The 57671-nt window shown below is 54.6% G+C and carries 43 protein-coding genes (1 of these 43 only partly in view); 17 read left to right on the forward strand and 26 right to left on the reverse strand.

The features are described from left to right. Both Mal52_RS22390 and Mal52_RS22395 read right to left on the reverse strand, forming a co-directional pair. Positions 1-627, reverse strand: partial view of a TadA family conjugal transfer-associated ATPase gene (locus Mal52_RS22390; protein WP_145378751.1) — the beginning only. It extends 723 nt beyond the left edge of the window; 627 of the gene's 1350 nt are visible here — the first part of the coding sequence; the start codon lies at positions 625-627; its stop codon lies off the left edge, out of view. A 52-nt stretch (positions 628-679) separates the two neighbouring features. Continuing rightward, complete coding sequence (locus tag Mal52_RS22395) at positions 680-1939, reverse strand: CpaE/TadZ family protein (RefSeq protein ID WP_145378752.1); 1260 nt, start codon at positions 1937-1939, stop codon at positions 680-682. A 1371-nt stretch (positions 1940-3310) separates the two neighbouring features. Here Mal52_RS22395 and Mal52_RS22400 point away from each other — a divergent pair. Genes Mal52_RS22400 through Mal52_RS22410 form a run of 3 tightly spaced genes read left to right on the forward strand, consistent with a single transcriptional unit; the run spans position 3311 to position 6500 of the window. Then, complete coding sequence (locus tag Mal52_RS22400) at positions 3311-4873, forward strand: sensor histidine kinase (RefSeq protein WP_197534400.1); 1563 nt, start codon at positions 3311-3313, stop codon at positions 4871-4873. A gap of 18 nt (positions 4874-4891) precedes the next feature. Next, entirely contained in the window at positions 4892-5386 is a 495-nt protein-coding gene (locus Mal52_RS22405) for a response regulator (RefSeq protein WP_145378754.1), read from the forward strand. Further along, positions 5352-6500, forward strand: a complete 1149-nt coding sequence (locus tag Mal52_RS22410) for a hybrid sensor histidine kinase/response regulator (RefSeq protein WP_145378755.1) — start codon at positions 5352-5354, stop codon at positions 6498-6500. The genes Mal52_RS22405 and Mal52_RS22410 overlap by 35 nt, the downstream gene beginning before the upstream one ends. 301 nt (positions 6501-6801) lie before the next feature. On the opposite strand, the gene Mal52_RS29950 is transcribed toward Mal52_RS22410, so the two are convergent. Next, positions 6802-7437 carry a response regulator transcription factor gene (locus Mal52_RS29950; protein ID WP_197534401.1) on the reverse strand — a complete coding sequence of 212 codons (636 nt, stop codon included), beginning with the start codon at positions 7435-7437 and terminating at the stop codon, positions 6802-6804. Positions 7438-8016: 579 nt separating this feature from the next. Here Mal52_RS29950 and Mal52_RS22420 point away from each other — a divergent pair. From Mal52_RS22420 to Mal52_RS22430, 3 genes are all read left to right on the forward strand, one after another. Beyond that, positions 8017-9066, forward strand: a complete 1050-nt coding sequence (locus Mal52_RS22420; RefSeq protein ID WP_197534402.1) for a response regulator — start codon at positions 8017-8019, stop codon at positions 9064-9066. Positions 9067-9140: 74 nt separating this feature from the next. Continuing rightward, complete coding sequence (locus Mal52_RS22425) at positions 9141-9767, forward strand: ECF-type sigma factor (RefSeq protein ID WP_197533414.1); 627 nt, start codon at positions 9141-9143, stop codon at positions 9765-9767. Then, positions 9754-11910, forward strand: coding sequence for a serine/threonine-protein kinase (locus Mal52_RS22430; protein ID WP_145378758.1), 2157 nt, complete (start codon positions 9754-9756; stop codon positions 11908-11910). The genes Mal52_RS22425 and Mal52_RS22430 overlap by 14 nt, the downstream gene beginning before the upstream one ends. 769 nt (positions 11911-12679) lie before the next feature. Here Mal52_RS22430 and Mal52_RS22435 read toward each other — a convergent pair. Both Mal52_RS22435 and Mal52_RS22440 read right to left on the reverse strand, forming a co-directional pair. Further along, positions 12680-13369, reverse strand: a complete 690-nt coding sequence (locus Mal52_RS22435; protein ID WP_145378759.1) for a PEP-CTERM sorting domain-containing protein — start codon at positions 13367-13369, stop codon at positions 12680-12682. 71 nt (positions 13370-13440) lie between these two features. After that, positions 13441-13638 (reverse strand): hypothetical protein, encoded by a 198-nt coding sequence (locus tag Mal52_RS22440; RefSeq protein ID WP_145378760.1) that lies wholly within the window; start codon positions 13636-13638, stop codon positions 13441-13443. Positions 13639-13917: 279 nt separating this feature from the next. On the opposite strand from Mal52_RS22440, the gene Mal52_RS22445 reads away from it, so the two are divergent. From Mal52_RS22445 to Mal52_RS22460, 4 genes are all read left to right on the forward strand, one after another. Further along, positions 13918-16590, forward strand: coding sequence for an MGH1-like glycoside hydrolase domain-containing protein (locus Mal52_RS22445; RefSeq protein ID WP_145378761.1), 2673 nt, complete (start codon positions 13918-13920; stop codon positions 16588-16590). Then, complete coding sequence (gene glgX / locus Mal52_RS22450) at positions 16577-18634, forward strand: glycogen debranching protein GlgX (protein ID WP_145378762.1); 2058 nt, start codon at positions 16577-16579, stop codon at positions 18632-18634. The genes Mal52_RS22445 and glgX overlap by 14 nt, the downstream gene beginning before the upstream one ends. Before the next feature lie 21 nt (positions 18635-18655). Next, the gene (locus Mal52_RS22455; protein WP_145378763.1) at positions 18656-20203 is read left to right on the forward strand and encodes a GMC oxidoreductase; all 1548 of its coding nucleotides are present in this window, start codon (positions 18656-18658) and stop codon (positions 20201-20203) included. Positions 20204-20284: 81 nt separating this feature from the next. Beyond that, positions 20285-21052 (forward strand): SDR family NAD(P)-dependent oxidoreductase, encoded by a 768-nt coding sequence (locus tag Mal52_RS22460; protein WP_145378764.1) that lies wholly within the window; start codon positions 20285-20287, stop codon positions 21050-21052. Positions 21053-21095: 43 nt separating this feature from the next. Here the strand turns inward: Mal52_RS22460 and Mal52_RS22465 are convergent, their stop codons facing one another. The 4 genes from Mal52_RS22465 to Mal52_RS22480 all read right to left on the reverse strand — a co-directional run bounded on the left by Mal52_RS22465 (position 21096) and on the right by Mal52_RS22480 (position 29754). Further along, entirely contained in the window at positions 21096-22826 is a 1731-nt protein-coding gene (locus Mal52_RS22465) for a DUF4340 domain-containing protein (protein ID WP_145378765.1), read from the reverse strand. A gap of 122 nt (positions 22827-22948) precedes the next feature. After that, positions 22949-25636, reverse strand: coding sequence for a Gldg family protein (locus tag Mal52_RS22470; RefSeq protein WP_145378766.1), 2688 nt, complete (start codon positions 25634-25636; stop codon positions 22949-22951). Between the two features lie 159 nt (positions 25637-25795). Further along, positions 25796-26530 (reverse strand): ABC transporter ATP-binding protein, encoded by a 735-nt coding sequence (locus Mal52_RS22475; RefSeq protein WP_145378767.1) that lies wholly within the window; start codon positions 26528-26530, stop codon positions 25796-25798. A gap of 485 nt (positions 26531-27015) precedes the next feature. Continuing rightward, the gene (locus tag Mal52_RS22480) at positions 27016-29754 is read right to left on the reverse strand and encodes a hypothetical protein (protein WP_145378768.1); all 2739 of its coding nucleotides are present in this window, start codon (positions 29752-29754) and stop codon (positions 27016-27018) included. A gap of 375 nt (positions 29755-30129) precedes the next feature. On the opposite strand from Mal52_RS22480, the gene topA reads away from it, so the two are divergent. Further along, the gene (topA, locus tag Mal52_RS22485; RefSeq protein WP_145378769.1) at positions 30130-32814 is read left to right on the forward strand and encodes a type I DNA topoisomerase; all 2685 of its coding nucleotides are present in this window, start codon (positions 30130-30132) and stop codon (positions 32812-32814) included. A gap of 51 nt (positions 32815-32865) precedes the next feature. On the opposite strand, the gene Mal52_RS22490 is transcribed toward topA, so the two are convergent. The 9 genes from Mal52_RS22490 to Mal52_RS22530 all read right to left on the reverse strand — a co-directional run bounded on the left by Mal52_RS22490 (position 32866) and on the right by Mal52_RS22530 (position 43004). Beyond that, a complete protein-coding gene (locus tag Mal52_RS22490; protein WP_145378770.1) occupies positions 32866-33546 on the reverse strand; it encodes a UbiX family flavin prenyltransferase in 681 nt (226 codons plus the stop codon). A 213-nt stretch (positions 33547-33759) separates the two neighbouring features. Beyond that, positions 33760-34464, reverse strand: a complete 705-nt coding sequence (gene ubiE / locus Mal52_RS22495) for a bifunctional demethylmenaquinone methyltransferase/2-methoxy-6-polyprenyl-1,4-benzoquinol methylase UbiE (protein ID WP_145378771.1) — start codon at positions 34462-34464, stop codon at positions 33760-33762. A 241-nt stretch (positions 34465-34705) separates the two neighbouring features. Continuing rightward, positions 34706-35566: a branched-chain-amino-acid transaminase gene (ilvE, locus tag Mal52_RS22500; RefSeq protein ID WP_145378772.1), complete on the reverse strand. Its 861-nt coding sequence runs from the start codon at positions 35564-35566 to the stop codon at positions 34706-34708. A gap of 253 nt (positions 35567-35819) precedes the next feature. Further along, positions 35820-36554 (reverse strand): ABC transporter ATP-binding protein, encoded by a 735-nt coding sequence (locus Mal52_RS22505; RefSeq protein WP_231962416.1) that lies wholly within the window; start codon positions 36552-36554, stop codon positions 35820-35822. Between the two features lie 142 nt (positions 36555-36696). Next, the gene (locus Mal52_RS22510; RefSeq protein ID WP_145378773.1) at positions 36697-38253 is read right to left on the reverse strand and encodes an ABC transporter permease; all 1557 of its coding nucleotides are present in this window, start codon (positions 38251-38253) and stop codon (positions 36697-36699) included. A 330-nt stretch (positions 38254-38583) separates the two neighbouring features. Beyond that, positions 38584-40038, reverse strand: coding sequence for a lysine--tRNA ligase (gene lysS / locus Mal52_RS22515; RefSeq protein WP_231962417.1), 1455 nt, complete (start codon positions 40036-40038; stop codon positions 38584-38586). A 312-nt stretch (positions 40039-40350) separates the two neighbouring features. Further along, the gene (locus tag Mal52_RS22520) at positions 40351-41088 is read right to left on the reverse strand and encodes a class I SAM-dependent methyltransferase (protein ID WP_145378775.1); all 738 of its coding nucleotides are present in this window, start codon (positions 41086-41088) and stop codon (positions 40351-40353) included. A 20-nt stretch (positions 41089-41108) separates the two neighbouring features. Then, positions 41109-42461: a histidine--tRNA ligase gene (hisS, locus tag Mal52_RS22525; RefSeq protein WP_420824958.1), complete on the reverse strand. Its 1353-nt coding sequence runs from the start codon at positions 42459-42461 to the stop codon at positions 41109-41111. Positions 42462-42560: 99 nt separating this feature from the next. Next, positions 42561-43004 (reverse strand): YkgJ family cysteine cluster protein, encoded by a 444-nt coding sequence (locus Mal52_RS22530; protein WP_145378776.1) that lies wholly within the window; start codon positions 43002-43004, stop codon positions 42561-42563. Between the two features lie 602 nt (positions 43005-43606). On the opposite strand from Mal52_RS22530, the gene Mal52_RS22535 reads away from it, so the two are divergent. Next, positions 43607-44536 (forward strand): hypothetical protein, encoded by a 930-nt coding sequence (locus tag Mal52_RS22535; RefSeq protein WP_145378777.1) that lies wholly within the window; start codon positions 43607-43609, stop codon positions 44534-44536. Positions 44537-44766: 230 nt separating this feature from the next. On the opposite strand, the gene Mal52_RS22540 is transcribed toward Mal52_RS22535, so the two are convergent. From Mal52_RS22540 to Mal52_RS29955, 3 genes are all read right to left on the reverse strand, one after another. Beyond that, complete coding sequence (locus tag Mal52_RS22540; protein ID WP_145378778.1) at positions 44767-45102, reverse strand: hypothetical protein; 336 nt, start codon at positions 45100-45102, stop codon at positions 44767-44769. Between the two features lie 4 nt (positions 45103-45106). Further along, positions 45107-45892: an RluA family pseudouridine synthase gene (locus tag Mal52_RS22545; protein ID WP_231962419.1), complete on the reverse strand. Its 786-nt coding sequence runs from the start codon at positions 45890-45892 to the stop codon at positions 45107-45109. A 136-nt stretch (positions 45893-46028) separates the two neighbouring features. Next, positions 46029-46169, reverse strand: a complete 141-nt coding sequence (locus Mal52_RS29955; protein WP_197534403.1) for a hypothetical protein — start codon at positions 46167-46169, stop codon at positions 46029-46031. Between Mal52_RS29955 and Mal52_RS22550 the strand changes: the two genes are divergently transcribed. The 4 genes from Mal52_RS22550 (at position 46150) to tatC (ending at position 52292) form a co-directional block, all read left to right on the forward strand. Then, complete coding sequence (locus Mal52_RS22550; protein ID WP_145378779.1) at positions 46150-47841, forward strand: hypothetical protein; 1692 nt, start codon at positions 46150-46152, stop codon at positions 47839-47841. The genes Mal52_RS29955 and Mal52_RS22550 overlap by 20 nt on opposite strands. Positions 47842-47934: 93 nt before the next feature. After that, positions 47935-49107 (forward strand): sialidase family protein, encoded by a 1173-nt coding sequence (locus Mal52_RS22555; protein WP_145378780.1) that lies wholly within the window; start codon positions 47935-47937, stop codon positions 49105-49107. Between the two features lie 320 nt (positions 49108-49427). Then, positions 49428-50918: a zinc ribbon domain-containing protein gene (locus Mal52_RS22560; protein ID WP_145378781.1), complete on the forward strand. Its 1491-nt coding sequence runs from the start codon at positions 49428-49430 to the stop codon at positions 50916-50918. Between the two features lie 336 nt (positions 50919-51254). Further along, on the forward strand, positions 51255-52292 hold the full coding sequence (gene tatC / locus Mal52_RS22565) for a twin-arginine translocase subunit TatC (protein ID WP_145378782.1): 1038 nt from the start codon (positions 51255-51257) through the stop codon (positions 52290-52292). Positions 52293-52573: 281 nt separating this feature from the next. On the opposite strand, the gene Mal52_RS22570 is transcribed toward tatC, so the two are convergent. Further along, a complete protein-coding gene (locus Mal52_RS22570; protein WP_145378783.1) occupies positions 52574-53179 on the reverse strand; it encodes a signal peptidase II in 606 nt (201 codons plus the stop codon). Continuing rightward, a complete protein-coding gene (locus Mal52_RS22575; RefSeq protein ID WP_145378784.1) occupies positions 53180-53575 on the reverse strand; it encodes a TraR/DksA family transcriptional regulator in 396 nt (131 codons plus the stop codon). A gap of 281 nt (positions 53576-53856) precedes the next feature. On the opposite strand from Mal52_RS22575, the gene bcp reads away from it, so the two are divergent. After that, positions 53857-54342, forward strand: coding sequence for a thioredoxin-dependent thiol peroxidase (gene bcp, locus Mal52_RS22580; protein WP_145378785.1), 486 nt, complete (start codon positions 53857-53859; stop codon positions 54340-54342). Positions 54343-54520: 178 nt separating this feature from the next. Here bcp and Mal52_RS22585 read toward each other — a convergent pair whose 3' ends face one another. From Mal52_RS22585 to Mal52_RS22595, 3 genes are all read right to left on the reverse strand, one after another. After that, complete coding sequence (locus Mal52_RS22585) at positions 54521-55594, reverse strand: Gfo/Idh/MocA family protein (protein WP_145378786.1); 1074 nt, start codon at positions 55592-55594, stop codon at positions 54521-54523. Further along, on the reverse strand, positions 55591-56406 hold the full coding sequence (gene lpxA / locus Mal52_RS22590) for an acyl-ACP--UDP-N-acetylglucosamine O-acyltransferase (protein ID WP_145378787.1): 816 nt from the start codon (positions 56404-56406) through the stop codon (positions 55591-55593). The genes Mal52_RS22585 and lpxA overlap by 4 nt, the downstream gene beginning before the upstream one ends. Before the next feature lie 65 nt (positions 56407-56471). Next, positions 56472-57395, reverse strand: coding sequence for a UDP-3-O-acyl-N-acetylglucosamine deacetylase (locus Mal52_RS22595; protein ID WP_231962420.1), 924 nt, complete (start codon positions 57393-57395; stop codon positions 56472-56474). Between the last annotated feature and the right edge of the window lie 276 nt (positions 57396-57671).

A 57671-nucleotide genomic window follows, 5' to 3' on the forward strand; every position in this document is an offset into this window, starting at 1 on the left:
GACGCATGCCGTCAGAAAATCCAACATCTGAGGAGATGCCGATTGACGGGCCACGAGGTCGCTCATAGAAATCGGCCGCGCCGAAAAACGCCGAATGGAAACGAGCGCACCATCCAATGCCAAGGGTTTGATCACAGCATTGAGCCGACTGCCGTCCGGCAATCGTGCATCGACCATGGGACTCGCTTCATCAATCCGCCGCCCCACGCGTCCGGCAATCCGCTGCACAATTTCCACCAGGTGATCCAAATCGCGGAATTCGACGGAGGTCTCCTCCAGATTTCCGCGACGCTCAACAAAAACACAATGCGGCCCATTGATCAGAATGTCGGACACCGTGGGGTCGTGCATCAGCGGTTCAAGCGGTCCCAGCCCCATCATGTCGTCCAGCAATTCGTCGATCAATCGATTGCGATCCGCCTGGCTGATTAAATCAGAATGCAGGCCGCACAATTGCTCAGCTCCACGGCGCAACTCATCCCGCAGAATGTGCGGATCCACCGAACGCAGCACGGAAAAATCCATGTCGCTGATCAGTTGTTCGTGAAGCTCGGCCTTCAATTCCTGAAATCGAGGGTCGCGATTCGCATCGCTGGCCGATGTGATTATTGGAGACGCTTCCAGCATGTTTCCAAGTCCTAATTAACAGAGGGGAAAGTTATTTGAATGCAGCCATTTCTCATTTGGCAAAACTCAGTGAGTTCATCGCGACGGACAATGCCGCCTTGACCGAACTCGGCCGTTTGGGCGGCTTCTGCGGTACGGGTGCTTCGTGTCGCCTGATTAAAGTCTCTGCAAATCCTGCGATCGCTTGGCTGATTTTTGTATTGGGGCATTCGCAGACCAATGGGTTCCCCACATTCACCGCTCGCAGCGTCGAGACCGGGTCATCGGGGATCCGATGAATGTCCGTGACCTGCAACACTTTGGTGATAGAACTTGTCGCCAGTTCGGTGGAATGCCCCGACCCCAGTACGACAACGTGAATGTTTTCTCGCGGTAGGCGATTTTGTGTCATCAAATCCATGTGTTGTTTGGCGCGACGCAGCGAGACAACATCGGGTCGCATCGTCATCACAATGTCGTCACTGTCAGCAAAGGCACGCAGTTGTTCGGCGTGTTGGAGGTCCTCGGAATTAACAATCACAAAATCATGCAACCGCTGGGCCAAGCCGATGATTTGGTGGCACACTTGCGGTCTGACGCTCCGCATGTCGATGAACGTATTCGGCCCCGCCAATAGCCGGATCCCCGAGTCGTGAGTCGTCAACGCTTGCTCAAATAGCGCTTGATCAATTGTGCCTTGCTGCTTCAACAGATCGATGATCGTGTGCCGCGGCGACAACTGTAACAGCATCGTCAGATCGCCATCCCGCATTTGAAGATCCAAAAGCGCGCACGAACGTGACTGCTTGGCAACAATCGCAGCCAGATTGACCGACAACAAACTCGCATCACGAGCGGAGTAACAGGGCAGGATGGAAATCACACGACCGCGAATTTCCCGGTGCTTTCGCTGCAACTTCAAGCGGGTGATTGAATTGGCTAACTCCTCATTCACATTATCATTCGCAGCGATAAAGTCACTCGCTCCCGAGCGAATCGCATTGAGCACCGTACCGTGATTGTCGATCTTGGAAACCACCACAATTGTGGCGTCATCGTGGGTCGTCGTCCGGAGCCGCTTTAACAATTCCAAGTATTCGGTTTCCAACTGATCAACCGCAAATAACAAGATCCCATCAAAAGCTGTTAGCGACTTGAGTTGCGGATCCAAGGATTCAATTCGGGTTGTATGAGAGGCAGGACATTCGAGGCCTAGATCTTGGAGCGAGTCGTGAACAACTTTCACCAAACGATCAGAGTCGGTAATGATCCATATATCCATTGCATTGACCTTCATAAACAACGTTTTCGCGGAGCCGGCCGCTAAGAACATGGCACCGCTCGCCTGCGGGCGTCGTGCTATGTCGTACCCTTTCGGCAGAGGGCAATCCCAAACGTTTACGATCCAGGCATCTTCAATTCATGGACACAACGTATCTCATGCCTGCCAACTTCAACTTTCTTGGTCGTCTTGAATGAACTTCATGTTTTTGCCCTCACCGCATTTCTCTTTCAGTCAAGTCCCCCCTCAGTCAAATCACTGGATCGTCTGATCAAGTGAGAGATCGTCGTCTTGTGATTTAGGGAATCGTATAGGAGCAACGGAATGCTGCTGAAATGCGAACGTGTCGACGAAATCCTGTGACGAACTTACAAAAAACGTAGTTCGAAAAATTTCAACCGGCGTCCATTTGGTCGAAAGACTGGGGTTTCCCTTAGGCTTTTCGCAGCGCGCTCAGAGAAGCTCAGAACGGTTTTTATTCGCCCGCTCGTTCGGCAAAAAACTGTTGTCGCAAAGATGGTTACAGATATTTTTTCGCGAACGCGCTACGAATGATGGAGCAAGCATCACGGGAAAGAGAGGGTCGCGAGACATCGTTAACACGACATCGCTCGATCATGCGAAAGCACGAGGAGCGCACGCTTGAGGTCATCGAGAACACGAGTGACGCACACCAATGCAACCAGCGAAAGGGGTCTAGTTTCGCTGGTGACGTGGAGCAGTTTTGAAGGTCATCATGAATACTCAGAAACTGCTAACAGACCTAGTGTTTGCCGAAATTACGTTGACTGATTAACCAACAGGAAGACTCGTAAAACACGGAACCAGCCACACATTGAGCCAGCACGTTTCTCGCATCGTGGCAGGGCTTCAACCCTTGCCAATTCAGCTTATAACCCGCATTCCCCTTGAATTGTTAGTCTCTTGTTGACCGAAGCATTCGCCCTTGCTTGAGATCATCTCCCCTGGATGACAAAATAATTCCGAAAGAACATCTAGATGAGCATCTCTGTCACACACGCGCATTACTCTGATCGTCCAGGCATATCTATCTCATCCTGCCGGGGTATTCACTGAGTATTTTTGATCAAGAGGGGGTCAGACGAGGGCACTATGCAAGTTGCATAGCGATATGTCTGCATCGCTTGGCTACGCCGGCGGTCACCCCCACGATCACTCGGTCCCCCCTGGTCGGTTGACTGTGACTGGTAAAACGTTTTGGGAGTTTAGACATCAGAAAATACTATTTCCAGCAGTTTTCGGTAGCACCTCAGTAACAACATCGGAACGAGGCAGCGTCAACTTGTTCCCAGCCATGGTTCGCTATTTGCGTTCCTTGGAGTGTTGAATTCGGGCCAGCGAGGATGTATTTCGTGAGTGAACGCATGGAGCTCGAATTTTAGTTGAAGGATGTTGGGAGACATGACGCAACCCGACGAATCTTTTGATTCGCATTTTGGGACACACCACCCATCTTTGACGGAAACCGATGCACCTGCGCGCATAGCCCTTGACGCCTCGTTAGCTGCCGTGATCACCATTAACGAGCAAGGCGTGATTGAGTCCGTCAATGCTGCAGCAAATCGACTGTTCGGCTCTGGGGAGGCCGATATGGTCGGTCAGCACCTGCGCAATTTGATGACCTCGCCGGACCGGGAAAACTGTGCCGAATATTTAGCCAAATATCTCGCAACCGGACGCAAGAATTTCATCGGCAGAGGGCGGGAGGTCATGGGGCAACGCCTGGACGGCACGATATTTTCGATGCTGTTGTCCGTTAATGAGGTTTGGTTGGGAGAGCAACGTAAGTTCACCGCTGTGGCCTGCGACATCACGAACCTAGGCAAGGCGATTGGAAAACTTGAAGAAACCGAATCGCGCTCGCGGGCGATTTTGCAATCAGCAGCCGACGCAGTGATCACAATCGATGAACGGGGCGAAATTGAATCGCTCAATGCCACCGCCGAAAACCTGTTCGGCTATTCACACAACGAACTGATTGGTCAGAACATATCGCTGCTCATGCCGTCGCCATACCGTGAGGACCATGACAACTACATCAATGCCTATCTTCGTACCGGTCAACGGAAAATTCTTGGTATCAGTCGCGATGTCGTTGGTTGTCGGAAAGATGGAACTACGTTTCCCATGGAATTGGCCGTCAGTGAGGCGAAACCAGGCGGTCAGCGACATTTTACGGCAATCATCCGAGACATCACCAGCCGCAAAGCAGCGGAACGGCAATTGAAGTACTTTGCTTCGCAACTTCAGGAACGCAATCTGGAATTGAGCCGCAGCAATGAAGAGCTGGAACGCTTTACCTATGCAGTCTCCCACGATTTGAAAAGTCCATTGGTCACGATCAAAGGTTTTGTCGGCCGGTTGCAGCGCCACGTGGAGGCCGGCGAATTCAATGAGATTGAGGATTACCTGTCGCGGATCAGTAACGCCGCTGATCGCATGGGATCTCTGCTGGACAATTTGTTGACGTATTCACGCGTGGGCCGTGTCGTCAATCCTCACGAAGACATCCCACTGGCCGATCTGGCGCGGGAAGTGATCGAACTCTGCGATATTTCAATCCAAGACCGCGGAATGCAGGTCACCCTCAATGAGCAATTGCCGGTGATCCGAGGCGACCGTTTTCGGCTGGTCGAGTTGCTGCAAAACCTGGTGGAAAATTCCGTGAAATTCACAAAGGATGTCCCCAACCCGCAACTCGAGATCGGCACGTTTACGAAATGGCAACAAACGGTTTGTTATGTGCGCGACAATGGAATTGGAATCGAACAGCCTCAGCAGCAACACATTTTCAATTTGTTTGAACAATTGAATCGTGAAGTGCCAGGGTCAGGCATTGGACTGGCCATGGCAAAACGTATCGTGGAGTCCCACGGTGGAAGGATCTGGGTGGAGTCCGACGGAATTGGCAGTGGGTGTACGATGTGCTTCACATTGCCAGCGGCTGAAAACTCTTCCTCTTAAATAGAGGTAAAAATTACGATGCAGCTTGAACGAACGCGGATTTTGTTGGTCGAAGACGACATGGATCACGCCAAACTAATCAAGGAGTGTTTTGAAGATCAACGTTTAACAAGTCACATCACGCATCTGCCGGACGGTCAAGCGGCACTGGATTATTTGTTGCATCAAGGTGAGTACTCTGAAAACGATCCAAACTCAAACCCGGACTTGATACTCCTCGACCTGCGTCTGCGACGCGTTGATGGATTGAAAGTCTTGCGAACGATTAAGACGACTGAGGGGATCAAACGCATTCCTGTGATCATCCTCACGACCTCCAGTGCGGATCGGGACCTCTGCGAAGCCTATGACCTGCACGCCAACAGCTATTTAGTCAAGCCGATTGGATTTGATGATTTCTGCAGATTAATCCAAGATCTAGAAACCTACTGGACCAACTGGAATCGACAGCCAACTTATGTGACACAGGGAGCAAGGAGTGGCGACGAACAAAACACGAGTGTTGCTCGTTGAGGACGACGATAATCACGCGTTTTTGATTCAGTCAGCCTTCACGGATCATAAACGGCAATGGCAGATAGAAATCGCCAAGACAATCGAGGAGGCGCGCCAAAATCTTAACGAGTCGCCACCGGAGTTGGTCATCGTCGATTTCGTCCTCCCGGACGGACGGGGAACCGAACTGCTGCCGGCATCGCGTACCTCGATGTGCGTACCGTATATCTTGATGACGAGCCAAGGAAACGAGGCGGTCGCTGTTGAAGCGATCAAAGGGGGCGCGCTGGACTACGTCGTCAAGTCCGAGTTCTCACTCGCGGAAATGCCGCGTACCGCCGAAAGGGTGCTTAGAGAATGGGAATTGATTGTCGAACGCCAACGGGCCAAGGACCGCGAAAATGAACTCTTCTCGCTGCTCGCACACGCCGATCGCAAAAACGCGATGGGAGAAATGGCCACCGCACTGGCCCACGAAGTGAACCAACCGCTGGCGGCAATCGCAAACTATGCCGGAACGTGCCTGACTGTGCTTCCCCAAAACGAGGAGCGGTACGACGAACTTCGGGATGCGCTATTACGGATTGACCAACAGGTCCGCCGCGCCGGAGACATCATTCGTCGGTTGAAATGCTACGTGTCCAAAAGTGTTCCGGAAACCTCGCTGGTCGGCTTAAACCATTTGATCCTTGAGGTTGCTAACCTCGTTCGCGTCGCCTTGAAATCGCACAATGTAGAACTTGAGTTGCAGCTGGATGACAGCCTCCCCCAGATACGTGTTGATACTGTCCAAATTCAACAAGTGATCGTGAATCTAGTACAAAACGCCCTAGAATCCATGGTAGACATGGAACCGCCAGAGCGCATCGTCCGCGTCATCACGACATCGAACTCCGACAACGTGAGCGTCGATATTTCCGATTGTGGCCGCGGCATTCCCCACGAATTGTCCGAGAAATTGTTCGAGCCGCATTTTACGACCAAATCGCAAGGCTTGGGGATGGGCCTAACCATCAGCCGCAGGATCATCGAGGATCACGACGGACAACTCACATGCAGCGCCAACCCCAAGCACGGCTCCACGTTTCGCTTCAGCCTGCCCAAAGGTGAGCAAACGGCTCTGGACGTCTAATCAAGGACATCCACAACGCGCCACAACTGGCGGCTAAGAGGGCGACCAGAGGACTGCGTCGGGCCACTGCGTTGGGTCACTGCGTCGGGCCATCTGTGACAACTCAGATGAAATGGACCAGACCAAGTGCGATCTATCCATAGAAAAAAGCTCCCCCGAAATCATTTCTGGGAAGCTTTTTTCGTATGCAGTGATCTTGTCGATCAATTACCTGACACTTGGACGTCCATGTCAAAACTTTCGGTAAACCGCACGCATCAATTTTATCTGCGCATCACGCTGCGCACATCAGGGCTTCCCCCTACGAACTTTCCCTGATGTCAGAATTGTCTAGCAAAAAATGGTCAGAACAAAGCCGCACTAATTGCACCACAGATTCAACCCCCATTTTTCTGGTCACGTTGCTGCGATGCACTTCCACCGTCTTAATCGAAATCCCCAGCTGTCCCGCAATTTGTTTGGTCAATAGCCCCTCGACAACCAGCGTTAATACTTCACGTTCTCGCGGAGTCAGCTTAGTAAGACGGAACTCCAAATCTTGACGACGCAGATGTTCGCTACGTTGCAACTGATCTCTCTCAAGCGCTTCATGCACGCGGGCAAGAAACAGCTTCCGGTCCAGCGGTTTTTCAATGAAATCCACCGCCCCCGACCGCATGGCCTGTGTGGCATCGAGGACTTCGCCATGTCCCGTCATGATGATAAATGGATGCCGACATCCTCTTTCAACCAGTTGATCATGCAACTCGATGCCGGTCATATCGGGCAACCGTAAATCGAGAACCAGACAACCAGGTTTGTCCGCGTCATACTCTGAGAGCAGATTTTTTGGCGAGGGATAGGCATCGACGCATAACTGTTCCTCTCGCAGCATCCACTCGAGTGACTCTCGAACGGATTGATCATCATCCACGAGGATTACGGTTTGATTATTCATGACCGATGCTTCCAGCTCACGTGCCAATTGTTTGCTGATACCACATTCCGCATTCAGTGAACAAGTGCTATTTCAAATCCTTTCGATGAATCATTCACTGGACAATACGAAATACCGATTCTGGCCCGCGGTTGCTACCTCAACTCCTATCGACATTTTCAATTCATCACATCGCCGGTTTATTCTCGCAAAGAGCCATGACCAGATCGAACGTCGCTCAAGAGAACCCTGTATTCACCGTAATTTTCGGTCTTCTGTCGCCGCCTAAATCCCATGCAATTAAAGCACATAGGCAATTTGAATTCACTCCTTCTGCTTCAAGCAACCACGTGACAAAACACTGTCGGCTAAGGGAATCCCTAGGTGCATAAGGGATTCCCTAACTTTGCGTCATGTTTTCAAACTGCGAAGGTTTTACGGCCTAGATTTGATGGCCCGGGCTTGCTTCCCAAAACCTGATTGGCAGTGGTTGATGAGTGAAACAGTCTCAAACACCCAACAAACTTTCTTTATACGTCTCACTCAAAGAGGAAATCCCCCATTTTGACGGGTCTGACATCGATGAACCGAGGAATCCGCATGCCACCGGTAAATCGTATTCTGGCGGTCGACGATAATCCGATTAATCTAGAGATCATCAAGGAGTTATTCGCAGCAGAATTCGAACTCCAATTAGTCGACAACGGGAAGGATGCTCTCAAGGTTGCGCAAGAGTGTCCACCGGATGTGGTGTTGTTGGACGTCATGATGCCTGACCTGAATGGCTATGAAGTCTGCAGCCATTTCAAGTCCGACCCCACTCTTCGCCACAGCCAAGTGATTATGGTCTCTGCCAACACCGAACTCCAAGACCGACTGCAAGGCTATCAAACCGGCGCCGACGACTACGTCACGCGGCCGTTTAATCCGGATGAACTCTATGCCAAGGTCTGCGTCAATTTACGTAACAAATCGATTTTTGACGATGCCCGAACACAAATCGAAGACTTCAGCGGGGCGACCGCTGAGGTACTGGAACTTCTTTCCAATCTTGACCAAACCGAATCGGGCAAACATCTCGATCGAATTCGCATCTACTCCCGTCTGTTGGCCAGCGAACTGCGCCAAGATTCCGCCTGCTCAGAAATCGACGAGGCCTTTCTCCGAAAACTAGAGCAAGCCAGCCCTTTGCACGACGTCGGAAAAATTGCCTTGCCCGATGAACTGTTAAACAAAAAGGAGAAATTGACCTCCGAAGAACGCTCGCAACTAGAACGCCATACACTGATCGGGCATGACATTCTCAAAGGTCTGGTTCTGAAATGCCCCCGAACGGATTTCTTTTCGATGGCAGCAGAGATCGCCCGCTGGCATCACGAATCATTTGACGGCAGCGGATATCCTGACGGATTGCGGAAAGGTGAAATCCCCCTGGCTGCGCGCATCGTCAAGCTTGTCGATGTATTTGATGCATTGACCACGCACGAACCAGGTGCCGCCCCTCCCGACCCGGTTGATGTTCGAGACTATTTAACCGGTCAGGTTGCATCGAAATTCGATCCCCGTCTGCTCGATGCGATGTTGAACTGTTTTGACGACTTACGCACCGTTTGCCAGATGTATCAAACCGAAAAATCCGCGAACCTGTGAAAGCGTCTCCAGGTAGCACTGCAATGATCCCGAGACGAAAGTCGATGTCACCACGAAACAAGAGGATGCGACATATGGAACGCAATGATTCTGTGATGACATCGGTCGAGGGTCTCAAGCAAGGCAATGAACTGGCTGCGCATGATCTCTGGAACCGGTACTTCAGTCAGCTTGTCGCATTGGCCAGAAACAAACTTCCCTTACATGTCAAACGCTCCTTTGACGAGGAAGATGTCGCACTGAGTGCTTTTCATAGTCTTTGTACCGGGTTGCAGGAGAGCCGGTTTCCGGACCTGGAAGACCGCGACAATCTGTGGGCGATTCTTGTGGTCATCACAACCCGCAAAGCGATGCGCCGCATGCGCACGAATACGGCATTGAAGCGAGGCGGCGGGGATCTTTTGGGGGAATCCGTTTTCATGAAACGTCCCTCAACCCGTGATTTTGGAATCGAAAATATTATCGGAGGAAAACCGACTCCCGAATTTGCGGACCAGTTGTGTGAAGCATCCACGCTGTTACTTGAAAGCCTACCCGACGAATCCTTCAAACAAATCGCTCAACTGAAACTGGCCGGGTATTCCGTTGATGAAATCGCAACTCAGACAAAACGCAGTCCACGTACCATCAATCGACGATTAAACTTGATCCGCAAAATCTGGAAAGAACACAGGTTTAAAAGTGCTGATGAATACGAATGACCCAGAATCACAGCTGTCCGTTCGCCAGCAACTGCTCATCGACGAAACGTGCGTCCGTTTTGAAGATCGGTGGCAGAGCAGCGATATGTTGCATATCGAGGAGCTGATTGCTGATGTCGAAGGGACCTTGCGTCTGCAACTTCTTGACGAATTGTTGCGGTTGGATTGGGGATTGCTGCGGCAGAACGGACAACGCCCCAGTCGCTCACAATACATCAAGCGATTTCCCGAATACTCGCAAGAAATCGACTCCCTGTGGAACAAGGATGTCAGGGAACTCAAGATTGGTTCTCGCAAGCAGGTGACCCCACCCCAAATGGCCAGGGTCACTCGTATTCAAAAAAAGCCGAAGGGGCTCGGCGTGCGCGCGGCTCGTTTCCGAGAAGAGCTTGAGGTCGACCTCTTCCCCTTGGTCCATTTAAAAACAACGGCAGCCAAGCAGCTGAAGCGACGAATCCGACTGGTCAAGCGACTCGAATTGCATCCCGGTGTGAGAAAGGTCGTGTCGGCGGATTTTCATGGAAACGGCACTTCGGCTAGGCTGGAGATGATCCCCGAGCAAACCCTGTCCAAGCTATTAGACGATCAGACTCAAGCGCAAACTCTCAAATCCATTTCCATCAGTTTTCAATTGGCATCGGTGCTCGTGGCTGGGCATTCAATCGGCCTGGTTCACGGAAATCTCAAACCGTCGAGCATCTACCTTCGAGCAGATGATTCCATCCTGATTGACTTTCTCGATGAGGCGTGCACTGCAGATGCTTCTGATCTTCAATTCCAAGGGACCGATGCATATTTCACTGCTCCCGAAGTCGCACAGGGTATGCGAAAAGCGGCGTCTGACGTTTATAGTCTTGCCGCAATTCTGACCTGGATGTTTCGAGCAGTCGCGAATGATCCGTCCGCAGCGATAACGTTCTCTTGCGACCGATTGGTAGAATGCTTGCCGCAGAATTCTCAATTCATCGCAGCCATCGATTCGTTGTGTGCAGCGATCGAACAGGGAAGGCATCCGGTTTCTTCCCAGCGTCCTACAGCCAGTGAAATGCTTGAACCATTGGGACAAATGGCGCAGCTGCTGGGCATCGATACGTCCGAAATCGAGCAGGCTTTGCTGAACTCCTGTGCCGGATCCACCGCTTCAGTGATTCAATCAATGTCGTGCTTTGCAAGCAGTCACACCAATCAGGTCGCCGCGATCGAGCTGGGCCCAGACTCTCGGCTCGGCCGCTATCGAATTTTAGAGAAGCTCGGTGAAGGCGGCATGGCAGAGGTTTATCGCGCCATCGACTCGGCTGATGAAAGCACCGTGGCGATCAAAATATTGAAACCGGACGTCGTTGGAGATGGTGAATCGCTGAGACGGCTCCGCAAAGAAGCAAGAATGCTGGGAGAAATTAGTAACCCGCATGTTGTGCGACTACTGGACATCCAAGAAGATGCGGGAGTCCGCTATATCGTGATGGAGTATGTCGCCGGCGACAATCTGCGCTCCCTCATCAAGCAGTCGGCACCCATGGATGAAATGACAGCACTGATGATCATTCGCGATGCAGCGCGAGGATTGGCTGAAGCCCATCGACTGGGGATTATTCATCGTGACATCAAACCTGAGAATATCCTGCTGGATAGCCAGAGCGCGTCGCAGTTTCTACAAGAGTCAGCAAAGAACAAGTTCAGTGACAGTTGCACCCTCCAGGCTTGTTCGGACTGGCAAGTCAAACTCACAGATTTCGGTCTGGCGCGGCACGTCGAACAAACGGAGTCGCTCAACATGACTCTCTCGGGCATGATCGTAGGAACGATTGCTTACATGTCGCCGGAGCAATTCGGAGAAGCCAACAAGATCGCTCCTGCCGCCGATGTTTATGCACTGGGAGCGACGCTCTTCGAAATGCTGACAGGCAGTCGCCCGTATCCGGCAGACAATCTCATGGAATTAGTCCAACTCCACAGTATTGGCCCGTTGCCAGACTTAACCCATTCCAACCCCTCTGCCACTCCTGAAATCGCTCAGTTCCTCCGACGGGCGCTGGCAAAAAATCCAGCGGAGCGTTATCTCGACGCCTCGCAATTTCTTGAGGACATGGAACGACTGTTGGATGGTCTACTAAAAACATCGCAACCAGTGGTTTCCTATTGAAACGCACTCAGTGGTTCGATTCAAATCGAAGCACTGTCGCTGAAAAAAAATAGACCGCCGACGTTGCTTAGAGTCAACGCCGGCGGCTATTACGACCATATACGAGGAATGGCCGTTTCGAGTTCGAGGGCGGTTTTTTTGAATTCGTGCAAGATCCTCATAGATCCCAAGCGGCCACAGGAGATCTATGAGCTGACCTTGTCCAAATTCGGAATCGAAGGCATCGATTATTACCGATCGAACAACTCGACTTCATCAACGCCAGAGAGACGATGTCTCTGAACGTTTGCCTCAAGCCATCGTTCTCTCTGCTAGCCGTATTGCGGCTGCATGCGAAGATGCCTTTTGGCTTTTTCTTTCGTGGTTAAGGTGCTTTGAATTTCTTCATAGGTAAATGCCCATCCGAGAAATCAAAACGCCAACTTTTTTAGAAAAATCTAAGATTTGACAAAAATATCCCAAGAGGGATCAGCAGGCGTAGGGAAGGCGCGCGGCACAACTCAATCACCGAGCAAGTGGAGACTCCAGCCGGCTGGCAGATCAGGCGTTGATCGAAATTTGGCGACGATCAGGGGCATTCCGGAGCTGCGAAATGACGGAGCAGCCATCTACCATGAAGCAAAACAATAGCGCAAAATCTGCTGAATTTGCGGATCCGATGATCATCGCAGAGCACGCATTCACCATTTGCCAGGCAGTCGCTTCCGGCGGAGCGCATAAAAAAATGCCGCCGGCGCATTCACGCCGACGGCACAAATTCAGCAGTTAATTAGGCACGTTTTGCAGCGACCCGTTTCACACGGCGCCAACGGTGGCATGCCAAACCGAGCACGCCAATGCCCAAAAGCACAGCACTGGATGGTTCCGGGACGGCTGGTGCAGGGTCGGGATCGGGACAATGCACATCGTGAAGGCAATCACCAAGTTCGTCGCAGTCCATGACGATTGATGTCGCAAGATTGAGATCAAGCAATGGGGTCCAGATGTCTAATCCGAGGAGGTTTTGAAAAACACCGCCGTCGGTTAAGAGCGTTCCGGTCGAGACAGTACCAATATTTAGGTTACCGGTTGCATCGGTGAATGCTCCAACATCAAAACCGATGAAGTAACTTTCACCCGGTGTCAGTTCGATATTGGGTGTGAAGGTGACTTCCGCAATTGACGACGGGATCGGCGTCAAATCACTGTGCCAAATCGGATTACCGTGCGGAAGACCCGACACCGTATCCATAACGATGGCACGAAAGTTTCCACCGTTGGCAACAGCCCCAACATTCAGCGTAAAAGATGAGAGGTTGCATTCGTCGGCGACGAATATTGAACCTGCTGCTTTCACTGGGTTGAGCAAGTTGTAACTGAGAAAGTCGGTGGGCAATCCAGTATGGATCAAGCCACCATAAGCGGACGTGGACATGGACGTGACTGCAGTAAGGACAGCGGCAACCAATAGGCTTCTCATGGGGTTCTCCTAATCGAATGAACCGTGGTGAAAATAGGTTGGCCGCCTAAATCCAATCTTGCGCGATGTCGCTACGCACCGCAAGAGAAATCTTTTCCATTTTGTGCATTTTCTCCATTTTGCATTTTGGCAAAAAATGCGCTCTCAACTTTTGCTAGAAAACTCCTTGAATACTCTCCTAAAAAGCTCGGCCCGCTCACATCTGCCGGTTCACTCTTGGTGTGCATTCTTAATGATGCACTAAGGCGACTAAAACATAAGGTCGACATAATTGGCGGTATTCCTATCATCGCATTGGCTCACCAAAACGATTGAGCCTCTCGTGAGGAAGTCATTGCCAATGCCGCATCGAAAGTCATCGCATGAAAGGCATTGTCCACCAAACCTTTCATCGATTCCTTGCTCTATAGTCGATAACATGCAGCAGTGCCTGGGGTCGGATCAATCGGCGGCAAGCAGAGCCGCTGAGTTGAGGTCCGGTCAAGTCAGCTAAGGCGGTCAGGAAAATAACGACTCGCATTCCTATCGACAGAAAGCATACTCGCAAGATGTCCAAGAATCCGGAACTCGCTCGACTTGCCGACCACGATGCTGGAACAGTCGATTGGAAACGTTGGGGAACATACCTCAGTGATCGGGCCTGGGGCACAGTCCGCGAAGATTATAGCGCCGACGGCGATGCTTGGAATTATTTCCCCCACGACCATGCCCGCAGTCGCGTCTACCGCTGGAACGAAGATGGTATCGGCGGGTTTTGCGATCAGAAACAACACCTCTGTCTCGCTGTGGGACTGTGGAACGAAAAAGATCCCATCTTGAAGGAGCGGATGTTTGGCCTGAGTAATCTGCAGGGGAACCATGGCGAAGACGTGAAGGAGTATTACTTCTTTCTGGATGGCACGCCGACGCACTCCTACATGAAGATGCTCTACAAATACCCGCAGGTGGAGTATCCCTACGAAGAACTGGTCGAGGTCAACGGAAACAGAGACCAGTCGCAACCGGAATACGAACTGTTTGACGCGTTGCACGATGAATTCTTGGCCAATCGCTATTTCGACGTGTTCATTGAATATGCCAAGGCGGGGCCTGAGGATATTCTCTGCCGCATCACCGCTGTGAACCGCGGACCCGATACAGCACCGATCCATATATTGCCACACCTGTGGTATCGCAACACCTGGTCCTGGGAAACGGATCAAACGCGCCCGGCGATTCAGCAAGTGGCGCCCGGCGTGGCGACGACCACACATCCGGAATTCGACACCCGCTCCTGGCAGATACGCGCCTCCGATGGTCAGTCGGTCGATCTGTTGTTCACTGAGAACGAAACCAATTTCAGCCGCATCGACAAATCCAAAAATCTCTCACGCTACGTCAAAGACGGATTTCACAACGCCCTCATCAACGGCGACAGCAGCGCCATCAATCGTGAGCGCGGCAGCAAAATGACCGGGCATGCCCATGCGATGATTCCGCCCGGCGAGGAATTTGTCGTCGAACTCCGCCTTGCACCGGAGTCATCGGCGGACCCGTTCGAGGATTTCGACGCCGTGTTCGCCGCTCGAATCGCCGAAGCGGATGAATTCTACGAGGCAATGCGACCGCCGACACTGTCTGACGATTCCCAGCTCGTGGCACGACAAGCCTTTGGCAGTTTGCTCTGGTCGAAACAGTACTACCACTTCGATGTGTACCGTTGGTTAAAAGGGGATCCCACGCAGCCGACGCCTCCCGAATCACGCTGGAAAGGCCGCAACTGGCGGTGGAAACAACTGCACAACGCCGATGTGATTTTGATGCCCGATACCTGGGAATACCCCTGGTATGCCTCGTGGGATTTGGCGTTTCATTGCATCGCCATTTCGCACATTGATCCCGCATTTGCGAAACAACAACTGTTGATGATGGGCTACGAATGGTACCAGCATGCCAACGGTCAGTATCCGGCCTACGAATGGAACTTCGACGACGTCAATCCGCCCGTGCTTTGCTGGGCGGCGTGGCGGGTCTATCAGATTGAATTGGAACAAAAAGGAACCGGCGACACCAAGTTTTTGAAGCAGATGTTCCAGAACGGCATGTTGAATTTCGGTTATTGGGTAAATCGCAAAGACGACAGCGGGCGGGATATTTTTGGCGGTGGTTTTTTGGGGATGGACAACATTGGTTGTTTCGACCGCGACAAACCGCTGCCCGATGGGGGAACCTTGGAACAGAGCGATGGCACGAGTTGGATGGCCCTCTACTGTGCGACCATGCTCAACATCGCCTCCGAACTGGCTGTCGAGGAACCGCTCTATCAAAACATGGCGGTCAAGTACTTCGAACACTTCCTCAACATCGCCCATGCCATGACCAACATGGATGGCGCTGGAATCAATTTGTGGGATACCGAGGACGAATTCTTTTACGACGTGATCTCGTTGCCCAGTGGAGAATCGATTCCGGTCAAAATTCACTCGATGGTCGGCTTGGTGCCATTGTTCGCTGTCTTTGTCGAGTCGGCGGAACGCGAGCAGGGAAAGGGATTGCAGAAGTTTAACGAAGCGGCAAAATGGTTTATTGGCAACCGGCCCGACCTGCTAAAAAACGTTGCACCGGTGAAGGAGGCTGGAAAAAACGGAGCGCACATCCTGGCGATTTTGTCCACAGATCGACTCACAGCGGTGTTGCGGCGGATGCTCGATCCGGAGGAGTTCTTATCGGATTACGGGATACGATCCGTCTCGCGTTACCATTTGGAGCATCCTTACGAATTCGATGCCGGCGGGCAGAAGTTTGAGGTCAAGTATACGCCGGCTGAGTCCGATAGTCGGTTATTCGGCGGCAATTCCAACTGGCGGGGCCCGATTTGGTTTCCGGTGAATTACACCATCGTCCGTTCGCTACACGAGTTTTCACGCTATTACGGTGACGACTACAAAGTCGAATGTCCGACCGGTTCCGGTGTCTGGATGAGTCTCGACGAAGTCGCCGGCGAACTGGCGCAACGGTTATGCAACATTTTTCTGCGCGACGCAGCGCAAGACGGACGCCGGGCGGTGTTTGGCGACAACGACTATTTTCAAACGGATCCCCACTGGCGGGACTACGTCCATTTTTCGGAATACTTCAACGGCGACACGGGTGCCGGTGTCGGTGCGAGTCATCAAACCGGTTGGACGGCCCTGGTCGTTTCGTTGCTCTATGAATATTGGAAACAACATGAGCGCGGTTGAGACGACGGTCGGTCGCTCATCACCGATCGGTGCGACCGTTGAGAACGGTGGGGTGAATTTTTGCCTCTACTCCAAACATGCCACGGGCGTTGACCTGCTGTTGTTCGACAAGGCAAACGACGCCCGCCCCGCGCAGACGATCACGCTCGATCCCGCATCGAACAAGACCTACCATTACTGGCATGTCTTTGTGCCGGGAATCGGAGCGGGACAACTGTACGGCTACAAGGTCTCCGGCCCCGACGAGCCGACCGCAGGGTTACGGTTTGATACGACCAAGCTGCTTGTCGATCCCTATGCGCTAGCGACGGCAAATACTGAAAACTACGACCGCGCCCGAGCCGCCGACGATGGTGACAACATGGCCGTCGCCATCAAGAGCGTGGTCGTCGATCCGGCGGACTATGATTGGGAGGGAGACGAGCCGCTCAACCGACCATTTATTGACGAAGCGATTTATGAACTGCACGTGGCGGGTTTTACGCAGAATCCTAACTCCGCTATCGCTGCAAAGAAGAGGGGAACCTTTGCGGGACTGATCGAGAAGGTTCCCTATCTCGTGGAGCTGGGCATCAAGACAGTCGAATTGATGCCGGTTCAGCAATTCGACCCGCAGGCCTCCCCAACCGGCACCAATTATTGGGGCTACCAGCCATTGGCTTGGTTTGCTCCACACCAAGCATACAGTTCACAGCCCGGTGTGCTGGCGGCGGTTACAGAATTTCGCGATCTTGTCAAAGCCCTGCATCGGGCCGACATCGAAGTCATACTCGATGTGGTGTTTAACCATACGGCCGAAGGAAATACGAGCGGACCAACGTTATCGCTGCGCGGCATCGATAATCCCACGTACTACATTCTCGATCCCGCCAACCCCGCGAACTACGTCGACGATACAGGCTGCGGAAATACCGTGAGCGGCAACAAATCGGTCGTGCGGCGAATGATTCTCGATTGCCTGCGACATTGGGTCGAGCACATGCATGTCGACGGGTTCCGCTTTGATTTGGCGGCGAGCCTTTCTCGCGGCGAGGATGGCGAGCCGTTAGCGCATCCACCCATTTTGCTTGATATTGAGGTCGATCCCGTCTTGGCGGGAACCACGATCATTGCCGAAGCCTGGGATGCAGCCGGGTTGTATCAACTCGCCCATTTTGGAACCGACCGGTGGGCGGTCTGGAACGGGGCATTTCGCGACCACGTTCGACGATTTCTCAAAGGCGACACGGGAACCGTCGACAAACTGGCCGACAACCTCGTCGCCAGCGCTAATTTGTTCCACGAGCCGGATCGTCTGCCCAACCGCAGTGTGAACTTCATTACGGCCCACGATGGATTTACGCTCAACGATTTGGTCAGCTATGAAGAGAAACACAACGAGGCCAACGGCGAGCAAAACCGCGATGGGTCGAACGATAATTTTAGTTGGAACTGCGGCGCTGAAGGAATCACCGATGATGCCACCATCGAAGCTTTGCGGCAGCGGCAGAGCAAGAATTTTCTAACAATTCTGCTGATGTCCGAAGGACGCCCCATGTTGGCCATGGGGGACGAAGTCCGACGTACGCAACAGGGCAACAACAATGCCTATTGCCAGAATAACGAGATTTCCTGGTTCGACTGGGATGATGTCGACCGGCACGCGGACATCCGCAGATTTGTCGGCAAGTTACTTCATTTCCATCAAAACTTGGTGATTTTCCGGGATCACATATATTGGGGACACAACGGAAACAGTATGATTCGCTGGCACGGCGTGCGATTGGGAGAGCCTGATTGGGGCGAAGATTCGCACGCCATCGCCTATGAATTAACGCACGATGAGACCGGAGACCATGTGCACGTGATCCTCAATGCATATTGGAAGCCACTCGATTTCCAGTTACCCCCCACGGCGGCAGGACGTGAATGGCGGCGAGTGGTTGATACCGCGTTCGAGTCGCCGCAAGATTTTTGCGACCCGCCGGCCGTGCTTCCCAACGGCCAGTCACAGTACGCCTGTCAAGCGCGGTCGTCGGTCGTGTTAGTGAGTGTTACGGTTTAACCTGCGAGAAGGAGCGGACGCATGGCCGAGAACTACGATGTGATCATCATTGGCAGCGGTGCTGGGGGCGGAACTCTGGCCCGCCAACTTGCGCCCTCCGGCAAAAAGATATTGATTTTAGAACGCGGCGGCTGGCTGAAACGCGAACCGGAAAACTGGTTGAGCGAAGAAGTCTTCGTCAAAAACCGCTATGTCTCCCCCGACATTTGGCACGATAAAAACGGCAAGCCCTTTCAACCCGGCGTGCACTATTTTGTCGGGGGCGCGACCAAAATGTATGGAGCTGCCCTCTATCGGTTGCGCGCCGAGGACTTCGGCGAGCTGCAACACCAAGACGGACTCTCCCCCGCATGGCCGATTTCGTATGACGAATTAGAGCCGTACTACACCCAAGCCGAGCAGATGTATCAGGTGCATGGGGCCCGCGGCGAGGATCCGACCGAGCCGCCGGCCAGCGCGCCGTACCCGCATCCCCCCGTATCACACGAACCACGCATCGCACAATTGGCTGACGATCTGACCCAGGCTGGATATCGGCCGTTTCATTCCCCTTGCGGCATCATGCTCGACGAAACACGCATGCCCTTTAGCCGCTGCGTCCGCTGCATGGATTGCGACGGCTTTCCCTGTTTGGTGCACGCCAAAAGCGATGCCGAGGTGCTCGGCGTGCGGCCGGCGCTGGAACATCCCAACGTCACCTTGCTCATCGATGCCATGGCCCTCAAGTTGGAAACCAATCCCGCCGGCACCGCCGCAACGGGCGTCGTCGTGGAGCACGCGGGCCAACAAGAAGTCTTTCAAGCCGGCACGGTCGTCGTTTCTTGTGGAGCGGCCAACTCGGCAAAACTGCTGTTGATGTCGGCCAACGACAAACATCCCCGCGGCTTAGCGAACGGCTCCGATCAAGTCGGCCGGAACTATATGTTCCATAACAGCCAAGCCGTATTGGCGCTCTCCAAAGAACCCAACCCCACGGTCTACCAAAAGACACTGGGCTTGAACGACTTCTATTTTGGCATGGAGGGTTACGAGTTTCCCATGGGGAATATTCAAATGGTGGGAAAATCTCAGGCCCCCATGTTCCGCGGCGAAAAGCCGATCGAGACCGCCCTGGCGCCGCAGTGGACGCTGGAAATGGTCGCCAAGCATTCCGTCGATTTTTGGTTGTCGACCGAAGACCTCCCACGGGCCGACAACCGCGTGACGGTCGATGCCGCAGGAAATATCACGCTCAATTACACAAAGACCAACCAACTCTCCGCGGAGACGTTGTATAAAAAACTCAAGTCGATGCTCAATAGCCTGGGCATGCACGAGCATTTGATTCCCCGCAATCTGTATATGAAAAACGAGATCGACATCGGCGGCGTGGCCCATCAAGCAGGCACATGCCGTTTCGGCAACGACCCTAAATCTTCGGTGCTTGACGCCAACTGCAAAGCGCACGAACTCGACAATCTGTACGTCGTCGACACCAGTTTCTTCCCGAGCATCGGCGCCGTAAACCCCGCGCTCACGGCAATGGCCAACGCGCTGCGGGTGGGGGAACATTTACTCCCGCGGCTCTGATCCACCTCGCTTTTGTCTTCTGACCAGCATGACCTTTCAAAAACCAACAGACTCCGACTCAAGGATAGGGGAACATTCAGTATGAGCTTAAAAGGAAAAGTCGCCATCGTCACCGGCGGCAACAGCGGCATCGGACTGGCGATCGTTTTGGAATTGGCTCGGCAAGGTGCCAATATAGTGATCGATTACATCTCGCACCCCGAAGCAACCGAGGCGCTGGAAAAACAAGTCGTCGCGCTGGGCGATCAAGCCATTGGTGTCGACGCCGACGTCAGCAAAGTCGCCGACCTGGAGAAGCTGGTCGCCGCTGCGGTCAAGCAGTTTGGTCGGGTCGATATTATGGTCAATAATGCCGGTGTCGAAACACGAACGTCGGTGCTGGACACAACGGAAGCCCAATACGAGAAGGTCCTGGAGATCAATCTGAAAAGCGCGTTCTTCGGCACGCAGATCGCCGCCAAGCAAATGATCAAGCAAGGCGACGGCGGACGCATTATCAACATCACGTCTGTGCATGAAGATTGGCCGATGCCCGGCAATACTGCCTATTGCCTCGCCAAAGGGGGCATGCGGATGCTGACCCGAACCGCCGGTGTGGAGTTGGCGCCGCACAACATTTGCGTTGTTGGCGTCGGACCGGGAGCAGTGGCCACGCCGATTAATCTCTCCACAATGACCGATCCGGCCCTGATGAAAAAGCTGGACGATGCGATTCCACTCGGCCGCATGGCACAGCCGGAAGAGATCGCCTCTGTCGTGGGCTTTCTTGCCGGCGACGGCGCTAGCTATGTGACAGCCACCACGGTGTTCGCCGACGGCGGCATCAAACAAAGCAGCCCTGGTTTGTAAGACCAGGGCTGATGTCTTGCCGATGCTGACTGAAGGGCGCGGGCTAATTCAAGGGAGGCAGTCCGCCGCCATTCAGCGGCGATTGGAGGTTGCCTGCTTCACCAGCGGGCGTCTTGGGCTTAGCCAGTTCGTCCCGGTGCAGGCGGATCTTCTTGAAGTCCTCTTCGGAGATCACATAGTACCAATCAGCGAAGCGGCGGTTGAGTTCTTCCACCTCTTTACGCCCCTCCTGAGCCTTCTTCTCATAAGCGGCCAGGTCGGTCTTGTACTTCGCCATCGCCTGTTCGTATTCCGCTTGCGCTTTGGCGGCATCGGCGGCGGCTTGTTCGGCAGATTTCTCCGTCGGCTTGTCCGCCTCTTTTTCTTTCTCAGCGTCCGCGTCCGCATCGTCGGCCGGTGTGTCGTCCTCAGACTTCGCGTCCTCAGGTTTCTCATCCGTTGCGTCTGCATCGGCCGGTTGATCGTCGTCCGCAGGAGCCTCTGGTTTTTTGTCGTCTTCTTTTTCTGCCGGCGGTTTATCGTCCGTTTTTTCTTCGGCAGCAGGTTCCGCTGGTTTCTCCGGTTCAACCGGCTTGGGACCTAAAGCCGCTTCGTCGAAACGGGCAAAGGCGAACAAGAACCGCCCCTGCAGTTTCTCTTCTTCGACTTCCGGCTTGTCATCGTTCGCCTTGTCAGCGTCATCGCCCTCGGCCTTTTTCTCGCCGTCCGCCTTGGCCTGTTTGGCATCCTTTTCAAGACCCGCTTCGATCTCCAGATCCGAACCGGTGAAGATCTCGCCAAACCGCAGCACGTACTCCACACCCTTGTTGGTGGTGACGACCAGTTCGCCTTCGTTCGATTTTAAGCCTTGTTCGGTCGGAAAGAATCCGCGGCTAATCAAGTCGTTGAACGCCTCCCGCGTGCGGGGTGCGGCATCTTTGCTCAACTTCAGGTCGTTGCTCAGCCCTTCAGGCTTGGGACGCACGCCGATGAGTTTCAACTCATCCATGGCAGAGATCATCGCAGTGACCTTCGCCACATCCAGTTCCTGCGTTTCGGCGTCCAGGCCGGCCAGCGTCCAGGGATCGCTCGCCTTCGCATGCGAAAGCTCGCTGGTTTCTCCCTCTTTCAACGTACCGCTATTTTCGTCGATCGAATAATCGTGAATCACCACCGACGTCAGTTCGTCGCGATTCATCTTCAACAAATCGGTTTCCACCCAATCGGAGAACTTCGTCGACAAGTCGACATCCATTTTGGCAATGTAAACGGCGTTGGAGCCCTCTTTGCGGACGTAGTAATACCCGTCGCGGCCTTCCACCTGTTTGCCGATGATGAAGTCGACCAGCTTGTTCCCGTCGGCGTCTTTGAGGATTAACCGGTCGCCGCGGCCTTTGAGTGTTGGTGCGTCATCATCCAGCGGATCGACGACACCCAGTGCTTCGTGGCTGTCAACCAATTGGCTTTGGAAACCGTCTCGCTTGATGCCAATTAGCGACGCCGCCGTATTGGCCAACCGCTCAGCGGCATCGGCGGGATAGTCGTTGTGCGAGGGAATCGACCAGACACCATCTTTGTTTTCCACAATGAATTGCTGCCGACGAGCCGTGTCTTCATTGAAGACCACCACCGACAGCGAAGCTGCCTTGGTGGAATCCTTAAAGTCGGGGTAAAACTCGCTGCCCAAGTTCATATCGGCCAAGGGGTCGTTGATTGTTGGCGCGGCAAATACCGCCACCAAGAGGGAAACGACGGCCACACCGACAAACGCTAATGTTCGTAGGGTTTCGTTCATGTTCCAGCCTCGCAATTCCTAGATCTCGCGACTTCTAAGCCGCGACGCAGATGTTGAAGTTGTATTCCGTCTGTTCCCGTGTCGTCTGGCAATAAACGCCGTCGACCGTTTACCAACCGATGTTATGCGTGTTTGCCGACGTCGCGCACCAGACGCTCCGGGACGATCGTGTTTCGTTCATTGGTGACGCGGATGCACAAAATGATAATTCCCAACACCAAAGCGGGAATCGGCGGCAAGAGAATCGCCCACATTTTAATGCGTCCCTCGATGGCCGAAATTTCACGTTCCGTTTCCCGTTTTTCCTGACGGACCTTCTTTTCCTTGGCATTTTCGATGTTGACCTTATCCACGTCCAAACGTTGTTGAAGTGAACGCTGTGTCATTTGAATGCGAATTTGCTTGTCTTGCGCGTCGAGCGACGGATCGTTGCGAATTTTTTCGACCGCCTCGTTCAGCTTGGCGTTGGCCTCTTCGAGTTGCTTCTCCGCATCCTTGTTGGCCTCTTCCGTTTCTTGTTGCAGTTTTTCCACAAACGTTTGCGTCCGCGCTTCCACAGTCGTCAAAGTCCGGTGCTCAGCACGGCGCTTTCGCAAGGGGATATACTCTTTGTCCCCGGCCAATTCATCAACCGCATTCAGCACAAACGTCACGTTGTCCAAATTCAAATCGTACATCTGCCGATCACGAATTTGGAAGAACATGTTGGAGATAATGTCCATGTCGGCGATGAAGACCACGTTCAGGCCTGCTCCCACGTCCGAGGTGATCCGTGCCGCCAGATAATAGTCCGTATTCGCGTCGATGATCCGTTTCGGATTCGGCAGCATCTGCGGGCCGAACAACGGGTGGTTGCTGATCAATTGGTCGAATGGCAACACACCGGTCGACGATCGAGCGGAGCGGATGAGGGGAATGAACTTGGCTTGGCTGCCCTCGCGCGGCCGGATGGAACCGGGCCACAGCAACAGCGTTTCCTGCAGGCCCTTGCTGACTTCGCTTTCGTCACTGAAGGGCGCCATTTCTCCTTCGCCATTCCGTTCGGTCACAAACACCAAATCGGGTTGCACAACGCTGGCGAATTGCGGGTGCGGATTGACCAAATCAAACACCGACTGCCCCTTGTCCCAGGCAATGCCCAATTCGTTGAGCAGCAGGTTGATGTCTCCTTTGGGAGGCCCCGGTTGGCGTTGGCCGAACATGCCGCCACCGCCAGGACTTGGTTTGGGAAGCTGCGCCGCCAATTGCGGGTTGAACGCCGGCATCGGGTCGTCGAAGATCAACGTTGGTTTACCCGACTTCACGTAGTCGACAAAGTTTTTCATCTGCGGCACCGTCAACGACGACGGCAGCGGGGCGATGAGGACATCAAAATCCCCCGTGATCGGGCCATCGGGCGAGACATCCACCACGTCATATTGCTTTTTCAATTCGGTCACGATCCGCCATTCGGGATCGCTGGAGAAGCTTTGCATATTCATGCCGCCGGCGATTTTGGCGTCGGTCGTCAAAATGCCCACCTTGCGGCGTTTGGTCTCAGTCACGGTGCCAATCGACCGCGTCAATTCGTATTCAATCGGCGTCCCCACGTCGAACCAGGGAATCACCACTTCATCATCCACACCACCGGTGACGACCGCTCCTAAAAAGACCGAATCAGTCACGACCTTGCCCGCACGTTCGGTTTGTACTTCACGGGCGCTGATGCCGAATGTCCGCGCTTCGTCTGCTTCGGGTGAAAACTGTTCGGTGTTGACAATCCGCACGTCGAGTTGATCGCCGGCCGCCTGATCATACTGTCGCAACAACCCCAACAACGTGGTGCGGACCGGGACATATTCACGAGGAACTTCCGGGCTGATGAACGCCTGGATCAAAATCCGACGTTTCTCCGGCAGTTCCGACAGGACCTTTTTCGTCGTCGGTGAGATGCTGTAAAGCTTTTCGGAGGTCACATCTTCACGGACGTTCCAATTGGCAAAGACCACATTGGCGCTGATCAAAATGACTGCCAAACAGATCGCCCGGGCGGCGAACTGCCAACCCATTTGCGTCCCTTTGGTGCCACCGGCCCAATGCCGTCGAGCGGCCATCACCAGGTTCAGATACAGCATAAAGATGCAGATCGAGACAAAATACAATAGGCCGCTCAGCGGGATCATGCCCAACCCAAAGTCGCGGAGTTGCTCCGACAAACCCATATTCTGAAACAGTCGGCTTGCCGAAAGGTGGCGGCCCAGAAAATCAGGCAGAATCGCACCGATGCGGTCGCTGAACACCGGAATCGCGCACAGCACGGCCCCGATCACGAATGCCACTGGCGTGCTGCTGGTCAAAATCGAGGCGAACATGCCGGCCGACAATAAAGCGGCTCCTGCACACCAGTACCCCAAATAGTTGGCAAACAATTGTCCCACGTCGGGGTGTCCCAACATGAACAACACGACCACGTGCGACAAGGAAAATGCCAGTGCCACGCTGTAGACCGCCAGCACGGACAGATATTTACCCAGTACGATTTCCCCATCGGAGGCGGGCAGCGTAAACAGCAACTCATCGGTTCCGGTTTTGCGTTCATCCGCCCACGCACTCATGGTGATCGCCGGCACGATGAACAGCAGCAACAACGGAAAATACTGGTTGAGTTGATCGAGGCTGGCGATGTTGTTGGCGAAGAATTGGTCGCTAAACGCCAACACCGATCCCAAGGCCACGAACACCACGATGAACAAATAGCCGATCACTCCTGAGAAGTAGCTCAGGAAATTCCGCTTGAAGACAGCGAAGATGACATGCTTCCTCAAACTCATGAAACATTACCTCTGCCTGGATAGAGTCGATTTTTCGACAGTTTGATGCGTCGCCATTCCCGCGGCCGTTTTCGTCCGAATTCTATGAGAACTGGTGCCGAGGGATGTCGTGGTTGGATGCTGGGGTGTGGGGTACCGACGGATGGTTACTGGTTTTCGTCAAGCCGCTGTGGTCGTCAATTCGCGGAACTTGGCCTCCATGTCACCGCCGGCTGCCATCTCTGCCACGGTGCCGTCGAAGACAATGCGACCATTGAAGATGAACACCACGCGTCCCGCGATTGCTTCGACTTCTTGCAAAATGTGCGTCGACAGCAAAATTGTTTTTGTCTCGCTTAAACGAGTGATCAAATCGCGGACCTGATGGATTTGATTGGGATCCAGCCCGGCGGTCGGTTCGTCAAGAATCAGCACCTCTGGATCATGCAGCAGCGCCTGTGCCATGCCGACGCGCTGCCGATATCCTTTGGAGAGTTTACTAATTGCTTTGCCGTAAACGCCTCCCAGGGCACATTGTTCCACAACGTAATCCAGCCGGTCCTTCAATTGCTGCCGTTTCAGCCCGCGGGCTTCTCCCATGTATTTCAAAAAGCTTTGCGGCGTCATTTCCGCATACAGCGGACCGTTTTCCGGCAGATACCCGATCATCTTGGCCGCCGCCATGCGATCTTCAAGCACGTCGTGGCCGCCGATTTTTGCTGTGCCGTGTGTCGGCGCCAAAAAGCCGGTCAAGCACTTCATGGTGGTGGACTTCCCTGCCCCGTTGGGGCCGAGAAACGCCGCCACCTGACCGCGCGGTATCTGAAAGCTCACATCCGAAATCGCGGCGAACGGCCCATAAAACTTGCTCAGGCCGATTGCCTCAATCACTGCCGAATTCTCGGGTTTGTTCATGATTTATCGTTGCAACGCTAAAGGTCATGGTAAAAGATGGTCTGATGATCAACAGCAGCGCGGCGGATCATTGGCGGATCACCCAGCAACGGCGTCCAACCCCTAGTACGCAAACGTGATCGTACGTAAACGTCATCGGACGCGAACGTCGTCAATCGTCTTCGGCGAATCGCATGAGCACAACACGCTACCTTCCGCACCCCAAAGCGGCTCGTTCGGTGGACCAAAAACTGTCCCAGAGACGCAAATACGAATTGCTCGTAGCACAATCTTTACCGATCCAATTCTCCCCTGTCCAGTCAACTGCCGGGAAAACCGCGACCGCTCGTGTCGGGAACCTAGGACCGCTCACCAGGTATAAGGCATTACGAATGGAATGCCGCGAGTGTTGGCAGCCGTTTTTGGTGAGATCTCAGATTTTGTTGCAATCCGTGCTCCAGTACCGCCGCACGTACATAGCGATGCGTGCGGCGGACCGCTCGCATTCAGCCGTCGCTGCCGTTCTTCGCTGAGTTGTTCACCCACTCAACGTTAAACGATTTTTTCAAATCCTCGCTCCATTCGTAGAGCACAACTTGCTGGGCGTGGACTGCCAGTTCGTCATACGGTGTGGACATAAATGCCCGCAGTGCCGGATGCGTGAACTTGTTCTCTCTCATGAACTGACCGCCGTCGACGTCAGGATCCGCTAAATCACGCTGTTTGATCCGTACAACGTAGTACGCCGAGAGATCTCCGCTGGAAGCCACCCCGACATCGAAGACCCCGAGTTCATCAAAAACGGTCTTCATGAACGTCTCATCGGCGACAGTCACCCGCGTCTGATCGGCAATCGCAGCCGCGAATGAGACCTCCGAAATCGTCGGCGGAGGACGACGGGCCATCGGGCTGGGGTTAACATTTTCCGGTTGATACAGCCAAGCAAACGAGATCGTCTCGCCAACAGGTGTTCCTTCGGGAAGTGCCTTGGCCAGTTCTTTGTTTCCAACCGATTCGGCCAAGCTCTTGGCATGTGCTTCTGCCAATTCACGGGCTTTGGCCAGCTTCCAAGATTTCAACACCTCGTCCCGCACATCAGCCAACGAAGCTGGGACGTGGTCCGCACGGTCCTGGACCTTCCAGAACAAAAAGCGGTCACTGTTGATCGTCCCTTCGACGTCGTACGGGCCATACAAAAGTTGCGAACTGAAAGCCAATTGAATCGTCGAGGTTCGCGGCTGACCGGGAAGAACCACGCCCCCTGCTTGGCGGCTGTCACCAATCGAGTCTTCAATCGATGCTTCGCCATCCTCATTCCGGCCCATGTCAAAGAGTTCCTGCGCCGAGACCAGACCGGTCGAGGCATACGCAGCATTGAATTTCTTGCCCAGTTTTTTCAAACTTTCCGCAGCCTTCGGGGCTTCCGCCGCGGCATTTTTTTCCGTTTCAGCTTGAAGTTCCTCGCGCGTCTTCTGGTTTTCGAAATCGTCATCGTCGAACGATTCTTCGGGGTCCGTATTCGGCAAATGCAGGTCGACAAGATCCTCCATCTGCTCCACGATTTCTTTAGCCAGACGATCCAATTCCGCCCGCGTCCGCTCATTCTCCAACTCCGTACGGATCTCGTCTTTCAAACCTTGGTCTAGTTCCCGATACTTTACTTCCGGCTTCGTTTCCGGCTGTTCCGTCCCTTCCGGGGCGGGGTCACCTTCGGCGGGATCCGCCTTCGCGGGTTCGTCGGCCGGTGCGGTCAATTTGGGTTCTGTTGTTTCAGCTGCCGGTTCTTGAGTCGGTTCAGCCTGCTTGGGTTCATCGTCCTTCGCTGCAGGTTGCTCCTCAGGAGTCGCCTCAGCAACGGGTTCGTCCGCAGCGGGCTCTTCAGCGGCAGGCTCTTCTGCAGCTGGTTCCTCATCGGATGCGTCTTGCGCGAATGCCGTCAATGCCACCAACGTACCGAGCGAGCTACCGGTTCCGCCGCTGGGGAGCAGTGACGATTGATCATCACTCTTCTCTTCGGCTGCCGGTTCCTCAGCGGCTGGTTCTTCAGCGGCCGGCTCTTCGGGTTTGGTTTCTTCGGGTTTGGCATCGTCAGCCGCTGGAGGAGTCTCTTCCTTGGCAGCAGGAGTCTCCGCATCGTCGGTCTTCAACGCAGGCCCTTCGGCTGGTTTCTCCGACTCTTCTGCCTTGGGTTCCTCTGTTTTAGGTTCTTCTGCCTTTGGTTCTTCCGTCTTGGATTCGTCCGTTTTGGGTTCTTCGGTTTTAGGTGCGTCGGTTGCTGGTTTGTCTGTTTTGGGGGCCTCCGGCGCGTCGAGTGTTGGCCCTTCTCCATCAAAGCTGAACGGACTGTCTCCGTCCAGCGTCGGTGTGGGATCGATGACGTACTGAATGTCCTTGTTCGCCTCGTAGTAGGCAACGATGTCCTCATCCGTCACTGACTTTGACTCTTCGATTTGCTTACGCACATCGGCGAATCGCAGGGTCAAGTACTGCAGTTCCACTTTGCGGGGCTGCTTAAACCCGGGGGAGAAATCTTCGCGGCTCGTGACAGCAAAATCGTCTTTGTAGGTGTCGAACCATTTTTGCAGATCGGCATCGGAAGGTTCGGGAACCTCTTTCACAAAGTCCTCGACAATCACCGGCGAGATTTCCATCACCTGGGCAACTTGCAGTTTTTTGTAGATGTCCCAGTATTGCTCCGGCGCCAACGGTGCCCGCGGCGACAACAACTCGCGCGCGGTCCGGGACCGCAATTCGCCACGAAGGGCATTGAAAATATCGTTCTGGCTGACATGCATTTCGCTAACGATGTCGCGAAAATCATTGGTGCTCAGTTTGCCATCGGTGAATTGGCGGATAAAGTCCTGCACCGTGCTGTCGGCCACCGTGATGCCGATTTCATCCGCTTTTTGTGTCAGCAAATACCCAAACAGCACGTCTTTTTGGATGTCATCGCCAGGACCGTGCCGGAAAAACATTTGTTGGATCTGGCGAAAATCGATTTCACACACGGTCGCGGCCCGTTGAATGAACCGGTTGGCCAATTGCCGTTGCCGTACCAAGGCATCGATGTCGCTTTTATTCAAATCACCCGCCGATGTTTTGACAACGACCTTGTCCTGCAAGCTCGGGCCTTGCATCGAACGCGACAACGAATCCGCGATGACAAATGCGAAAACCGCCAATAGCGTCAATGCCACCATCAGCGTTTTTTGGTACTTGCGAATTAAGGCAAACGGTGATTTCATGCTAATTTCCTGATGAGTCGAATTCGCGCTGGTAAACGTTCGAAACACGCGTCGCAGGACTGGCGACCCGTTGCGGGGAACGATTGTTTTCGCCGATGTGCGCGACTGATTTCGTAGATTTCTTGTTCGGTATTTTTGCTGCCTGATTTTTCAGGCGACCTTGACAGCGTGTGGAAGATTTGTTTATGGATGGCCGGTCAACCCGAGGGCAAGCCAGCCATTGCCCAATGTCATCTTCCGAACGACGCTCGTTTTTCATCATCCTCGATCCGCCAAAACTTTTTGGCCGACCTTGGGAGCGAAACAGCCGCGCATTTTAGCTGCGAACAACTATAAGGCAAGTCCAACACTGGATTTGGGGAAGGAATCACGGCGGTGGCCAAAAAGAAAGTCAAAGGACTGGTGATTGTGGAATCACCGGCAAAGGCCCGCAAGATCAGCGGCTACCTCGGCTCGGACTACATCGTCCTGGCCAGTATGGGGCACGTCCGCGATCTGCCAGCCGGCGCTGCGGAGATTCCGGCCGCTGTCAAGAAAGAACCGTGGTCCACACTGGGAGTGAATGTCGATTCCGAGTTTGAACCGCTGTACATCATCCCTAAAGAAAAGAAAAAAGTCGTCAAGGAACTCAAGGACGCCCTCAAAAACGCCCAAGAGCTGATCATCGCGACGGACGAAGACCGCGAAGGGGAAAGCATTGGATGGCACCTCGTCGAGTTGCTCAAACCCAAGGTCCCCGTCAAACGGATGGTGTTTTCCGAAATCACCAAATCCGCCATCCAAGCCGCCATCGACAACCCCCGCGAAATGGACACCGATCTGGTTTCGGCCCAAGAAACCCGCCGGGTGCTCGATCGCCTTTACGGATATCGTCTCAGCCCACTATTGTGGAAAAAAGTCGCCCCTAAACTCTCCGCCGGCCGCGTCCAATCAGTCGCCGTCCGGGTCCTCGTGCGGCGGGAATTGGAACGCATTGCCTTCCACAGCGGAACCTACTGGGACCTCAAAGCCACACTGAACACATTGCCCGAGGGGCAATTCGACGCCCAATTGTGGACCCTGGGCGGTAAAAGAATCGCTGCAGGTAAGGATTTCGACGAGGCGACCGGAAAACTCAAGCTCGACGTCGATGTCTTGTTGCTCAATGAGAAGGAGTCGCTCGAACTCAAGGACCGGTTGCTCAAAACCGACTGGAACGTCTCCAATATCGAAGAGCGGCAACAGGTCCGCAAACCGTATCCCCCCTTCACCACCAGTACGCTGCAACAAGAAGCCAACCGCAAGCTGAACATGACCGCTCGGCAGACGATGCAAACCGCCCAGCGGTTGTATGAAGCGGGTCATATTACTTACATGCGGACCGACTCGGTCAATCTCTCGACCGAAGCGATCGATGCGGCACGAAATTGCGTCGATACCCGTTACGGACACGAGTACCTCAGCGACGGCCCACGTCAATTTACCTCCAAAAGCAAAAACGCCCAAGAGGCTCACGAAGCCATCCGCCCTGCTGGGACGGAGATGAAAACAGCCGAAGAACTGGGGCTTTCCGGCGGTGAGGGACGCTTGTACGGTCTGATCTGGAAGCGGACCGCTGCCACGCAAATGGCTGAAGCCCGTTTGCGGTTCCAAACCGTGACCATCGCCGCCGATGATGCTGAGTTTCGCGCCACCGGCCGTCACGTCGAATTTCCCGGCTTCTTCCGGGCCTATGTCGAAGGGACCGACGATCCCGAAGCCGCGCTCGACGACCAAGAAAGCAGCCTGCCGCCGATGAAAGAAGCGGACAAACTCCGCTGCGGCGAACTTGAACCGATCGGCCACGAAACCAAACCGCCGGCGCGCTTCACCGAAGCGACGCTCGTGCGGGCGCTGGAAGCAGATGGCATCGGCCGGCCGAGTACCTATGCGTCGATCATCGGCACCATTCAGGACCGGGGTTACGTACGCAAACAGGGCAGCCAATTGGTTCCCACCTTCACGGCGATGGCTGTCACCAAATTGCTGGAACAATACTTCCCCAATCTGGTCGACTACGCCTTCACCGCCAAGATGGAACAAACGCTCGACGACATTTCCAACGGCGAAATCGAATCGCTCCCGTATCTCAAGGAATTTTACGGCGGCGAGGAGGGCTTGGACTCGCAGGTTAAGACCAACGAGGAAAAGATCGATCCCCGCGACATTTGCACGCTGGACCTGGAAGGCATCGAATCGAAGGTCCGCGTCGGTCGTTATGGACCGTATCTACAGAAGGAGCAGGAAGATGGCGAAAACCTAACCGCCTCACTGCCCGCCGAAATTTCTCCCGCCGACATTACCAATGAAATGGCGGAGAAACTGATCAAGCAAAAAATCGAAGGCCCCACGCCAATCGGCATGCACCCCGAAGAGGGACTGCCGATTTTCGTGCTGCACGGACCGTTCGGCTACTACATGCAACTCGGTGAAGTCACCGAGGACGGCCCCAAACCCAAACGGGTCTCGCTGCCCAAAAACGTCGAACCGGAAAATGTCACCCTCCCGCTCGCGATGGACTTACTCAGCCTGCCGCGCACGGTCGGGCAGCATCCGGAAACCGACAAGGTTGTCAAAGCGGGCATTGGACGATTTGGACCGTACGTCCTGCACAACAAGGTGTACGCCTCGATCCCCAAAGAAAAAGATGTGCTCACCATCGGCCTGGAAGATGCCGTTGACCTGATTAAAAATAAAAAAGTACGAGGAGCGGCGACACCGCTGAAAGAACTCGGTCCGCACCCCGAAGATGGCGAAATGGTCGCCGTGTTCGAAGGCCGCTACGGACCTTACGTCAAACACGGAAAAATTAACGCCACGCTCCCCAAAGAAACCGAACCCGATTCGGTCACGCTGGAGCGCGCACTCGACATGATCGCCGAAAAGGCGGCCAAGGGGGGCGGCACGAAGAAGAAAAAGAAGAAAGCCGCCAAGAAAAAGGCAGCGAAGAAAAAGACGACCAAGAAGAAGGCCACCAAAAAGAAAGCGGGTAAAAAGAAAACCACCAAGAAGAAAGCGACCAAGAAAAAAACCGCTTCCTAATTCCAGAGCGACTGCGGTTCGCTCCCCGGTTCCAGCGGGGGGAGTTGACGATCAACGCTCAATCGTTCCCGTATCTGCGTCTGCTTCACCCCAACGCTCCAGCAATGTGTGCGGTACGCCCAGTTGGTCGCAGATCCGCGCCACCACAAAATCGACCAGGTCCGCCATCGAAGTCGGTGCATGATAAAAGCCAGGCATCGCCGGCAAAATCACACCTCCCGCATTGGCCAACCGCGCCATGTTTTCCAGTTGGATCACCCCCAGCGGCGTCTCCCGCGGCACAACAATCAACTTGCGGCGTTCCTTCAGGTGCACGTCAGCAGCGCGGTGTATTAAGTTCGACGACTGCCCGCTGGCAATCGCCGCCAACGTCCCCATCGAACAGGGACAAATCACCATCCCCGACGTTAAGAATGACCCGCTGGCAATCCCCGCATGGAAGTCCTGATGATGATACACACGGAGCGTCCCACGCTGCTCGCTTGATGACTCCAAAGCCGGGAATTGAAACCGACTAAGCACGTCCCCTGCCTGCTGAGCAGAAGGCAACATCGTTTCAATGCGAAATTGATCGGTGTCCAACTGCGGATCCAACTCATCCCGCATCACCAGCGCCGCGGCCGGACTAACCACCACGTGCAATTCGCACCCCGCATCAAGCAACACATCCAACAACCGCAGCGCATAAATCGACCCGCTGGCTCCGGTGAGGGCAATCACGATGGGGGACATAGTTAGAAGGCTCGCGGCTAAGAAATGAGAATAGAAGAACCACGAAAGAAACGAAATGACACGAAAAAGAACCTAAGTTTTTCATCCAAATTTTTGTCTTGAGTTCGATTTCAGCTGTGCAAGGCTATGTTGTTTCCTCTGAAATTATTTCGTGTTTTTCGTTTCTTTCGTGGTTTATCTTTATTGAGCAATCACTAAACGACAACATTCCCGCTACTTGGTCCCCACATACAGCGTGGCAATTCCAAACGTCAACGGTTTGTAAATCACGCTCGCGAGGCCGGCTTGTTTCATCATGGTTGCCAGCGTTTCGCCTTGGGCGAATTCACTGACCGACTGCGGTAAATAATTGTAGGCAAACTGACTGTTGCGGGCCAATAATTGTCCAATCCGCGGCAAGATGTGGCGAAAATACCAGCGATAACAAGCACGAAACAGGCGGTTTTCCGGCATCGAAAACTCGAGCACAACCACCTTTCCCCCCGGCCGGCAGACGCGCGTCATCTCCTGTAATCCCTGCATGGTGTCGGCGACGTTGCGTAGTCCGAATGCGACTGAGACGATTTGAAAACTGTCGTCCGCAAACGGCAGCCGCTGTGCGTCGGCTTCCAGAAATTCAATTCGCGAACCACTGGCCGCTTCCCGTTTTTTATTCGCCAGCACCAACATCTCGTGCGTGAAGTCGCTGCCGATGACAGCAGCGCCTTGCGCCCGTTTCTCGTAGCTAAATGCCAAGTCCCCCGTTCCCGTACAGACGTCCAATATCGGTGCGTCCCCCACCGGCGGCGCCAACCGCACGGCCCGCCAGCGCCAATAAATGTCTGTGCCGCCGGAGAGGAAATGATTCAGAAAATCATAGCGCGGCGATATCTCACCAAACATGCGCCGCACGCGCCCACCGGACTTATCAACTGTCATCTGCCCGTGACCCATGAGACCCTAATTTCGATGTGGTTGGTAGAGCTGTGTTTGTTTGGTGTCTGTCTGTCGCGAGGCTGGTTAGGAACGCCAATCGTACTACATAGAAAGGTGCGTCGCGACGCACCCTACACGCTTACTCCCTCTCCCCCTGGGAGAGGGCTGGGGTGAGGGCTTTCTCTTAACCGCACTGACCAGCGAACCTTCACCGGAAAAAGCGGAGTTTTTTAAACCCCCCGATTCACCCGCCCGTTTTCAGCGTCTGAAACCGCTCCAGCAGGTCCTTCGTCACCGGACCGGGAGTTCCCGAGCCAATCTTGCGGCCGTCCAGGTCGACGACCGGAATCACCTCAGCCGCCGTACCGGTCAGAAAACATTCGTCGGCGATGTAGATGTCGTGGCGGACCATGGCAACTTCTTGGACCGTTAAGCCAGCCTGTCTGGCCAAGCCCATGACGGCTCCCCGCGTAATGCCTTCCAAGATCCCCGCCTCGGGCGGCGGCGTTTTAAGGACACCATCTTTGACGATGAAGATATTATCCCCAGTACATTCCGCCACTTCGCCTTGCGCATTGAGCATCAGTGCTTCGATGCAGCCGGTATCGGTCGCTTCGATTTTGGCCAAGATGTTGTTGAGATAGTTAAGCGACTTGATCCGCGGACTCAGTGCGCCGGCGTGATTGCGGATCGTGCTGGCGGTGACGACCTTCAGTCCGTCGCGGTACATCTCAGGCGGATACAGCGAAATCGTATCGGCGATAATAATCACCTGGGGATCGCTGGTGCGGCGAATATCCAACCCCAACGTCCCGGCCCCCCGCGAGATCACCAGTCGCACATACCCTTCGGTAATCCCATTGGCAGCAACCGTCTTGTTCACCGCTTCGGTCATTTCAGCGGGCGAAAGCGGAATCTCCAGGCGGATCGCTAGCGCGCTCTCATACAGCCGCTCGATGTGTTCGTCCATGAGGAACACCCGCCCATTATAAACGCGGATCCCTTCGAACACGCCATCGCCGTAGAGAAACCCGTGGTCGAAAACGCTCACTTTGGCATCGGCCTTGTCGACGAGTTCGCCGGCGATATAAACCTTCAATGACATCTCGGTACCGCAAATAAAGAGGGGGGAGGAGAATTTGGTAGAATTTGAGACAAACCGGCACGCGAACCGGTTCACTGTTGCCCCGTAGTCTACATAAACAGCGAGACCGGTACCAATCATCGGCACCGGTCTCCTACGACAAATCATCAAATTGTTATCGGGCCTGGCGGAATTCGTGTGGGAGTCTCCGATCCCGCTTTCGACTCCTCCCAGTAACCCTGGCAATTGCCCTCTTTTTGCGTCGAAAGACGCCCTAAGCAGCCTCTGCCAGCTTTTCCAATCGACCTTCCCGGAGTCGCACCGTTCGGCCGGCCTGTTCGGCGATTACGTTGTCGTGAGTCACCATCACGATCGTCAGGCCTTCTTCTTCGTTCAGCTTCCGCAGCAAGTCCATGATCTCGCCGCCGGTGGTTGCGTCCAAATTCCCGGTCGGTTCGTCCGCCAGGAGCACCTCCGGCTTGCCGATCAAGGCCCGGGCGATGGCCGCACGTTGCATTTCTCCACCCGAGAGTTCCGACGGCCGGTGCGTTAACCGATGCGACAAACCGACGCGATCCAGTAACTCGCGGGCCTCGTTTTGAAATTGCTTTTTCCGCCGCAAATAGCCCAGCAACGAATGCCGAATCATCAGCGGTGAAAGCACGTTTTCAATCACGCTCAATTCGGGCAGCAGGTGGTAGAACTGAAAGATGAATCCGAACACCCGGTTGCGGAGTTCGTCGCGGCTTTTGGCCGATAAGTCATCGATGCGTTGGCTGTCGAGGTGAATTTCTCCCACGCTGGGAGCATCCAACAATCCCAGCAGGTGCAGCAACGTGCTCTTGCCGGAGCCCGATTGGCCCACGATGGAGACAAACTCCCCGCGATTCACATCGATGTTCACACCGTGCAATACGGGAATCTTGTGGTCACCCTTGCGGTAAGCCTTTTCCACGGCGATTGCCGCGATATGACGCTGAGGCATTTTAATGATCTCTGCCGTTTCCATGAGGAGTTGTTTCCTGCGGAAGGATTTTTTACCACCCAGTCGTGTCGGGCCAATAGTACAAGCCGCTTATGTCTCAAACGATGGGTGGTTGGACCTGGGGGCGAGCCGGTGCTCGTCCCCAGCCACCCAGTTAAATTCAAACTCATTCATACCGCAGCGACGCCACCGGATGCAGTCGCGATGCGCGTCGTGCCGGCAGGATGCTGGACAACACGGCGATGGCGATGGCACCGACTGCGACCCAAAACACCATCCACGGCTCAATGTTGGTGGGAATTTCCGGGAAATAGTAAATCCGTTCGTCAAACACTTCTTTCCCGGTCAGCCACGTGATCTGTTCTTCAATCCAATTGATTTTCCAGACAATCAGCAATCCCATGCCCACGCCCGCACCAGAACCAACGATACCCAAGCCGAATCCGTAGGCCAGGAAAATCGACATCACACCGCTGGAGCTGGCTCCCAAGGATTTCAGAATGCCGATGTCGCGTGTTTTCTCTACGACGATCATGAAGAAGATCGCCAAAATGCCAAAGCCGGCGACTGCGATGATCAGAAACAGCAACACGTTCAGGATCGCCGATTCCACTTCAACCGCGGCCAACAACGGGCCTTGTTTTTGCTCCCAGGTATGCACGGCGAACCGTCCCGGCTCGAATTCTCCCCGCAACAAACCGACAACGACGGCCGGGTCGGCCGATTCTTTCAATTTGATCTGCACCGATGTCACCGAAGTCAGACCGGTTTGCGGATCAATCATGACGCGTTGTTTTTGCAGGTAATCCAAATTGCAGAAGACCAAGCTGTTGTCATACTCGCTCATGCCGCATTTGAAATAATCAACCACGGTCGCGTCGAAGTGGATTGCCTGAGGAGGCCGCCCGGAACCGACGGTGCTCAGTTGCACGTCATCACCCACGCGAACCATCGGCAGCGTCTTGATTTTTCCGGTCGCTTGATCTTCGTATTTGTATGTCACCAGTTCCGAGCCGATATAGACCCGACCTTCGAGTGGGGACGTCAAATCCTCAGGCTCTTCGTCAAACATTTCGTCGTCGGCGCCAATGAGCTCAGAGCCTGCGAAGAGCTCACTGGCATCCATTGCTCCCGCGTTGTCCACCGGCGATTCGACCGGCTCCAACTCGTTCATCATCCGACTATGTTCCCGCATCCGCATTTCGCTTTCTTTTTGCGCTGTGCGGTACTCTTGATCGTCGGGGTGCAAGTCAAATGAAGCCGGCACGTTCGCCACATAGCGGGGCGGGCCAATCCGGTTCCCTTCTTCATCCCGTTGGGGCATGAAATTGTACAGATGATCGGTCAGCGTCCCCATCTTGGCTTTGGATTCGGGTTCGATGCCGATGATCGTCACCGGTTTGGTGATGTATTGCCCGAATGAGCGAAAGCTGAGCATGCCATACACCTCGACGGTGGGGCTCATCGCCTCAATATGCTCACCCGCCGCATGGCGAATGCGAGCCATGATCCGGTCGGGGTCCTGTTCGCCATCGGCGCTGCCCGTTTCCAGGACCACATCGGCCAGAATGCCGCGAATCCGTTCCTTCATTTGGCTGCTAAACCCGCTCATCACGCTGTTGACGACAATCATCGTCGCCACGCCCAACGTGACACTGACAATGCAGGTCAACGCAATATACCGAGTCCGCAAATAGCGCGTGCAGAGAAGATACTTGTACATGTTTTCGCCAGTCCTTTGGCCATGTGATGAGAAGACATCCCGTCCCCTCGTATTCGTCCGTCGATTCCGCAAATAGTAGTGCGCGAGTCTCCCGCATAGTTGTGCGCGGGTCTCCCGACCCCGCACTTAATCCACAAGTTGTGCGCGGGTCTCCCGACCCCGCACATCGCCCGACCGAAGGTCTCCCACCATTAAACTGAAGGGAACAGACTCAAAACGTCCCCCAGAAAACCAACCGCAACAGGCAAAAAACTCTTTATGTCTCTAGCCACTGGCCACCGGCCACTGACCACTAAAAAACGTTGTACGCAAACAGATACCTAAAACCCCTTACTCCTCAGTACCTTCCGGCCGCAACAACGGGAAATAAATCACGTCCCGAATACTGCGACTATCAGTCAGCAGCATCACCAAACGGTCGATGCCGATTCCCAATCCACCTGCCGGCGGCATGCCGACCTTTAAAGCTTTGATGAATTCATGATCCATCTTCGCCATCGAATCCTCTTCCGTTTGCCCCTGCAATTGCGTGAGGAACAACTCCTCTTGCAAGCGCGGGTCATTCAATTCCGTATACGCGTTCGCCAACTCCATCCCTTTGATGAACAGTTCAAAACGTTCGGCGATTGCGGGGTTGTCTTGTTTGCGTTTGGTCAGCGGACAAATCGAAGCCGGGTAGTCGATCACGAAGACCGGTCCTTGCAGATGATCCTCGACCGTCGCCTCAAAGACGTCGTTGACAATCACATCGGGGTGCTTGTCGGCTGTTTCAATGTGGTGTGTGGCGGCAACCTCGGCGACTGCGGCGCTGTCATGCATATCGCAACCGGCATGTTCAGCGAACAAGTCGGCATAGGTCTTGCGCGGCCAGGGCGGGGTGAAGTCGATCGTCTCTTCGCCCCAAGGCAGCACCATTTCGTCGGAGATTTTTTTCACAGCATCGACGACGATTTTTTCCGTGAGATCCATCATCGATTCGTAGTTACCGTACGCCTGATAAATCTCCGTCATCGTGAATTCCGGATTGTGCGTCGCATCGATCCCTTCGTTGCGAAACACGCGGCCGATTTCAAAAACCCGCTCGACGCCACCGACCATCAACCGCTTCAGGTGCAATTCCAAAGCAATGCGTAAGTACAGATCAATGTCCAGCGCATTGTGATGTGTAATAAACGGCTTCGCTGCCGCACCGCCGGCAATGGCGTGCAGCACGGGGGTTTCGACTTCGACAAATCCCTCGCCCGCCAACGTTTGACGCATCGAGGCAATGATTTCCGTCCGCTTGAGCATCCGCTCAAGGACGCCCTCGTTGTAAATCAAATCGAGGTACCGCTGCCGCAACAAGATCTCAATGTCTTTGACGCCTGAATGTTTCTCCGGCGGTTGTGACAACGACTTGGTCAAGAAGGTGATCGTCTCTACAAAGACGGTCACTTCGCCGGTATTCGTCAACCGCAGCGTGCCGTCCACGCCGATCAAGTCGCCGATATCCAGCGCGCCGATCAATTCCCACTGTTCCTCCGAGACATCCGCCCGGGAGACCATCAGTTGGACCTTGCCGGACCAATCCTGCAGAAAATAGAACTTGAGCTTGCCCTTGTTGTTCCGCGACATCAACCGTCCGGCAATCCGTACCCGTTCGCCAGTCACGCCCGACTCCGCAGGCGCCATGCTGCGGATTTTTTCGATCGGCTGGTGATTATCGAACCGTTGTCCCCACGGATCGATTCCGAGTGACTCGATTTTCTCGAGCTTGACCAGACGATCACGTTCAAAACGGTCCATTTTCTGCTGCTTAGCCATCGATAAGGTGTATCTCAGTCGCGTGCAAATAACAGTGAATTGTTAAGTAAAACGAAGGGCAGGCTCCCGCTTGCCGTCGTTATCGAGCGGACGTTGCTGCCGGGCAGTTGCCCGCATGTCGTCGCGCTGTTTTTGGTCACAAACCGGCCGCGCCGGGCAGTTTTGAGGAGCGGCAACTATCTGCGAAATCACGATCCAGGTCAATGGCAGCCGCGCGGTTCTCGCAAACTGGGCAATTTACCGGTCTTGACCCTGCCCGGCCGTCTCAAAAACCGTTCAACCTGGTGACCAAACTCACGTCGCTGTCCATGCTTTACAGAGATAAGGCACGTCAATCTCCTCCGCACCGATCGTTTTGAGATGGCCTTCCAGATCCGCAAAAAATGCCGCCAATCGCTCTGGACCTGCAATCGTGTTCAATTGATTATTGCTCCGCCACAACTCCAAAAATCGTGCTTTAGACATCCGCACCGTGTGAGGCACACTCAGCGGCGTAACCATCGAGAAATCGCCGGTAGAGACCAACTCCGTTGCCCAGTCCCGCGTGCGATAATCGTGATCAAAATCCGGCACATGCCGACTGAGCGCCTCCTGTACCCAACTGAGGATCTCACTTTGACCGTTATTGCGCTCGTTCCACAACGCAGTGAACCCGCCGCCCGGCCCCAGGATTCTGCGGATTTCGGCCAAACTTTTCGGCACGTCCGCCCAATGGAACGCCTGAGCGGCAAAGCACCATTTTTGAGATGCATCCGGCAGTCCGGTCTGTTCAAACGTCGCTTCCAGCCAAGTGGCCTTGCAGGTTTCTTCGCCGTATTTCCGCATTTCAGCGTTCGGCTCGATGGCCGTCACTTCCAAGCCCTGGTCGAGCAATAACTGCGAAAAAATTCCGGTCCCCGCACCAATGTCGGCCACAGGATCCCCGACCACAAGGTCGGCCTCGTTCAAAATCTCTTCGAGCAACTCGACCGGATACGATGGCCGGGACAATCGATAGGCCGCCGCCTGTTTTGTGAAATCTCCCCACGCCATTGCTCGCCCTCCCCTTTGCTTCAGCCTGCAGATCCGCCATCCGACGACAACTCACTCGTCACATGCGCGATCAATTCTGCTTCGGGAACCGTTTGTTGCTCGCCGCTCTGCAGATTCTTGACTTGCCAGTTCCCGACAGCGAATTCGTCGCCGCCGGCAATGATCGCCAGTTGAAACCCTTTGCGATTGGCATATTTCATCTGCTTGCCCACCCCTTTGGGATCGACGTACACCTCGGTGGAAATTCCGGCAGCTCGCAACTCACGGCCGATCCGCAAATACTCGCCACTCTTTTCCGCATCGAACAATATCACCAGCACCGGCGCCGGCGTTGAGATGCCGGGCAACATTTTCAATTCTTCCATTGCCGCCAACAACCGGTCCAGTCCCAGGCTCGCCCCGACTCCCGGCAATGCCTGTTTGCTGAACAGTCCGGTCAGATTGTCGTAGCGTCCTCCGGAGCAAATACTGCCGATCCCCGGCAGGTCGCCCAGAAACGTCTCGTAAATCGTCCCGGTATAATAGTCCAGTCCGCGAGCGATGGTGACATCCAGCGCGATCCGCTCAGCCGGAATCCCCGCCCGTGCAGCGCAACGAAACAACTCGTGCAGATTGTGTACGCCCAATTCGCCCCGCTCATTGCCGGCCAGCAATGTGGACAATTCGGACATCACCGTTTCGGTGTCCCCTTCGGTCGTGACCAGTTTGAGGACTTGTTGTGCCTGATCATTGGAGAGACCGACCTTTTCGGTCAATTCAGCAGAGACACCGTCGGCACCAATTTTTTGCAATTTATCCAACGCGCGGAGCACGCCGACCGATTGCTCAGCCAGATCGAGTTTCTCCAGCAATCCGTTGAGTACCAACCGGTTGTTCACGCGGGTCGTAAATTTTTCAAACCCGATCGCACACAACAAGTCGTGAATCACCAGCAGCGTTTCAATGTCGGCGATGTTGGCGGCGGTGCCGATCGTGTCGAAGTCGCACTGCATGAATTCACGGTAACGTCCCTTTTGCGGATTTTCGCCCCGCCAAACCGTCCCAATGTGGTACCGCTTAAACGGCGTCCCGATATCATTGAGGTGCTGCGACGTAAAGCGCGCGAAGGGGACGGTCAGGTCGAACCGCATCGCCACGTCCCGTTTGCCTTGATCCTGAAACCGGAAGACCTGCTTGTCCGACTCGTCTCCCCCCTTGCCCAGCAAAATCTCCGCATATTCCAGCGCCGGTGTATCGATCGGGCTGAAGCCGTAACTGCGATAGACCTCGCGAGCCGTCTGCATCAGTGCTTCGCGCGGAATCATCGCCCCAGGAAGGTAGTCGCGAAAACCCTTGAGGACTCGGGGTTGAATGAGTTGTTGTTTCACGGGTATGCGGGATATTTCAAGGCTGTAAAAAAACGTCCGGCAAAGCCGGAGGCGGAAAAGTTTGCGAGGTCAGCAGTGCCACGGTGATCAAACACCGCTCAATAATCAGACACCGCTTAGCAGCGGAAGTTCGACGGTCATGGTCGGCGAATACGGTTTCTTCTTCTTCCGCGGCGGCAACACGGCTTCGGCGTATTCCCAGATCTGCTCGGGGGATTCGAAGAACTTGTCGTAGACCGAGTCATTGTCGTATTCGCAATCGTCGGTCGTGTACGAACGGCAGATCGCTGGTCGGTCCTCGTAAATGCCGCACATGTGATCGTCACGCAGGTATTTACAATCCGCATGGACCATCAAATACCACGTCCCCTCATCCACAAAGATCGAGATCCGTCCGTGCGTCATGTACCAGCGAATGCCGTCGAAATCCTCCCAGGTTTTGGGTTTGTCGATCGGCAATGCGAAATACCGGCAGCATTTGGCGGTGCAATAGCTACACAGGACTTCGTCCGGTTTGAGATCCTTGCGTTGGACTTGTGCAACAGGCATGGTCGCTCCGTCGATTGTGAAGTGTGAAAATATCGTTCTTGCCGAACAACCTGGGCCAATCCCCTCATTTTCTGATGCCCGCAATCGGCCGGCCGATTGGTCCCATTGCTAACGATTATAACGACTTGCGCGATCAGTGTGTACTTTCCGGACGTCGCGAATGTGCGGCAATCTCTGAAACGTATGAATCGCACCGCTCATAATCGCCTGATTCGTCAATGGATCGAGCGCGCGCATTCACGTTCCCCGCCCGATCCCCCGATAGACTAAAAACCACTCCCGGTAACTGGCTTTCTCTCTGTCGTCAGACCCAGAGTCCCCGCCGATGAGGTCCGGATTTACCGTCGGGACCTGTTAATCCGGTCCTTGCGGCAAACTCCGGCTCAAATCCCGTAGGACCGGGTTTCTGCTTGACCGGCCGCGCCGGGGACCTTTATGATGGACAAACTGGGAAATTTTCGGTCGTAGTTCTCGTATTTAAGGAGAGGGCTGCGCGCGAGGCCTCCCTTCGAAAACGCACTCATGACACTCACAAGGCTTGGTCGTTTCCGCAATCGTCCCGCGGAATGGCACCCTGCCTTCGTGACATCGAGGAATCTCTGATGCACACCTTTGGTAAAGTTTGTCTATGGTTCGCTGTGGTGGTTTGTATTCCCACGGCGATGTGGTTCACCGCCAAGGTCTACACAGCCCGCGCCGGATATATCAAGCAGAAGGTCGACTTAGAAGCCAAGATCGAAAAAAATGCGGCGGAGCTGACCGACCTGCGATTGAAAACACGCACCACCCTTCGCGAACTGACGCACGAAAAATTGCGCTGGGCACCGTACTGGAACGACGTCGCTGTGGAAGTTCGTCAGGATAATTCGGTCACCATCGACATCGGCTCGGAAAACGGCCTGAATGCCACAGTCGGCGAGGGCGAAGCCGGCACGCAAAACCTCGTGCATTGTTTTCAGCCCGGCGAAAATGGGCAGATGGAATATGTGGGTGACTTTCGCGTGACCGCCTTAGAGGCCAACCGCGCTATGCTGGCTCCCAACTGGACGCTGCAAGACGGAGAAAGCGACAGCTGGGATGCGTCACAACAATGGCGGCTGCGGGCGATGATTCCCTCCAGTTATTTCGCCCGCTTCAACGGACTCGAATTGCAACTCAACTCGAATGACGAGTTATTGGCCTCGAAACTCGAAGACCTGGAAGAACAACTCCAACTGCTGAAGATTGCCGAAGAGCGCCTCGCACACCGGATCGCCGAAATCGAAGGTCCTCAAGGGGATGTCGCCGAAGCCGACAAACGCCCTCGTGAGGATGTCGTCGGCTTGCTGACCACACTCGAAGAATACGAAGAAATCCGCAACGCCATCATCGCCAAATCGGACGAACGCCGTCGCATCCTGCTGAGAACCCTGGAGGACTTCGAACGGACTCAAACAGAAAACCTGCACGTCGTCGACAGCCTACCTGAAGGTGAAAAGACCAGCACGGATGCCACCGAAGCTGCCGCCGATCCATCCACGGTCAGCCGATAAGCAAACGGTTCTCCGCGCACGATTCATGCCGCTAACACACCATGCACGTTCGGATATCACATCCGGCCGTGCATTTCTCATGCGCCGGGTGCCACTGGCGGCTTGTCCGCCAGTGCCGTATCAGCCTGGGTTTTCTGTGCTCAGCGACGTCGGTCCACGTGCCCACTGACGGACGAGCCGCCAATGCCCCCCCTTGGAGACGACCGAATGCTTAATGATAAACAGTCGTGCTAAATCCAATGCGAATCCGGATAATGCCGCTTCAAAACATGCCCCCGCAACAATATCAACAGCACCAAGATCAGGGCCTTGTAGACGATCAACCACGTGTACAACCCTTGGGCTTCGACAAAATCGCCAATGCCGAACAGAAAAAATGCCACCGCATAGGCCACTTCCCACAGTGATCGTTGATTCAACAAAAACCGCCGTGCGACGATCACACCCAAAAAGCACCACAGCGCCCCCTCGGCCACGTTGAACCAATGATAGACGACATGCACAGTGGAACTCGGATCGTAGTCCCACCATTGCCTGCTCAAAATGTCTTGTAGTGATTGCAACATCGATTTAGTTTCTTGATGAGGCGCCGCCTGGATCCAACAAGTCGTCGAAATAATCAGGCAATTCCGCCGTGACGGTTAGCATTTCCCGGCGTGTCGGATGTTCAAAAGTCAGCGAAGCAGCATGCAAGGCAATCTTGCCTCCCAGCCCCACGCGCGCGCCATATTTGCGGTCCCCGACGATCGGCATCTTTCGGGAGGACAATTGGACTCGAATTTGATGGCTTCGCCCCGTGAGCGGTCGAACCTCCAGCAATGTCCGTCCGCCGCTGCGCTTCAATACGCGATACCGCAATCGCGATTGCTTGCCCCCGGTAGCGCCCGGTTCGGTGACGCTGACGACATTCCGTGCTTCGTCCTTCTTCAGCCAGTCCACAAGTTCCGCATCACCGGGACCGGAATTCCCCTCGACGATTGCCAGATAGGTCTTCTCAATCGTGCGGTCGCGAAACTGCTTCGTCAACCGCGCCGCCGCTTTGCTGGTCCGCGCGAAAAGCACGACCCCCGACGTCGGTCGATCCAACCGTTGCACGATTCCCAAATAAACATTGCCCGGCTTCCCATACGTCTGTTTGACGTATGCCTTAGATCGCGCCAACAGCGTATCGTCACCGGTCCGATCACCAGCCGTCAATAATTTGGCCGGTTTGGCTACGGCGAGACAATGATTGTCCGCGTACAAAATTTCTAGTGGTGCCGTGTTCACTTCGGGAGGGCGCAGAAGCGCATCTGTGGTTTTTTGGATGATCGAAAGGATCATATCGACCGGCGCGTTCTCCGAATAGTGGGGCATCGTTTTCCCAGTTCACCGTACCCAACTGCGACGCGCGGGTCGTCGCATTGCTGGCTCAAATTGTGTATGCTCAATCCCGCGCTGCATCGCCTGTTTCAACGCTGGCCCGGGGGAGATAGTTCATGAAAATCCGCAATCAGGATCCAAAATCAGGGAGATGTTGCTCAGCTGTGGCCTGCGCAGCCTCTTCTGCGCCCCACAGGTCGCGATCTCGCAAAAACCAACGGCTGCGGGCCATCACCTGCGCGCTGGCCGTCATGGCGATTTTGGGAACCATACTTTGGCACCAATCCTGGGCCGCCGCTCCGACCGCCGCCAACGCCTATCAAGGTCTGGTCCCCGCCAACGCCTATCAAGGTCTGGTCCCCGGCAACGCCACCCTCAGCGACGTGCTCGCCAAACTGGGGCCCTCCCCCCTCGAAACGCCTAGCAAAACCGACCTGCGTTACCCGGTTGCGGGCCGGCCGGAGTTGAATGACCGCTGCTATTTCCAAAACAACAAACTGGCGCTCGTCACGTCCGCCTCACCCGATTCCCGTTATCCCACCCGTGAAAGCATTGTCGAAAAATTCGGCAAACCGGAAGCGGAAATCTCCTTCCAAACCCAATCGTATTTGGACTACACCCAACAGGGGCTACGGTTCATCTGCGATGCAACCGGCAATACCACCGGCGTGCTGTACTTCACGCCGCACCCCCGCCGCATTCCTGAAGGCTATCCCAACGTCCACGTCGATCTGCGCCGCGCAGAAACCGATCCGCCCCAAGCCACAACCCCTCCCGCCGATTTTCTCGTGGGAGCGTCGCAGGTTTCCATCGCTCCAAAAAAATTCGAAGACATCGCGCCGGACAACGACCAAAAGCCGACGCACCTAGCCGAAGACCTTTTCGCACGTGCGGTCATCTTCCAACGCGGCGACGAGCGCGTCGTTTTCATTGGGTTAGATGTCTTCGGCATGGGCATGTGGGACGTCGACACGGTTCGCGAACGACTGCGTGAAAAAGGCTTTCCGAATGTCGTGGTCGCTATGTCCCACACGCACGCCAACGTCGACACGATCGGATTTTACGGCTACTACCCGGCTGAATACGTCAAACAGATCTTGGCACAAACCGAACAAGCCGTCATGCAAGCGGCGAAGAATTTGTCTCCCGTTGCGGAACTGAAAATCGGCTCGGCCGAAATGCCGCTGGCTGGGGGACGTGTGGTGGATTTGATCCGCAATGGTCGCGACCCCGGCGTGGTCGACCCCACGGTTTCCATCGTGCAAGCCATTGGTAAAGACGGAAAACCAATCGCCAATCTCATCCATCTCGCCTGTCATCCCGAAGTGATCCGGCTCCGCGATACGCGAGGGCTTTCGCCCGATTTTGTGGGCACGCTCTGCAACGACGTCACTCGCGAACTTGGTGGCCAAACCGTGTTTCTAAACGGAGCGCTGGGTGGCATGCTGACGCCCGACACGCGACTTCGCACGCAAGCCGCCGCTGAGGAAATGGGGCACGCGCTGGCCAAGTTCGTCGTCGCTGCCGCCGAAAACGCAGTCCCCAGCGAAACCTACGACGTCTGGCTGTATCGCCGCCCCGTGGAATATCCAGTCACTGCCGAGGCGATCATACAGTACCTGGAAAAAGCCGCCCCCAAAGCAGATTTTGCACAACATCGCATCCGCAGCGAGATGAATTTGGTTTGGATCGGCGATGCACAATTCATCACCATCCCGGGAGAACTCCTGCCTGACCTCGGCTTAGAGATCATGTCCCACATGCCGGGCAAGCTGCGTATGATTGTCGGACTAGCCAATGCCGAACTTGGATACTTGATCCCCAGCTATGACTTCCGCGACGGCGGCTACGAAGAACGGACCGGCCCCGGCGCCGCCGGCGGAGCAATCACCCGTTCGGTCGGTTTAGAACTAGCCCCCATCCTGCCACCACAGCGGCGTTAAATATTGAATCGGCAAAACGAGGACGGCGGAGTCGCCGCCGAGTTATTTTCTCACCATACACCGCATGACCAACTGCCAGAGAGGTTTTTTATAATGTCGAAAACCATCAGTTTGTTTCTTGTCATCATTTGCGGACTGACTGCTGCTGCTCGCGCGGAATCTAAATTCGCGGCAGAGTTCGTGTTTCCACTGAACGCCGAACACAATCATGCGCCGGCGATTGTGGAATGCCCCAATGGCGACCTGCTGGCTTCGTGGTATCGCGGTTCGGGAGAACGCAGCGCCGACGATGTCCGGGTTTTGGGCGCTCGTCTGCGGAAAGGGGAAACCAAATGGAGCCCCGAGTTTTTAATGGCCGATACACCCGGCTTTCCCGACTGCAATACAGCCATGATGATCGACAAAGACAAAAAGTTGTGGCTGTTCTGGCCCACGATTCTGGCCAACACCTGGGAATCGGCCGTAACCAATTACATGACCTCAACCGACTACGAAGGAGAAGGAGCTCCCCGCTGGGATTGGAAAGACCAAATCTACCTCAAGCCGCAGGACTTCAAAGACGAGTTTCTGGATCACGTCAACAACCACCTGGGTAACAAGCAACCCCTCTCCAAAAAACAACTGGGGTTCCTGCAATTGGCCAAAGACACCGCCGGCGAAAAAATGTATCAGCGACTGGGATGGATGCCCCGTTGCAAACCCACCGTTCTGAAAAGCGGACGGATTTTGATGCCACTGTATACCGACACCTACTCCATCTCGATCATGGCGGTCAGCGACGACGATGGAAAAACCTGGTATGCCAGCGGGCCGATAATCGACTACGGCAACATTCAGCCGGCCGTTTTGCAGCGTGATGACGGTACGGTCGTTGCCTATATGCGGGAGAACGGATTTCAAGAAAACATCAGAATCTCGGAATCCACCGACGACGGCCTCACCTGGGGACCGGTGAAAAACTCCGCTCTCCCTAATCCAGGCTCCGGTCTAGACGCCGTCCGTCTCGAAAATGGCCATTGGGTCATGATCTACAACGATTCCACCCGCGACCGCAATAGCCTGGCTGTCTCGCTGTCTGAAGACGAAGGCCGCACTTGGCGTTGGACGCGGCACCTGGAACAGCACGAAGCGGGACGGTACCATTATCCGGCCATCATTCAGGCCGCTGACGGCACAATTCACGCAATTTACACGTATTCTGTCGCCGACGGCAAAACCATGAAGCATGCGGCATTCGATGAAGATTGGATCAAGGAGGGGGATTGAAGCCCCTCTCCCCGCCCTGGAGGCGAAATATCCGTTTTTTTGAGCACCGTCGAGTTCCTGGATCTGGTAGACTGGTGATTAGCAAGTTGTGGGGCAGGATGCCTATGATGAATAGCTGTTCAGGATGACGCGGCACCCTTAATACGGATCCGCTTATACTAATAATCGTTTCAAACCCCAGTTGCGCTTGTTCTCGAAACTTTCAGATCCGTGCCTGTGGGACTCGTCAGAGGGTTTTGAAACGACTTGAAAAGAATTCAGAGTGCGGTGAGTCGATGCCACTGAAAGTACGATGTCCAGGTTGTGAAAAGGTTCTCAACGTGCCTGATACGGCGCGGGGGAAAGCGGTCCGTTGCCCGAAGTGCGAGACCAAGGTCAAAATTCCCGCCGCGACCAAAAAACGCCGCGTTCGGCAGACCGCCCCGGACAGCGCGGATGACTTGTTGAACCTGAATCTCCGAGAAGCGGAAGATGCGCACGCGCGGATCTGTCCAGCTTGCGGCGCAGCAGCCGCTATCGAGGATATCAACTGCTCCGAATGCGGAGTCGATTTGATCACCGGCCAGATCGCCGAAAAAGAATCAGCGCGACGCCGCCGTGGTGCTCCCGACCCGGCCTTGTATTACCGGGCCGCGTGGGTTGAATCCTGGAATTTCATGACTCGCTACAAGGGTCTCGCCGGACGCACATTCTTGTATTGGATCTTGTTTTCCATTGTGCTCGCCGGTTGCTTGTTCATGGTGGATTTCTGCGAACGGACGCCACCCAAAATGTTTTGGGTCGCATTTAGCATCGTGGCTGGCATGGTCTATCCCGGCTGGTTGTGGAACCTGACGATGAAAGTCATCGTGGCAACCGCGGCGAAAAAAAAATCGTTGGGTAGAATCAACTTTGATATTTTTCTCAACATCGCTCTCGGATTTAAATGGTGTTTGTGGGCAATCGCGTTTTTTACGCCGGCCGTGGTCTTCGCTGCTCCACTCCTGCTGCTAGATGTCCGAGCCTATTGGGCCGGATTGGCAATGACCATCCTCCTCACATTGGCGGTGGTCCCCACAGCCTTGGGGCACATGGCGATGCCAGTCACCTGGAAAGCTTGGCTTTCACCGATTCTGTTTCAGATTACGTTTCAGCACATTGGACATTCGGTCTGGTGGGTCTTGGTACTGCTGACGGTCCTGGCCGTCTGTTTCTCTCCGTTGGCCATCGCTGCAGGAGTTTACCACGCTGAAGTCACCGCTTTGATGCAAGGGGAATTCATAGCCTCCCCCATGACAGTATATGGGATCCTTGGTGGTGCTGCGGCCGTCTCGCATTTATTGCTGGGCTTCGGTGCCCTCATGCTCATGCGGTCCACCGGCCTGTTCGTTTTCTACAACAAATCAAGTCTGGAATTAATCACCCGGATCGAAGAGCAGAAATACGTTCCCAAGGGAACGCGGCTGGAGGATATCGATTCGATTCAGGAAGGCCCGACCGCCAAGGGAGTTGCGATCGGTGTGAGTTTAGCCTTTGTCTTCGGCGCCATCTTTGGAATCATTTTTGGATTGGTAGCTACCGAAGGCACGATACTAGCCGGGATGGGTATGGGGATTTTGTTGGCGGGAATGCTTGTCTCCCTGACTGGACGGATCATGATTATTATCGCTTCGTTCAACGATAGTGTCGTCTGGGGCCTGATCGTGTTCTGGGTGCCATTCGGCGACTTTGCCTATCTAGCGATGAACTTCAACGATGCGAAATGGCCAATTGCGATTCAAATCATCGGTGGCATTTTTTATGCAATCGGATTTGTCTTGAGCTTAATGTGATGTCACAGACTGCCCGTTGGCCGGTTCCCCGGGCAGTCGCAGACACGGGCTGTGGCGTACAGTTGAAGTTTTTGATTCCGCCCGTAAAATGAACGGCGGTTTACCTCCCGCTCAGCGATCCCGCGAGACTCGTGGGCCGAACGAGCGGACACCCAACCTATTCCCACCCGACGGAAATGCCTGACCGAATTTGATTCGGTGGCATGCGGTGCGGTGTCCGCGGCAATCGTTGCCGGCGCTTCCCTCGTTCCCGTTTACCCTCGGCACTGGCTCCGCGCCAACACCCCAGTTCGCGCAGACTGCCGGGAGCAAACACAACCCCCTCAGAGGTGAGTTATGTCCAAAGATCTCTTTGACGAAAGCACAATGAGTTTCGGCGAACACCTGGAGGCGCTCCGCACGCACCTCTGGAAGGCCCTCATCGGCCTCGTGATCGGCGTGATCGCCTCGTTAGCCTACAGCAAACCGATCATCGACATGGTTCGTGCCCCCATCGACAATGCACTTGCGGCTTACGGTCAACCGGTCGAGGACGGCCCTAGCAAGTCATTCTGGGAAACCACCAAGGCCTACTTCGGAGAGGAGACCGAGGAACCTACGGAACCTCCCACTCAACCCGAGGAAACTGACGATGCACAAGTGGTCTCTATTCAGGTCGACGCGCTCGAGTTGCAGCGGGGACTGCACGAAGCCGATCCTCAGCACTATCCGGCCCCGTCGGATGACGCCAAATCGGTGATGATCCAATTGGCAGCATCGATTTCCGGTTTGCCAAAAATTATCGACGACGCTCAGCAGCTCAAACCGATCACCATCAACGTTCAAGAAGCGTTTTTTACCTACGTCAAAGTCGCCATGATTTCCGGACTGGTCCTTTCCAGTCCGTGGGTCTTCTATCAACTTTGGTTGTTCGTCGCCGCTGGTTTGTATCCCCACGAACGCAAATGGGTCTATCGGTTTCTGCCGATGAGTTTAGGATTATTCCTAGGCGGAGCTGCCTTTTGCTTTTTCTTGGTCATCCCGGTCGTGTTGGAGTTCCTACTGAGCTTCAACTTGTGGCTGGGGCTGCTGCCGCAGATTCGTATGTCGGAGTGGATCAGCTTTGCCGTGACATTGCCGTTGATGTTCGGCATCAGCTTTCAATTGCCGCTGGTCATGCTGTTTATGGAGCGGATCTCGATCTTTTCAGCCGATGATTATCGCGAAAAACGCCGCATCTCCACCCTGGTGATCGCCGTATTGTCGATGTTGCTCACTCCAGCCGACCCCACGAGCATGTTGTTGATGATGATCCCACTCTTAGTGCTGTACCAGTTTGGAATCTGGCTGTGCGGCTTCCAAGCCCCATCGGCTAGCCCGTATGCCGAAGAATAGCCCGGAATGAGACAGCAGCGGAGATTTTAGGCCGGCGTCGATGCCGTTAGGGCGACAGCGCACTGCCAATTTGTTGAAACCACCGAACCTATAGACACCAAACAACTTTCACACGGGGTGCCACTGGCGTACGCGGGGTGCCACTGGCGACTCGTCCGCCAGTGCAGAGTCAGGACGAGTGTTCCATGCAAATCGACGTCAAACGACGTGCGCCCTGTTGGGCAAGCCAGCCGAATCGCCCTAAACATGAACTGAGAACGCTAGAACCCAGCAATGCAGCATTAGGCGGTGACCGCAGTCTGCTTAGAGGATGACTTTTCCGCTTCGTTGGAAGTCACCGGTGCCGTGAACGATTGCAAGAACAGCATGATTGCTCCGGCGACCAAAAACACATCGGCGAAATTATACGTCGCCCAGTGCAGATCGTTGAGCGGCGTGAAACTTGCCAAAGGCAAATTCATCTGCAAGAAGTCCCGCACGCCATGCAACGGTTCTCCCGTCGCGCGATCGACGCAGCCGTGCAAATACAGCCGGTCGTAGAGATTTCCCAGCGTTCCGACCATCACAAATGCGAGTGTGATCGTCAGCCACAGACTGCTGGCCGCGCCCCGTACAAACAGCCAATAGCAAATCCCCACGATCGCCGCGAGTCCCACGATGGCAAACAGCCACCCCAAGCCTTGGCCCATGCCCCACAGAGCGCCTTGATTGAAGGTTGTGTGCAAGTAGAAGACGTCTTTGCCGTCATATTGCAGCCAGGGCTGGCTTTGCCCGTTCGGGTAGCCTAAGTCCCTAAAAACCCACCACTTAGAGATCAAATCCCAAGCCGTACCACAGACGACTATCAACCAAAACCAGACGTGTCTGTTTGTGGGTACGGTATTCATTTAGTGGAACTGCTCGAGTTTGCTTTCACAGTCAATGCAATTCCGCGCGAACGGAATCGCTCGCAGGCGGGTTTTGCGGATAATCGATTTGGCGGGGGTTTTACCATCTTCCTGGCATTTTTCGCAAGTGCCATATGTCCCCTCGTCAATCCGCTGCAGCGCGATATCGATGGCTTTGAGTGTTTCCTGGTCATTTTCAACCAAGGAGAGCGCAAAGTCCTGTTCAAAGGTATCGCTGCCAAGCTCCGCCATATGCGTCGGGCTTTTAGAGCCATTTCCCATATCTTCGCGCCCGGATCCGAGCGCTTCGCTGGTCAATTGGCGAACATCTCCCCGCAGACGGGCGCGCATTGCCGTCAACAAGGTCTTAAACTCCATCATCTCCGGTTTTTTCATATTTGCACCAAAATCTCGGGGCCGGGTCAGTCTATTGAAGCGGGCTAATTATGCTCTTCCGAAACTGTCCGGTCAAGGGCCACATATTCACTTTGGTTTATTTGTGCCTCCAGTAAACGAAGTCAACTCGCAAATTGTTGTCCCAGAATGTGCGACATGTGAGGGCCGCGCCGCTCAAATCGATTCAGATGCCAGTCAACGCCAGCGGTTGACACGGCCGGAGGTGTGTCTACGATACCCATTACTGAGACTTTACTTACATCAAAATGGGAGACGGGGAAATGGCGGCAGCAAACGGTTTGAAAGTGGGAGATCGAGCACCGGCATTTCATGCGGCGGCCTCTCCGGGCGGAAAAAAAATTCGGCTCAGCCAATTCAAGGGAGAGAAGCATGTCGTGCTCTATTTTTATCCCCGAGACAACACTCCCGGCTGCACGACAGAGGCATGTGACTTCCGCGACGCATCAGTCGACTTCGATGCATCGGACGTGGTCATTCTCGGCGTCAGCACCGATTCGGTCGAATCCCACGAAAAGTTCACCGACAAATTCGAGCTTCCCTTTCCGCTCCTAGCAGATGAAAAGCACGAGATCGCCGAAAAATATGGCGTGTGGGTCGAGAAGAACATGTACGGCAAAAAATCGATGGGCATCTTGCGATCGACGTTTCTGATCGACAAACAGGGAAAGATCGCCCGGATCTGGCGGCGCGTGAAGGTCAACGGGCACGTCAGTGCGGTCCAAGAAGCGCTCGCCGAGTTGGAGTAATTTTTTTGACCAGTCTGAATTCAGACGATGGGTGCCACTGGCTTTGCCAGTGTGAGCCCCAGTTTGGGAGCAACTTACGAACCACTGGCAAAGCCAGTGGCACCCCAAATCGGGGTGACCTAATACTTTAAAAGTAGCGTTGTCGTATAAGGCTGTCGTTGAAAGCCCATCAAGTTGCTCACCCGGCGAGTTTTCGGGGAGCGGCGAAAAACGGTGCCGGGCCGATTGCGCCTTGCGAATTTCCGTCCCAGGCATGGGCGGCGACTGATTCGAGAATCTGCTCAGCGGCTTTTAATGCCAGAAGTCCAGTTTGTCCGTCGACTAACGGCTTTTGCTGGGTGCGGATGCAATCGACAAAACTGCTCAGCTCGGCGGTCAACGCGTCGTGCGGCGTAACGGTGGGATTTTCGACACGGATAAAGTGCTCGAAAACATCGGTTTTTAGTTTTTCGATGTCCGCTCCCGGTTGTTGAGCCCGTTCGACGGGTGACGTGCCGTACAGCAAAGCATCGCTGGGGGCACAGGTGGTCACCTGCCGCGCGCCAAAATCGATCCCGACAAATCCGGTGTTGGACCAAACCTGCATGCTGCGGCTGACGTTCATGCTCACGCGATTGGCGGTCAGGTCGGCGACACATCCGTTTTCAAAACGGAGTCGCGCCTGAACGACATCTTCGTTGTTTCCGAGAATATTCAATCCGAACGCCTCGACGGAGACGATGGGGGATGCGGCGAGATCCAGGACGAGGTCGATGTCATGGATCATCAAATCAAGCGTCACACCGATGTCGGTGGAGCGGAACGAAAACGGACTGAGCCGTTCGCCACGAATGTATTTGGGTTGGCCGATGTGCGGCCGGGCGGATTGCATAGCGGGGTTGAACCGCTCAATATGACCGACTTGCAGAATGGCGCCGGTTTTCTCCGCTTGTTTGACGAGCAGGCTGCCTTCCGTAGCGTCGAGTGCCAACGGTTTTTCCACGTGGGCCGAAATCCCCCGCGACAGACAATCTCCAGCGACCGCCAAATGGGCCATTGTGGGAACGGCAACGCTGACTGCATCGACGTTGTCGAGCATGTCCCGATATTCGGAAAACCATTGCGTTCCACAATTGTGGGCGACCCGCATTCCTGCTTCTCGATTGGTATCGGCCACGCCGACTAGCTCAACGTCGGGCATGCCGGCCAGAATCCGGGCGTGATGTTGTCCAAGCGCCCCGACACCGATGACTGCGATTTTGATCTGTTTCATGCCGCTTTGGGCACCTCCCGCCTGCGTCCCTGACGGCCACCGCCGCCATGTCCTAGAAAGTCCATCAAGTTTGTGACCTCTGCAGGCCAATCGTTGCCAAGTTGTTCGTGCAAGGTTTCAGCGACGAATTCAATTTTTTTGCAATCGCGATAAATCAGGCGTTGCATCTTTTTAATGATTCGAATGGTTTCGTTACTAATGCCACGACGTTGCATGCCCACGATATTAATCGTGCGGACGCGGCTGTCGTCTCCGCCCACCCACATCATGTAGGGAGGAACGTCGTGCGGCACTCGACTGAGCCCCCCGATAAAAGAGAGCGTCCCCAGCGTTGAAAAGTGGTGTACGACGCTATTGCCGGAAATGATGACATTGTCCTGCACCTGCACGTGCCCGCCGAGCAGCACTCCGTTTACGAGAATGACGTTGTTTGCAATCTGGCAATTGTGAGCGACGTGACTGTTGGCCATCAGCATGTTGTTGTTGCCGATGCGGGTCACGCCTTCCTCTTTTTCGGCACCCCGATTGACCGTGACCCCTTCGCGGAAGGTATTTCCGTTGCCGATTTCCAGTCGGGTTTCGGCGCCGGAAAAACTCAGGTCTTGCGGGTCACCGCCGATGACGGCCGTCGGATGAAAGCAGTTATCAGTACCGATCGTAGTCGGGCCATGAATCGCCACGTGGCTGATCAATTTGGTGCGGTCCCCGATTTGAACACCCGGCCCGATCACGCAAAAGGGGCCGATCTGCACATCTGCGCCGATGATCGCCTGAGGGTCAACGCTTGCCATCGCTGATATTTGTGTGGACATGTTTGGTTGTACCTGAGCAATGCCGTGGTCTGATTGTCGAAAGCACGAGATCCGCCCGTGTCGTATCAGGCAGCGCGGCACTCCCCGTTGGTTTCCGGATTGGGAAAGAAGTGAGTGGAGTGGGCCAATTTCAATCGTCGAACAATTTCCGCATTCAGCCGGTGCCCGGAGCGGCGGGCAATGACGTGTCCTTGTAAATCGCAACCGATGAGCGCTAAGTCTCCGATGCAATCGAGCAGTTTGTGCCGCGCACATTCGTCAACGGCGCGCAATTTGTTTTCAATCGGTCCGTCTTGACCGAAGATCACCAGATCCGCTGCGGTCAACCGCGCTCCATAGCCTTGGGCCTTGAGTGCATCGGCCTCAGCTTCCAGCACAAACGTTCGTGAGAACGCGAGCTCATTCAGAAATGTTTCAGGCGTAATCCGGTAGCTGGCAGTGTGTGCTTCAATTGGCGAGTTGGGGCCGTAGTCGAGTTCGTAGGTGATTTCCAGTCCGTCGTGCGCAACCGCTTGTGCGCGGACATCGGTACCACGATCGTCGGCAGCCACAACGTCGCCTTGAATGCGCACGACTTTGCGGGGTTGATCTTGAGCAACGATTCCCGCTTGGGCAATCGCATCAGCGAAGAAAATACTAGAACCGTCGCATCCCGGCGGTTCCGGGGCATTGACTTCAACCCGGCAATTATCGACCTGCAGTCCGGCCAGCGCGGCCATGACGTGTTCGATCATTTCGATGCGCGTGCCGCCATTTTCAATGACGGTGCGGCGTTCCTGGGGAACGGTGAATTCGACGAGGGCCGGAACGGACGGTGAATTCCCCAGATCGGTTCGCACAAATTGGATGCCGTAATTCGGCTCAGCTGGGAGGAATTTTAAACGGACGTCCGCTCCCCAAAGGAAACCCACGCCGGCGACTTCTGCCTCCCGTGCGATGGTCTGTTGCGACCGATGTTCCACGTAACTCTCTCCCCGCTGGTGCGGCATGTCCGGCAATCCGCCATGAAGCCATGTGATGCGTATTGACGTCTCGCGGTGTTGGCTTTCAATGTCCAACAGGACCGCAAGAGCAATACCAGTAAAAGTGAATGGGCGTGTCGTTGGGCCGTTGGTCGCAATTGTCCAACGGCCCAGCGGCGGCCTTGGGCGGCGCTGTCTCTGAGCGATTACGTTTGGCCGTTCGTCGCAAATCGGATTCCGACAGAATTGTGCGGAACTCGATGCGGCGAACGAAACCAAACGTGCACTTTGAGAGTTGCGGCG

Origin of the sequence: Symmachiella dynata, assembly GCF_007747995.1 — a bacterium.
GTDB lineage: Bacteria > Planctomycetota > Planctomycetia > Planctomycetales > Planctomycetaceae > Symmachiella > Symmachiella dynata.

Bases quoted from the DNA above. Each gene is read 5' to 3' on its own strand.
- Mal52_RS22395 (WP_145378752.1), bottom strand. From the start codon at position 1,939: ATGTTCTTAGCGGCCGGCTCCGCGAAAACGTTGTTTATGAAGGTCAAT.
- Mal52_RS22400 (WP_197534400.1), top strand. From the start codon at position 3,311: ATGACGCAACCCGACGAATCTTTTGATTCGCATTTTGGGACACACCAC.
- Mal52_RS22405 (WP_145378754.1), top strand. From the start codon at position 4,892: ATGCAGCTTGAACGAACGCGGATTTTGTTGGTCGAAGACGACATGGAT.
- Mal52_RS29950 (WP_197534401.1), bottom strand. From the start codon at position 7,437: ATGAATAATCAAACCGTAATCCTCGTGGATGATGATCAATCCGTTCGA.
- Mal52_RS22420 (WP_197534402.1), top strand. From the start codon at position 8,017: ATGCCACCGGTAAATCGTATTCTGGCGGTCGACGATAATCCGATTAAT.
- Mal52_RS22425 (WP_197533414.1), top strand. From the start codon at position 9,141: ATGGAACGCAATGATTCTGTGATGACATCGGTCGAGGGTCTCAAGCAA.
- Mal52_RS22430 (WP_145378758.1), top strand. From the start codon at position 9,754: ATGAATACGAATGACCCAGAATCACAGCTGTCCGTTCGCCAGCAACTG.
- Mal52_RS22435 (WP_145378759.1), bottom strand. From the start codon at position 13,369: ATGAGAAGCCTATTGGTTGCCGCTGTCCTTACTGCAGTCACGTCCATG.
- Mal52_RS22440 (WP_145378760.1), bottom strand. From the start codon at position 13,638: ATGTCGACCTTATGTTTTAGTCGCCTTAGTGCATCATTAAGAATGCAC.
- Mal52_RS22445 (WP_145378761.1), top strand. From the start codon at position 13,918: ATGTCCAAGAATCCGGAACTCGCTCGACTTGCCGACCACGATGCTGGA.
- glgX (WP_145378762.1), top strand. From the start codon at position 16,577: ATGAGCGCGGTTGAGACGACGGTCGGTCGCTCATCACCGATCGGTGCG.
- Mal52_RS22455 (WP_145378763.1), top strand. From the start codon at position 18,656: ATGGCCGAGAACTACGATGTGATCATCATTGGCAGCGGTGCTGGGGGC.
- Mal52_RS22460 (WP_145378764.1), top strand. From the start codon at position 20,285: ATGAGCTTAAAAGGAAAAGTCGCCATCGTCACCGGCGGCAACAGCGGC.
- Mal52_RS22465 (WP_145378765.1), bottom strand. From the start codon at position 22,826: ATGAACGAAACCCTACGAACATTAGCGTTTGTCGGTGTGGCCGTCGTT.
- Mal52_RS22470 (WP_145378766.1), bottom strand. From the start codon at position 25,636: ATGAGTTTGAGGAAGCATGTCATCTTCGCTGTCTTCAAGCGGAATTTC.
- Mal52_RS22475 (WP_145378767.1), bottom strand. From the start codon at position 26,530: ATGAACAAACCCGAGAATTCGGCAGTGATTGAGGCAATCGGCCTGAGC.
- Mal52_RS22480 (WP_145378768.1), bottom strand. From the start codon at position 29,754: ATGAAATCACCGTTTGCCTTAATTCGCAAGTACCAAAAAACGCTGATG.
- Mal52_RS22490 (WP_145378770.1), bottom strand. From the start codon at position 33,546: ATGTCCCCCATCGTGATTGCCCTCACCGGAGCCAGCGGGTCGATTTAT.
- ubiE (WP_145378771.1), bottom strand. From the start codon at position 34,464: ATGACAGTTGATAAGTCCGGTGGGCGCGTGCGGCGCATGTTTGGTGAG.
- ilvE (WP_145378772.1), bottom strand. From the start codon at position 35,566: ATGTCATTGAAGGTTTATATCGCCGGCGAACTCGTCGACAAGGCCGAT.
- Mal52_RS22505 (WP_231962416.1), bottom strand. From the start codon at position 36,554: ATGGAAACGGCAGAGATCATTAAAATGCCTCAGCGTCATATCGCGGCA.
- Mal52_RS22510 (WP_145378773.1), bottom strand. From the start codon at position 38,253: ATGTACAAGTATCTTCTCTGCACGCGCTATTTGCGGACTCGGTATATT.
- lysS (WP_231962417.1), bottom strand. From the start codon at position 40,038: ATGGACCGTTTTGAACGTGATCGTCTGGTCAAGCTCGAGAAAATCGAG.
- Mal52_RS22520 (WP_145378775.1), bottom strand. From the start codon at position 41,088: ATGGCGTGGGGAGATTTCACAAAACAGGCGGCGGCCTATCGATTGTCC.
- Mal52_RS22530 (WP_145378776.1), bottom strand. From the start codon at position 43,004: ATGCCTGTTGCACAAGTCCAACGCAAGGATCTCAAACCGGACGAAGTC.
- Mal52_RS22535 (WP_145378777.1), top strand. From the start codon at position 43,607: ATGCACACCTTTGGTAAAGTTTGTCTATGGTTCGCTGTGGTGGTTTGT.
- Mal52_RS22540 (WP_145378778.1), bottom strand. From the start codon at position 45,102: ATGTTGCAATCACTACAAGACATTTTGAGCAGGCAATGGTGGGACTAC.
- Mal52_RS22545 (WP_231962419.1), bottom strand. From the start codon at position 45,892: ATGCCCCACTATTCGGAGAACGCGCCGGTCGATATGATCCTTTCGATC.
- Mal52_RS22550 (WP_145378779.1), top strand. From the start codon at position 46,150: ATGGCGATTTTGGGAACCATACTTTGGCACCAATCCTGGGCCGCCGCT.
- Mal52_RS29955 (WP_197534403.1), bottom strand. From the start codon at position 46,169: ATGGTTCCCAAAATCGCCATGACGGCCAGCGCGCAGGTGATGGCCCGC.
- Mal52_RS22555 (WP_145378780.1), top strand. From the start codon at position 47,935: ATGTCGAAAACCATCAGTTTGTTTCTTGTCATCATTTGCGGACTGACT.
- tatC (WP_145378782.1), top strand. From the start codon at position 51,255: ATGTCCAAAGATCTCTTTGACGAAAGCACAATGAGTTTCGGCGAACAC.
- Mal52_RS22570 (WP_145378783.1), bottom strand. From the start codon at position 53,179: ATGAATACCGTACCCACAAACAGACACGTCTGGTTTTGGTTGATAGTC.
- Mal52_RS22575 (WP_145378784.1), bottom strand. From the start codon at position 53,575: ATGAAAAAACCGGAGATGATGGAGTTTAAGACCTTGTTGACGGCAATG.
- bcp (WP_145378785.1), top strand. From the start codon at position 53,857: ATGGCGGCAGCAAACGGTTTGAAAGTGGGAGATCGAGCACCGGCATTT.
- Mal52_RS22585 (WP_145378786.1), bottom strand. From the start codon at position 55,594: ATGAAACAGATCAAAATCGCAGTCATCGGTGTCGGGGCGCTTGGACAA.
- lpxA (WP_145378787.1), bottom strand. From the start codon at position 56,406: ATGTCCACACAAATATCAGCGATGGCAAGCGTTGACCCTCAGGCGATC.
- Mal52_RS22595 (WP_231962420.1), bottom strand. From the start codon at position 57,395: ATGCCGCACCAGCGGGGAGAGAGTTACGTGGAACATCGGTCGCAACAG.